42 protein-coding genes are annotated in these 48581 nt (G+C 41.4%); 27 read left to right on the top strand and 15 right to left on the bottom strand.

Features of this window, described 5'->3' with window-relative positions:
- Window positions 1–132: 132 nt before the first annotated feature.
- Together def and hisD are read right to left on the bottom strand one after the other, a co-directional pair.
- The gene (gene def, locus ACKI5B_RS08975) at window positions 133–705 is read right to left on the bottom strand and encodes a peptide deformylase (RefSeq protein WP_407427929.1); all 573 of its coding nucleotides are present in this window, start codon (window positions 703–705) and stop codon (window positions 133–135) included.
- A gap of 1 nt (window position 706) precedes the next feature.
- A complete protein-coding gene (gene hisD, locus ACKI5B_RS08970) occupies window positions 707–2074 on the bottom strand; it encodes a histidinol dehydrogenase (protein ID WP_407427927.1) in 1368 nt (455 codons plus the stop codon).
- Window positions 2075–2246: 172 nt separating this feature from the next.
- On the opposite strand from hisD, the gene ACKI5B_RS08965 reads away from it, so the two are divergent.
- From ACKI5B_RS08965 to ACKI5B_RS08935, 7 genes are read left to right on the top strand one after another with little or no spacing between them, the layout of a single operon-like run.
- Window positions 2247–3056, top strand: a complete 810-nt coding sequence (locus tag ACKI5B_RS08965; RefSeq protein ID WP_407427925.1) for a nucleotide-binding protein — start codon at window positions 2247–2249, stop codon at window positions 3054–3056.
- Window positions 3056–4312 (top strand): nitrogenase component 1, encoded by a 1257-nt coding sequence (locus ACKI5B_RS08960; RefSeq protein ID WP_407427923.1) that lies wholly within the window; start codon window positions 3056–3058, stop codon window positions 4310–4312. The genes ACKI5B_RS08965 and ACKI5B_RS08960 overlap by 1 nt, the downstream gene beginning before the upstream one ends.
- A complete protein-coding gene (locus tag ACKI5B_RS08955; RefSeq protein WP_407427921.1) occupies window positions 4309–5484 on the top strand; it encodes a nitrogenase component 1 in 1176 nt (391 codons plus the stop codon). Before ACKI5B_RS08960 ends, ACKI5B_RS08955 begins: the two co-directional genes overlap by 4 nt.
- 46 nt (window positions 5485–5530) lie before the next feature.
- Complete coding sequence (locus ACKI5B_RS08950; protein WP_407427919.1) at window positions 5531–6643, top strand: ABC transporter substrate-binding protein; 1113 nt, start codon at window positions 5531–5533, stop codon at window positions 6641–6643.
- A 36-nt stretch (window positions 6644–6679) separates the two neighbouring features.
- Window positions 6680–7786, top strand: a complete 1107-nt coding sequence (locus tag ACKI5B_RS08945; protein WP_407427917.1) for an ABC transporter substrate-binding protein — start codon at window positions 6680–6682, stop codon at window positions 7784–7786.
- A gap of 2 nt (window positions 7787–7788) precedes the next feature.
- Window positions 7789–8805 carry a FecCD family ABC transporter permease gene (locus ACKI5B_RS08940; protein WP_407427915.1) on the top strand — a complete coding sequence of 339 codons (1017 nt, stop codon included), beginning with the start codon at window positions 7789–7791 and terminating at the stop codon, window positions 8803–8805.
- On the top strand, window positions 8802–9590 hold the full coding sequence (locus ACKI5B_RS08935) for an ABC transporter ATP-binding protein (protein ID WP_407427913.1): 789 nt from the start codon (window positions 8802–8804) through the stop codon (window positions 9588–9590). Before ACKI5B_RS08940 ends, ACKI5B_RS08935 begins: the two co-directional genes overlap by 4 nt.
- Here ACKI5B_RS08935 and cytX read toward each other — a convergent pair.
- From cytX to ACKI5B_RS08920, 3 genes are all read right to left on the bottom strand, one after another.
- Complete coding sequence (cytX, locus tag ACKI5B_RS08930) at window positions 9557–10741, bottom strand: putative hydroxymethylpyrimidine transporter CytX (protein WP_407427911.1); 1185 nt, start codon at window positions 10739–10741, stop codon at window positions 9557–9559. The two genes, ACKI5B_RS08935 and cytX, sit on opposite strands and share 34 nt — an antisense overlap.
- 134 nt (window positions 10742–10875) lie before the next feature.
- On the bottom strand, window positions 10876–11721 hold the full coding sequence (gene thiD, locus ACKI5B_RS08925; RefSeq protein WP_407427909.1) for a bifunctional hydroxymethylpyrimidine kinase/phosphomethylpyrimidine kinase: 846 nt from the start codon (window positions 11719–11721) through the stop codon (window positions 10876–10878).
- A gap of 229 nt (window positions 11722–11950) precedes the next feature.
- The gene (locus ACKI5B_RS08920) at window positions 11951–12703 is read right to left on the bottom strand and encodes an SDR family NAD(P)-dependent oxidoreductase (RefSeq protein ID WP_407427907.1); all 753 of its coding nucleotides are present in this window, start codon (window positions 12701–12703) and stop codon (window positions 11951–11953) included.
- Window positions 12704–12782: 79 nt separating this feature from the next.
- Here ACKI5B_RS08920 and ACKI5B_RS08915 point away from each other — a divergent pair, with 79 nt between their 5' ends.
- Window positions 12783–13514: an RNA methyltransferase gene (locus ACKI5B_RS08915; RefSeq protein ID WP_407427905.1), complete on the top strand. Its 732-nt coding sequence runs from the start codon at window positions 12783–12785 to the stop codon at window positions 13512–13514.
- Here the strand turns inward: ACKI5B_RS08915 and ACKI5B_RS08910 are convergent.
- From ACKI5B_RS08910 to ACKI5B_RS08895, 4 genes are all read right to left on the bottom strand, one after another.
- The gene (locus ACKI5B_RS08910) at window positions 13511–15691 is read right to left on the bottom strand and encodes a hypothetical protein (protein ID WP_407427903.1); all 2181 of its coding nucleotides are present in this window, start codon (window positions 15689–15691) and stop codon (window positions 13511–13513) included. The two genes, ACKI5B_RS08915 and ACKI5B_RS08910, sit on opposite strands and share 4 nt — an antisense overlap.
- A 122-nt stretch (window positions 15692–15813) precedes the next feature.
- Window positions 15814–16869 (bottom strand): sigma-54-dependent transcriptional regulator, encoded by a 1056-nt coding sequence (locus ACKI5B_RS08905; RefSeq protein WP_407427901.1) that lies wholly within the window; start codon window positions 16867–16869, stop codon window positions 15814–15816.
- A gap of 8 nt (window positions 16870–16877) precedes the next feature.
- Entirely contained in the window at window positions 16878–17621 is a 744-nt protein-coding gene (locus ACKI5B_RS08900; RefSeq protein WP_407427899.1) for a WecB/TagA/CpsF family glycosyltransferase, read from the bottom strand.
- Between the two features lie 53 nt (window positions 17622–17674).
- The gene (locus ACKI5B_RS08895; RefSeq protein ID WP_407427897.1) at window positions 17675–18382 is read right to left on the bottom strand and encodes a 5'-methylthioadenosine/adenosylhomocysteine nucleosidase; all 708 of its coding nucleotides are present in this window, start codon (window positions 18380–18382) and stop codon (window positions 17675–17677) included.
- Window positions 18383–18618: 236 nt separating this feature from the next.
- On the opposite strand from ACKI5B_RS08895, the gene ACKI5B_RS08890 reads away from it, so the two are divergent.
- From ACKI5B_RS08890 to ACKI5B_RS08875, 4 genes are all read left to right on the top strand, one after another.
- Window positions 18619–19464, top strand: coding sequence for an alpha/beta hydrolase (locus ACKI5B_RS08890; protein WP_407427895.1), 846 nt, complete (start codon window positions 18619–18621; stop codon window positions 19462–19464).
- 2 nt (window positions 19465–19466) lie between these two features.
- Complete coding sequence (locus ACKI5B_RS08885; protein WP_407427893.1) at window positions 19467–20327, top strand: undecaprenyl-diphosphate phosphatase; 861 nt, start codon at window positions 19467–19469, stop codon at window positions 20325–20327.
- 83 nt (window positions 20328–20410) lie between these two features.
- On the top strand, window positions 20411–20776 hold the full coding sequence (locus ACKI5B_RS08880; RefSeq protein WP_407427891.1) for a metal-dependent transcriptional regulator: 366 nt from the start codon (window positions 20411–20413) through the stop codon (window positions 20774–20776).
- Entirely contained in the window at window positions 20773–21930 is a 1158-nt protein-coding gene (locus ACKI5B_RS08875) for an MBL fold metallo-hydrolase (protein ID WP_407427889.1), read from the top strand. Before ACKI5B_RS08880 ends, ACKI5B_RS08875 begins: the two co-directional genes overlap by 4 nt.
- A gap of 18 nt (window positions 21931–21948) precedes the next feature.
- Here the strand turns inward: ACKI5B_RS08875 and ACKI5B_RS08870 are convergent, their stop codons facing one another.
- Both ACKI5B_RS08870 and ACKI5B_RS08865 read right to left on the bottom strand, forming a co-directional pair.
- Entirely contained in the window at window positions 21949–23145 is a 1197-nt protein-coding gene (locus tag ACKI5B_RS08870; RefSeq protein ID WP_407427887.1) for a BMP family ABC transporter substrate-binding protein, read from the bottom strand.
- Window positions 23146–23147: 2 nt separating this feature from the next.
- Window positions 23148–26702 (bottom strand): HD domain-containing phosphohydrolase, encoded by a 3555-nt coding sequence (locus ACKI5B_RS08865; protein WP_407427885.1) that lies wholly within the window; start codon window positions 26700–26702, stop codon window positions 23148–23150.
- Between the two features lie 101 nt (window positions 26703–26803).
- On the opposite strand from ACKI5B_RS08865, the gene ACKI5B_RS08860 reads away from it, so the two are divergent.
- From ACKI5B_RS08860 to ACKI5B_RS08840, 5 genes are read left to right on the top strand one after another with little or no spacing between them, the layout of a single operon-like run.
- On the top strand, window positions 26804–27202 hold the full coding sequence (locus ACKI5B_RS08860) for a Fur family transcriptional regulator (RefSeq protein WP_407427883.1): 399 nt from the start codon (window positions 26804–26806) through the stop codon (window positions 27200–27202).
- Window positions 27203–27235: 33 nt separating this feature from the next.
- Complete coding sequence (locus tag ACKI5B_RS08855) at window positions 27236–28195, top strand: metal ABC transporter substrate-binding protein (RefSeq protein ID WP_407427881.1); 960 nt, start codon at window positions 27236–27238, stop codon at window positions 28193–28195.
- A 20-nt stretch (window positions 28196–28215) separates the two neighbouring features.
- Entirely contained in the window at window positions 28216–28935 is a 720-nt protein-coding gene (locus tag ACKI5B_RS08850; protein ID WP_407427879.1) for a metal ABC transporter ATP-binding protein, read from the top strand.
- On the top strand, window positions 28936–29775 hold the full coding sequence (locus ACKI5B_RS08845) for a metal ABC transporter permease (RefSeq protein WP_407427877.1): 840 nt from the start codon (window positions 28936–28938) through the stop codon (window positions 29773–29775).
- Window positions 29776–29780: 5 nt separating this feature from the next.
- Window positions 29781–30260: a hypothetical protein gene (locus tag ACKI5B_RS08840; protein WP_407427875.1), complete on the top strand. Its 480-nt coding sequence runs from the start codon at window positions 29781–29783 to the stop codon at window positions 30258–30260.
- Here the strand turns inward: ACKI5B_RS08840 and rpiA are convergent, their stop codons facing one another.
- Together rpiA and aroE are read right to left on the bottom strand one after the other, a co-directional pair.
- Window positions 30261–30980, bottom strand: a complete 720-nt coding sequence (rpiA, locus tag ACKI5B_RS08835) for a ribose-5-phosphate isomerase RpiA (RefSeq protein ID WP_407427873.1) — start codon at window positions 30978–30980, stop codon at window positions 30261–30263.
- 10 nt (window positions 30981–30990) lie between these two features.
- A complete protein-coding gene (gene aroE, locus ACKI5B_RS08830; RefSeq protein ID WP_407427871.1) occupies window positions 30991–32481 on the bottom strand; it encodes a shikimate dehydrogenase in 1491 nt (496 codons plus the stop codon).
- 237 nt (window positions 32482–32718) lie between these two features.
- On the opposite strand from aroE, the gene ACKI5B_RS08825 reads away from it, so the two are divergent.
- Window positions 32719–34200 carry a chorismate-binding protein gene (locus tag ACKI5B_RS08825; protein WP_407427869.1) on the top strand — a complete coding sequence of 494 codons (1482 nt, stop codon included), beginning with the start codon at window positions 32719–32721 and terminating at the stop codon, window positions 34198–34200.
- Window positions 34197–35822, top strand: coding sequence for a bifunctional anthranilate synthase component II/anthranilate phosphoribosyltransferase (locus ACKI5B_RS08820; protein WP_407427867.1), 1626 nt, complete (start codon window positions 34197–34199; stop codon window positions 35820–35822). The genes ACKI5B_RS08825 and ACKI5B_RS08820 overlap by 4 nt, the downstream gene beginning before the upstream one ends.
- A 13-nt stretch (window positions 35823–35835) precedes the next feature.
- Here ACKI5B_RS08820 and ACKI5B_RS08815 read toward each other — a convergent pair whose 3' ends face one another.
- Window positions 35836–36312 carry an NUDIX hydrolase gene (locus ACKI5B_RS08815; protein WP_407427865.1) on the bottom strand — a complete coding sequence of 159 codons (477 nt, stop codon included), beginning with the start codon at window positions 36310–36312 and terminating at the stop codon, window positions 35836–35838.
- 112 nt (window positions 36313–36424) lie between these two features.
- Here ACKI5B_RS08815 and ACKI5B_RS08810 point away from each other — a divergent pair, with 112 nt between their 5' ends.
- Entirely contained in the window at window positions 36425–37786 is a 1362-nt protein-coding gene (locus ACKI5B_RS08810) for a PFL family protein (RefSeq protein ID WP_407427863.1), read from the top strand.
- A gap of 65 nt (window positions 37787–37851) precedes the next feature.
- On the opposite strand, the gene ACKI5B_RS08805 is transcribed toward ACKI5B_RS08810, so the two are convergent.
- Window positions 37852–39936 (bottom strand): glutamine synthetase III family protein, encoded by a 2085-nt coding sequence (locus ACKI5B_RS08805; RefSeq protein ID WP_407427861.1) that lies wholly within the window; start codon window positions 39934–39936, stop codon window positions 37852–37854.
- A gap of 103 nt (window positions 39937–40039) precedes the next feature.
- Here ACKI5B_RS08805 and ACKI5B_RS08800 point away from each other — a divergent pair, with 103 nt between their 5' ends.
- The 7 genes from ACKI5B_RS08800 to ACKI5B_RS08770 form a co-directional block, all read left to right on the top strand.
- The gene (locus ACKI5B_RS08800; RefSeq protein WP_407427859.1) at window positions 40040–40657 is read left to right on the top strand and encodes a tetratricopeptide repeat protein; all 618 of its coding nucleotides are present in this window, start codon (window positions 40040–40042) and stop codon (window positions 40655–40657) included.
- Window positions 40658–40710: 53 nt separating this feature from the next.
- A complete protein-coding gene (locus ACKI5B_RS08795) occupies window positions 40711–41952 on the top strand; it encodes a TetR/AcrR family transcriptional regulator (RefSeq protein WP_407427857.1) in 1242 nt (413 codons plus the stop codon).
- A 37-nt stretch (window positions 41953–41989) separates the two neighbouring features.
- On the top strand, window positions 41990–43444 hold the full coding sequence (locus ACKI5B_RS08790; RefSeq protein WP_407427855.1) for a TolC family protein: 1455 nt from the start codon (window positions 41990–41992) through the stop codon (window positions 43442–43444).
- Between the two features lie 31 nt (window positions 43445–43475).
- Complete coding sequence (locus tag ACKI5B_RS08785) at window positions 43476–44396, top strand: efflux RND transporter periplasmic adaptor subunit (RefSeq protein ID WP_407427853.1); 921 nt, start codon at window positions 43476–43478, stop codon at window positions 44394–44396.
- A gap of 9 nt (window positions 44397–44405) precedes the next feature.
- Complete coding sequence (locus ACKI5B_RS08780; RefSeq protein ID WP_407427851.1) at window positions 44406–47711, top strand: efflux RND transporter permease subunit; 3306 nt, start codon at window positions 44406–44408, stop codon at window positions 47709–47711.
- Window positions 47698–48024, top strand: coding sequence for a PG0541 family transporter-associated protein (locus ACKI5B_RS08775; protein ID WP_407427849.1), 327 nt, complete (start codon window positions 47698–47700; stop codon window positions 48022–48024). The genes ACKI5B_RS08780 and ACKI5B_RS08775 overlap by 14 nt, the downstream gene beginning before the upstream one ends.
- Window positions 48025–48027: 3 nt before the next feature.
- Window positions 48028–48581: cytidylate kinase-like family protein (locus tag ACKI5B_RS08770; RefSeq protein WP_407427847.1), on the top strand; the 554-nt coding region annotated here is incomplete at its 3' end.

Here is a 48581-nt window from a genome sequence, read left to right as displayed (position 1 = left end):
CGCCTGCAATCTTAAAATTACACTCGCTCTGGCTGGCAATCAAACTTTTGAGAACCATTGCAGAAGCTAAAGGACTTCCTGCATAAAGAATCTTCAGAGTTTCCATGTCGAATCCTCCTTAATGTAAAAAAATTATTGTTTTTTTGCTTCTTTAGCTGCGATTTTGGCTGCAATTTTTGCTGCTTTTTTTGCTTTTTCGGCTTCCCTTTTTGCAGCTTTTTCAAGACGTTTTGCCATTTTTGCAGTAACTTCGGCAGCAAAATTCGGATCTCCACGGTCAATGTACACAATTCCTTCAAGATGATCGTTTTCATGCTGAATAATTCGCGCCAGAAGTCCGTCCGCATCAAGTGTAAAAGGCTTGCCGAATTCATTAAGAGCCTGAACCTTTACTTTTGAAGGACGCTTTATTGTTTCGTTAAAGCCGGGAAGAGAAAGACAGCCCTCATCATAATCACATAAATCATTGCTTGTAGAAATAATCTGGGGATTAATGAATACACGGCGGACTTCATCATCAGAAATAATTACAAAAAAACGCTTTGCCTGCCCAATCTGAGGAGCGGCAAGCCCTACACCGTCTGCTTCAAGCATAGTTTCAAACATTTCGTTAAAAAGTTCCCGCATTGAATCGTTGATTTCGCTTTCTTCAACAGGAACACATTTCTGTCTGATAATATCTTCACCTAATTTGTAAATTTTCATTTTATTTCTCCAGTCTTATTCTTGCCGCTTTTGCATGTCCCGCAAGTCCTTCTGCATCTCCGAGAATACCCGAAGCGGTAGCCGAAGCAACTGCTCCCTTTGCCCCCGGAACTGTGCGCAGAGTTGTAACAGTTTTTAAGAATACGCGTACGCTTAATCCGCCTGTGAAGCGGGCACTTCCGCTTGTAGGAAGTGTATGATTTAAGCCTGCCGCATAATCACCGAAAACTTCTGCACTGCCATGACCGACAAAAAGCGAGCCGTAGTTGTGAACAAGATTTGCGATTTTGTCGCGTTCTTTACCCTCTTCCATTGCAAGTTCAAGATGTTCCGGTGCCTTTTTATTCGCAACTTCAGCCGCCTGTTCAAGATTTTCGCAGACGATGATTCTTCCACAGTTTTTAATGCTTTCAGATGCAGTCGCTTTTGTCGGAAGAACTTCAAGCTGTTTTTCGATTTCTTCAGCGACAGACTTTGCAAGTTCTTCAGAATCAGTTGCCATGACAGGCTGAGCTACAATGTCGTGCTCTGCCTGAGCGAGGAGATCTGCCGCAACCCATGCAGGATTTGCAGATTTGTCAGCAATGATGAAGACTTCGGTAGGACCTGCAACCATGTCGATTCCGACAGTGCCGTAAACGAGTTTTTTTGCCTCTGCGACGAATTTATTTCCCGGACCGACGATTACATCTGTGCAAGGAATTGACTCAGTTCCGAATGCAAGAGCGCCGATTGCCTGAGAACCGCCGCACGCAAATGCTTTGGTAACTCCGCAAATGTAAGCCGCCGCCATGATGTTTTCGTCAGCATAAGGCTTTCCGCCGATAAACGGCTTTCCCGGAACGCCGGTGCCAGCTTTTTCTGCCGCAGCTTTATCACTCGGATGAACACGTGGCGGAGTACAGAGAATTACTTCTTTAACGCCAGCCGCAACAGCAGGAGTAATCGTCATTACGACAGTTGAAACAAGCGGGAAGCGGCCTGCAGGAACATAAACGCCCGCACGGTCAACAGGAATGTTCTTCTGCCCCGTAAACATGCCTTCTTCAAGTTCGATTTCAAAATCATCGAAAGACTCGCGCTGTTTTTTTGCAAACTTTAATGCAAGCTCGTGAGAATAGCAGATTGCCTTGTATAAATCAAGATTTTCCTTCTGCAATTTTTCGGCAGCGGCCTTAAGTTCAGACTGGGGAATTTCAAGAGATGAAGGAGCAGAAACATCGAATTTTGCACCGTACTCAGCCAAAGCCGCATCTCCGCGTTTTTTTACATCGGAAAGGACATCTTTTACAATATCAATAGAACCACCGAAATCACGTCCGTCAAAAAAAGAAGGTTCGATTTCAGCGTATTTTTGAATCTTTATCATGAGATAAATATACAGAATTTGAGCGGATTTTACTATCTGTTTTGAATTAATGTAGCGACTTTATTTTCTTTTAGCGTTTCATTCCAGAACCGAGTTGACCAAATCTGTTTTATATGTTAGTTTTCGCTAATTTTTATAAGCTAGTCATTACCAAAGTTAGAGGTGAAAAAAAATGAGAAAAATCGCCATTTACGGAAAAGGCGGAATTGGAAAATCAACAACGTGTTCCAATCTTTCGGCAGCATTAAGCAAGCTGGGTTACAAAGTCATGCAGGTAGGATGTGACCCGAAATCGGATTCAGTGAAAAATCTTAACGGAGGAAAGAAAATCCCGACCGTACTCGACATGCTCAGAAGCAGCAAAGCTGAAAATCTGACGCTTGATGATCTGGTTTACAAGGGATTTAACGGCGTGCTCTGCGTAGAAGCAGGCGGTCCTACTCCGGGAATCGGCTGTGCAGGACGTGGAATCATCACGGCATTTGAAAAGCTTGAAGAACTGAATGCATTTGAAGTCTATCGTCCGGACATCGTTATCTATGACGTTCTGGGAGATGTCGTCTGCGGAGGATTCGCAATGCCTATCAGAAACGGCTATGCGGAAGATGTTTTCATCGTTACTTCCGGAGAAATGATGGCTCTCTATGCGGCAAACAATATCGTGTCGGCAATCAAGAATTTCGGTCAGCGCGGCTATGCCCAGTATTCGGGTGTCATTTTGAATTCACGCAATGTAAAAGACGAAGTTGAAGTCGTTCAGAAAGCACTGGACGAAATCGGCGGCGAAATCATTCAGGTTGTGCCGCGCGACGGAATCGTACAGCAGGCAGAAAACCGCGGAATGACGGTCGTAGAAGCTTTCCCGGAATCAGAGCAGGCTCAGGTCTACATGCGTCTTGCTGAAAAAGTTCTTGCGTCAAGCACTGACCGCGAAATAGAAGAAGTTGCTCTTGAAGAAGAATTCGCTGAGGAGTTCGCTTGATGTGTCCTTCCTGCCCTTCTTTTGAAAAAACTCTTCACTACGTCTCACCGGCTCACGGAGGCTGGGGCGTCATCAGAATAGCGGCGACAATGCCGGAAAGCTATATGCTTTTTGTTGCGCCGTTTGCCTGCGGTCGTCACGGAGCTTTGGGTGCAGTACTGCATCACATTAAAAACCAGGTGAGCTATCTCTTTATAGATGAAAGTGACATCGTTTCAGGAAATTATGAGCATCTGGTACCTGACGCAGTTGAAGAACTTCTCGCCGCGCTCGAAAAACGACCGAAAGTGCTGATGATTTTCGTCTCGTGCCTTGATGACCTTTTGGGAACTGACCACGAAGCGCTTAACGCCCGTCTTTCAGAGAAGTTTACGGACATCCGCTTTGTTACATGCCACATGAATCCGTTCAAGATGGACACAAAAGTTCCTCCACAGGTTGGATTGCAGCGTTCACTGTTCAGTATTCTTGAAAAATCAGACGTAAAGAAAAACCAGATTAACATGGTTGGAAACAATGCGTCGGTTTCTGAAGACTGCGAGCTTTTTACGCTGATGAATCAGGCCGGATGGAAAATTAATCACATCGGAACGGCAAAAACTCTCGAAGAATTCCTTGATTTCTCTTCATCGAAGCTCAATCTGGTGCTTTCTCCGTCAGCAGGGCTTTCAAGCAAAATCATGGAAAAGAATCTTGGAATCCCCTATCTCCCGGCGATTCCGAACTACGACGTCGCAGCAATAGAAAAACTCTACCATGAAATAGAAAACCGACTCGGCATTTCGCTCGGAGATTTGTCTTCTTATAAAGAGCGGGCTGTAAAAGCGATTCAAAATGCGCAGAGCATAATCGGTGACTATCCGGTCATGATTGACTATCAGGCTGTGCGCCGCCCGTTCACGCTCGCAAACGTACTGCATGATGCAGGATTTAACGTAAAGCTCATCGCCGTCGATGCAGTTCCCGGCTTTGAAAAGGCTGCGTGCGAAAAAATCATGGAAAAGATTCCTGACCTCAAAATTATAGATGCGCTTCATCACGATTCTGCAAAATTTGAATTTGTGAACGAAGAATGTCTCTGCATCGGCTTCAACGCCGGATATCTTACAAAATCGCGTCATGTCGTTGACCTCATGGAAGACGAAACATTGTACGGATTTTACGGAGTCGAAAAACTTATGGATATGCTCGTCACGGCATATCAGGGAGAGCATTCGGCAGATGAACTTATCATCAAGGCAGGTATCGTAGTATGAGTAAATTGTGCATTAATCTTCCTCCATATGCTCCGGATTATTCAGGATGCGCTTCCGCACTTTTCGAGCTTGGCGGAATGATTGTTCTTCACGACGCGTCAGGCTGTACGGGAAACTATCTCGGATATGACGAGCCGCGCTGGATGGGTTCAGATTCATTCGTCTTCTGTTCGGGACTGCGCCACATGGACGCAATTCTCGGAAACGACAATCTCGTAATTGACCGGATTATTAAAGCGGCAAAAAGCCTCAAACCGAAATTCATCGCACTTCTCGGAAGCCCGGTTCCAATGGTAATCGGAACGGATTATGAAGGAATCGCGCGAGAAGTTGAAAGCAAGACGGGAATTCCAAGCTTCGGCTTTGACACGAAAGGTCTTGCCTACTACGGAAACGGCATTTCCAGAGCGGCAACCGCCCTCATAAAGCGCTTCGCAAAAAAGGGCGTAGTTCCTGAAGAAAAGCGTGACGGAATCAATATAATCGGCATGACTCCGCTGGATTTTGGAAACAAGCATGTCGAAAAAGACATCATCGCGCTGTTTGAAAATGCAGGAATCAAAGTGAACTGCTGTTTTTCGCTCGGTCATTCTCTTGAAGCAATCGAAAAATCATCTTCATCACGTCTGAACGTCGTAGTCTCACAGAGCGGAATCGAAACTGCACGCTTTATGAAGCAGAAATACGGCATACCGTTCATTACAGGAACGCCGGTAGGTGACGGAAAAATCATGGTGGACCGTGTAAAAGCCTTTTTGGAATCGGGAACGCTGGAAGACAGTACACCTGCTGAATCTGTACCGGGACGAAAAAAGATACTCATCGCCGGAGACCAGATTATTTCGCGCTCACTGTGTGAAGAAGCAGAAAAACGTCATCCACAAATTCAATTCGTTAGCGGAACACTCTTTGATTTTTCTGACGAAGAAGCTAAAACCGGAGAAATCCGTATCAAAGACGAGACTGAATTCAGGGCGCTCGTAAACAGCGGGGAATTCTCAGGACTTGTAGCAGATCCTCTCGCAGAACAGCTTTTTACGGCGGAAACAAAGCAGAAAATGAAATTCTTTCCGCTTGCGAATGTGGCCGTTTCGAGCAAAGTGTTCTGGAACGACTCAATAAACATCCTCGGAAGCGGGATGAACGATTTTATATCAAAACTGTGCATATAAGGTATTAAAAAAAATCAATTAAAAAAAACAGTCAAAGGAGTCATATATGAAAAAAGGTATCAGCATGGCCGTTCTGGCTTTTACAGCCTGCGCGTTTCTTGCCGGATGCAACAAAAAGTCGGGAGCATCTTCCGAAGCAGCTGCTTCTGCGGCAAAAACCATCGTTGACCACACGGGAACACAGGTCACAATTCCGGCAAACGTTGAACGTGTCGTTATTTCTTCGCTTCTTCCTCTTCCGTCGGTCTACTGTCTTTACATGGGCGGACCGAAAAAGCTCGTGGGAATGCATCCAAGCTCAAAGGCTGCTGCAGTCAATTCATATCTTTCAACCTGCTACCCTGAAATCAAGGACATTGATTCGCATTTCGTAAAGGGAAGCACCGTCAGTGTAGAAGAACTTCTCGCTCTCAAGCCGGATTTGATTCTCTACAATGCAGGAAACCAGGAAGAAAGAGAAATTTTCGACAGCATCGGCATTCCTGCAGTCGGTTTTTCTACAAACATTGCGGGATTCAACACGATTGAAACCTACGCACAGTGGATAACGCTCCTTGGCGAAATCTTCGGTCAGACAAAACGCAGTGACGAAATCATCGAGTACGGACGCTCGGTAAACGAAATGGTAAAGAGCCGGACAGCATCACTCAGCGAAAATGAAAAACCTGTCTGTCTTTTCCTCTATGCATGTGAAGCAAATTCTATCACAACATACGGCGGAAACATGTTCAACCAGTATTGGATTGAAACCTGCGGCGGAAAAAATGCATCGTTCGACTTGAAAGGCTCGGCAAGCATAAACATGGAACAGATTTATCAGTGGAATCCGGACAAAATCTTCATTACGAATTTTACGCCTGCACTCCCGGAAGATTTGTACACAAACGCAATCGGAACATACGACTGGAGTTCCATCAAGGCAATCCAAAACAAGGAAGTCTACAAAAATCCGCTTGGAATGTACCGATGGGCACCACCGTCATCAGACACGCCGCTTGCACTCCAGTGGTTTGCAAAGCAGATTCACCCGGAACTGTTCAGCGACATCGACATGGATGCAGAAATCAAATCTTACTTCAAGAAATTCTATGGTGTAGAGCTTACGGATGAAAATCTGAACGACATCTACCATCCTGCACGTGCCGCTTCAGGAAAATAACAATACTCACAGCTAAAACAATAAAAGGAAATAAAAATGAAAAAATCACTTACACTGCTTGCATGCATTATGACTGCAGCTTTGGTTTTATCATGTACAAAAACCGAATCAGCAGCAAATACAAAAAAAGAGACTCATGTTGTCGTAGATCATAACGGGCGCGATGTTGTGCTTCCGGTAAATATTGAACGGGTCGTCATGATTTCACCGATGCCGCTTCCGTCTATTTACTGTCTGTTCATGGGCGGAACCGATAAGCTCGTAGGAATGCACCCAAGTTCAATGGCAGCAGCTCAGAATTCGTATCTGAAAACAGTTTATCCTGACGTCGTCAATATTCCGACAGATTTTGTCAGAAACGGCTCTGTAAATGCAGAAGAGCTTTTAAAACTCAAGCCGGATGTAGTATTCTATCTTGCGTCAGACAAAGCACTTGAAGAACTTTTGATGAATGCAGGAATAACAAGCTTTGCTTTTTCTACATCAATATCACCGACATCAAGCACAATCGAAACATATTCAAAATGGATTGAAAAATTCGGAGAAATTTTCGGAGATACCGGTCGTGCCGAAGCTATCATAAAATACGGACAGGAAGTCGAAAAAAAGGTTTCAGAACGCGTTGCAAGAATCGATGAAAAAGACAAAAAATCTGTTCTGATGCTCTACATGTACGACGACACTCAGATGCAGACATCCGGCGTGAATTTTTACGGTGACTACTGGATAAATGCGGCTGGAGGAATCAACGTTGCAAAGGATTTGACCGGCCCGAATGCCATCAGCATGGAGCAAGTGTACACATGGAATCCGGACGCAATCTTTGTAACGAATTTCAGCCCGCGTCTTCCTGAAGATTTTTACAATAACTCGATTTCCGGAACAGACTGGTCGGTTGTAAAAGCCGTCCGTGAAAAGAACGTGCATAAATTCCCGCTCGGAATGTACCGCTGGTTCCCGCCAAGTTCAGACACACCTCTCTGCCTGCAGTGGCTTGCAAAAACACTGTACCCGGATGTGTTCAGCGACATCGACATGGATGCGGAAATCAAATCTTACTTCAAGAAATTCTACGGCGTAGAGCTTACGGATGAAAATCTGAACGACATCTACCATCCTTCACGCGCTGCTTCCGGAAAATAACAATGTTCATAACGAATAAAAAACTACAGATATCGTTTATTCTTTTCAGCTTTATCATTGTGCCGGTTACAGCCCTCATCTGTCTCGGAATCGGACGCTATACCTTAAGCCCGCTTCAAATCCTGAAAGCCTTCGGAGATTTGATTTCGGGCGCGGACGGCGACGTGATGGCTCAGACGGTCATTTTTAAAGTCCGGCTTCCGCGCATAATTCTCGCGGTCTTTATAGGCGCGGGGCTTGCATGCTCGGGTGCGGCATTTCAGGGATTGTTTTCAAATCCTCTTGCGACGCCTGACACTCTGGGTGTTGCAAGCGGAGCGTCGTTCGGAGCTGTCTTTGCGATGCTCTTTCACGCAAATCTGATTGTCATTCAGTTTTCGGCACTCGCGTTCGGTCTTGCGGCATGTTTCATCACCTACAAGATGGGACAGGTACGGGGAAAGCAGTCGGTGATTATGATTGTTCTTTCGGGAATTGTCGTTTCGTCGCTGGTGCAGGCAATGGTTTCGCTCGTAAAGTACCTTGCAGATCCTGAAGACCAGCTTCCTTCAATCACTTACTGGCTCATGGGAAGCATGGCAAGCGCAAACTACAAAAATCTTGTGCTCGGTCTTCCGTTCATCGTCTCCGGCATGATTTTTCTGTATTTCATCCGCTGGAGGATAAACATTCTCTCGCTCAACGAAGACGAAGCAAAGTCAATGGGAATAAATCTTCAGCTCATCCGACTGCTGATAATTCTCGCTTCTTCGCTGATTACTGCGTCCTGCGTTTCAATGTGCGGTTCGGTCGGCTGGATCGGTCTTCTCATTCCGCACATCTGCCGGATGCTTTTGGGAAGCAACAACAATACGGTTATTCCGCTGAGCGTTTCTCTCGGTGCAATTTTTATGGTCGTGATAGACACGTTCGCACGAAGCGCGTCTTCCGCTGAAATTCCGGTCTCGATAATCACGGCCGTAATCGGAGCGCCGGTTTTCATCATTCTGCTTAAAAAGACAGGAGGTGTCTGGTCATGAAATTTGAAGTAAGGAACGGCGTTTTTGCTTACGGAAAGAAAAAAATCATCGACGGCGTATCGTTTTCCGTGGAAGACGGAGAAATCCTGTGCGTTCTCGGCTCAAACGGCGTCGGAAAGACGACACTGCTCAAATGCATGATGGGTCTGAATAAATGGACGTCGGGCGGAACCTTTATTGACGGAACTCCGATTTCAGAAATTGCGAACAAGGAATTCTGGAAGAAAATCGCTTACGTTCCTCAGGCGAAGAATTCAGCCTTTTCGTTCACCGCACTCGACATGGTGACGATGGGTCGGAGCGCGCACCTTGGAATGTTCAGCCAGCCGTCAAAAGAAGATGAAGAACGCGCTCTTCAGGCGATGGAAGATGTCGGTGTTTTGTACCTCAAAGACAAACTCTGCACGCAGATGAGCGGAGGCGAATTGCAGATGGTGCTTATCGCCCGCGCGCTCACCGTAAATCCGCAGATGCTCGTTCTTGATGAACCGGAGTCAAACCTTGATTTTAAGAATCAGCTTGTCATCCTCAATGTCATAAAGCGTCTCTCGGAAGAAAAACACATTTCAGCAATCGTGAACACGCATTTTCCGGCACACGCAATGAAAATCGCCGACAAGGCATTGATTCTGAACAAAGATGACCGGACGTATTTCTACGGACGGGGCTGTGACGTAATCAACGAAGAAAACATGAAGAAAACGTTCAGCGTACAGGTTCACATCAATGAGTTTGACTTCCAGAACCGCCACTACCGGAGCGTCGAACCTCTGTATGTAGTGTAACATCCCCAGATGAGCGTGAAAATGAATGTCAAAACCATATCAAGAACTGTACAGCCGAGAATAAAGTCCACGCTCATCAGTATGCGGTAAAGCACAAAGCCTAGAATCCAGATAATAATTTTGGCGATGTCGATTTTCTTTCCTGAAGAATCGCGCTTGATGACGAAGAAATCCGCAATCAAAATCGCAATCACCGGGGCAAATACCGAGCCGATGTAATACAAAAAGTCGGTGATGTTGTCCATGTTGAAGAGAATTGCGCCCGCTGTTCCCAAAGAAGCGACAGCGATTGCCGTGATTTTTCCGTCGAGTTTTTCAAATACTGTTTTTGCAGAAATTCCTGCACTGAAAGCATCAAGAAAGGTTGTTGTAACTGTTGAAAGAATGATGATGATAAGACCTGCGATTCCAAGTCCGGATTTTACTGCAATTGCAGCGATGTCGCTTTCGCCGGTGAAAATTGCAGCTCCCATTCCAATAATGTACATCCAGCACGAAACGGCACCGTAAATCACTGAACTTGCAAGGGTAGCACGGAACGGTTTTTCAGCTTCTTTTGTATAATCAGAAATGAGCGGAAGCCATGAAAGCGGCATTGCAACCGCAAGTTCCACAGCAGAGCCAAAACTCATTGCTTCTTCAAAAACTGAAGCTTCTCCCTTTTCGCCAAAGAAAATAATTTTACAGAGAACGAGCGTAAGAATAAAAAGTAAACTCATCGTAAAAACATTAATTTTTCCAAGATTTGTGATTCCGATTACAATCCAGATAATGATTAGCGCGCCGATTACTAAACACCACACCCATTTTCCAAAAGAAAAGATTTCGTTTACAGCAAGAGAGCCGTCGTAAATCATAATTCCTGTCCAGCCGACAAGCTGAAGAACATTTAAAAGCGCAAAAAATCTGCTTCCGATGTCACCGAAGCTGAATTTTGTAGTTTCCATCGCACTTTTTCTGGAAACGCCGCCGATATAGCCGGCAAAAAAAAGCAGCGAGCAGCCGATTAAATGTCCAAGGAGAATTGCTGCCGTTCCCTTTGCAAATCCAAGAGGTGCAAAATATGTTCCGGTAATAATTTCGGCGATTGAAACTCCTGCACCGAACCAGATTAAAGCGTTGTTAAATACAGAGGTCTGTTTATTTTCCATGATAGATTTTTCCTTTTTCTTATGTTTTTGAAAGTAAGTGTTGAAAATCATGCGGAATCGGGGTTGTGACAAAAACTCGCCTGAGCTTTGCTCACTGCGAGTTTTTTGGCGCGTTCCCGATGGGAGCATGGATTTCAGGAATTGATTTTGTAGTTGTGCATGAGTGGGCCGCTTCCTTTGCCTAAATCCAGCATTGCTTCAAGCGCGCCTGAAATGTATTCTTTTGCATTTTCTACTGCTTTTTCGAGGCTTTCACCTTTTGCAAGATTTGCAGCAATCGCACTTGAAAGGGTACAGCCTGTTCCGTGTGTATTCGGGTTTTGAATCCGCCTGCCACAGAACCATTTTGCTATTGGCCGGCCCTTTCCATCTTTTCCGTAAAAAAAGTCACTTGCATCATTTACATTGTGACCGCCTTTTACAAGAACTGCACAACCGAATTTTTCATGAATTTTTCTGGCTGCTTCTTCCATTTCAAATTCACTGGTAATTCTAAGGGATTTTGAATCAAGCTGAGAAAGATTTGAATTTTCTTCAAGCAGAACTTCGGCTTCAGGAATATTCGGCGTAATTACACAGGCAAGCGGAAGAAGTTCCTTTTTAAGCGTTTCTATTGCTTCCTCACTGATTAACCTTGCCCCGCTTGTAGCTACCATTACAGGATCAACGACTACATTTTTAAGGGAATATTTTCTGATGCAGCCGGCAATGGTTTTAATCAGCTCACTGGAAGATACCATGCCCGTCTTAACAGCATCCGGAAAAATATCCGTAACGACCGTTTCAATCTGTTTTTCAAGAAATTCCGGTAAAACTTCCTGAATACCAAAAACGCCGGTAGTATTCTGTGCGGTCAATGCGGTAACGACGCTCATTGCATAAACTCCGTTCATCGTCATCGTTTTGATGTCCGCCTGAATTCCGGCGCCTCCGCAGGAATCACTTCCTGCGATTGTTAAAGCAGTTTTCATCACACCCATTTGTGATGCCTCCTTAAGTAACCGTGGTGCCCCCGGTAAAAATAAAAAAAGCCATGTCTGCCTTAAAAATAGCAAACATGGCTTAATAAAAGCTCGATTAATTTACTACGCTGGCATTATCCAGATCAGCTGCGGTCGAAATGTCACACATTTCCTCTCAGCCGGATTTATCCAGCTCCCGGTTTGTCTTAAAAAAGAATAGTGATTTACAAATATTTTTTCAACCCGATTAACCTTTAGCACTCCAGCCTGAATCCTGACGGACTAAAGCACCGTTAAAATCAGGGTTTGACATTAAAAAAAGCGCTGTTTTTGCAATTGATGCAGCAGAAATAAGCCTTTTCTCCGGCATTTTCCTTTTTAAATCAGCTTTTACTGAATCTGAAAGATATTCCGTTTCAACAAAGCCCGGAAGAATTGCATTACAGGTAATGTTGTATTTTGCATATTCTGCAGCAACGGAAGAAACAAGCACATTTAATCCTGATTTTGCCCCCGCATAGGCTGCATTTGTAGAAAATTCTCTGCGGTGTTCTGTACCTGTTCCTCCGAAAAGCAGAATTCTTCCGAACTTCTTTTTCATCATATCTGGAAGTGCGGCAGAAACAAGAAGCCCCGGAAGTGCATAATCAAAAAGTGCAGCTCTTTCCCAGTCAGAAAGATTTGTTTCATGAAGCGGCTTCTGTACAAAAGGCCCGAAACAGACACAGAGAATATCACATTTTTCTGCCTGTTCAAGTAAAGGCGAAGAAGCAAGTGCAGAAAATGAAAAGTCAAAAAGATTCTGTTCAAAAAAAAGCGGTCTTTTCCCGGTTTTCTGCTCGATTTCACTTAAAAGTAAATCTGCTTTTTCGCTTTGCTTTGAGCCGTGAATCACAAGGTCTGCACCGGCTTCTGCAAGTAAGCATGAAACTTCCCGCCCGATTCCGCCTGAGCCGCCGGCAACAAGAGCTTTTTTACCGCAAAAGATTTTTTCTGTCATACTAAATAATTTTAATCAGAAAAAGATTCTCTAACAAGTTCAGAATGACAAATGCTTTTTTTTTCATTACACTTAGTCCATGAACCTTTCAAATGTCGTGATAATTCTTTCCCGCCCGGAAGAAAGCCGGAATGTAGGCGCTGTGTGCCGTGCAATGGCAAACAATTCTTTAAAAACCCTTCGTATTATCGGTAAAAAAACTGATTTTAATGAAGAGCGGGTACGGATTCTTGCAATACACGCCGCATCAATCTGGGAAAACGCACAGTTTTTTGATTCAATTACAGAAGCAGCAAAAGACTGTGTGCTTTGTGCAGGAACGACCCGGCGCCGCGGAAAAAAGCGGGGAAAGCTGCTTTTACCTGAAGAATTTGCAGAAACAGCCTCAGACATTACTCAGAACGGAAAAATAGCCGTCGTTTTTGGAAACGAGCGCACGGGTCTTGAAGAAGAAGAATTGGATGAGTGCACGATGGGCGTTACGATTCCTTCAAGCGCGGAATTCGGCTCGCTCAATCTTTCGCATGCTGTTCAGATTATCGCATATCACTTGTATAGAAAAAGCCAGTGCGAAAGCAAAAAAATCTCGCGCGGCTCGGTTCCTGTCTCGCTTGAAAGGCTTGGAAAAACCGTCACCGGAATTGCCGACAGTCTGCAAAAAATCGGCTTTTTTAAAGTAACCGGAAGAACTGACATGGAAAAATTCTGGACAGACGTGCTTTCACGAGCCGCCATTAGTGAAAGTGAAGCCGCTTACATCGAAAAAATCTTTGACAAAGCGGCAGGACTTTCAGGGAAATTGAAAAATTAACTGCTGATTGTAAACGATTTGCCGTTTATTGTGGTGTTACCGCTTCCACTGAAGGTAAAAGTAGTACCACTGGTTACAGATATATCTGTATATTTAGTAGAATCCTCTACAGATTTGTATGTTTCTGAATCAACATCAAGATAATTATACTCAAAAATACTGATAGTTTCCAAGTTATCTGGATTTGTGGCACTATAATTCAGGTCACAGCTTCCATAAGAAACAACAAGCCCTTCAGAATCTGTAACGAAATAAGGTACAGTTTTATACACTCCAGAATCATCTCCATAAACGAAGAAATTATAACTACTTTCAGATGCGGCATTCAGCAGGTATGAAGAAAAAGCTTTGTAATAATACTCTTTATGGGTATAAACGAGTGTTGTTCCGCTTTGTTCCTGGCTGCTGGTACTTTTAGAAGAATTCTCTTCATACCCTTCAGACATTGCAAGAAGCCAATTTTTAAGATAATCACTTAAATCCCTGCCTGTAATTTCTTCTGCTTCACTGGCAGCAGCAGCGCCGGTAACAGTTCTGTTGCTTTGTAAAGTGTATTCACCGTCTTTGCTGTCAGCATAATAGAACTCAAATGTGTAATTAATTGCAGTTACTGTAGTTTCAGTTATTTCAGCAGATTCAGAAACAGCACTGTCTTCATCATAAACTTCAAAATCAACGGTAATACCGCCTGTGCTTGTAAAGCTGAAGCTGTCGTTTTCATCAACACTGATTTCATTTTCATAACTTCCTTCTGTAATTGGTTCTCCACCCAGCGTCTGCATATAAGTGGTTTCAATCATTACCCCGTCATATTGTGCAGATGTGAGGCGGTAAGTTCCACTGGAGAAGGTTTTTGCATTTGTGTCTGCTTCTAATGCTTCCTGTAATGCGGTAAAGCTTGCGTATTCTGAAGGATTAACAGTTTCAGAATAAAGAATTTCATATGCATGAGTTTCAGAATCTGCTTCAAATTTTAAAAAGAAATAACCTGTTACACTATTATTTGAACTGTCTTTACCAGTTCCAATAAAATATGTATCGCTGAACATCCAATCCTGATGATAATAATAGTCAAAGTAGATGCTTTTTCCGCTTGTGGTAACAGTGGGGTCGCCGTCATTGAGAGCAAAGTAATTTCCAAGTAAATCAGCACAGGTTGAATCTATATAATTTTTCGCCGTACCAGTCAGTTCTTCTCTTGCTTCGTCGACACTAACATATTCGCCTTCAAACTGGTAATTTGCCAGTGAATCAGAGAACCGGACTAGCTGCCCGCTTTCAGTCATGTAGAAAAGCCGGAGATATGCTGTTTTTAGTGAAGAATAATCATAAATCACAGACCAGCCTGGCTCTTCGCCCTCATCTCCCGTAAGAGAAGCACCCGTAAATTCTTTTGAAAAACCGTTTGCACCAGTGAAGGTAAATGAATATCCGTCACCAGATTCAACAAGCTTATATGATTTTTCTTCCGGAAAGCTCACAAAGGCGGATTTTTCACTGCCAGAGTTGTAATAACTGCATTCTGTTAAATAAAGTGTATTTGTGTTTTCATCGCCGCGCCAGGTTCCTTCAGAAAGGAGATAATTTGTCAGGGTAATCGGCTCTTCTTCTGATTTATCACAGCGGAGGACCTGATACTTTCCATTTGAATATGCATAAAAATAATAGACACTGTTTCCTTCTTGAGAAATTTCTGAAATCACGCGGTATGACCATTTACTGTCACCCTTACTCATGTCCTTCATTTTAAGGGAAACGGTATTTTTACCTGATTTTACAGTGAGCGGGCTGGAAGTTCCTGTAAAAATATGCGTATAAGTCCGGCTGTCGTCTGCGTAAAGATATGCATCTGTATTATAAAGGTCAGTTCTTACATAATAAGTGTTTCCGACTTTTACATTATCAAAAGTAATAGAATATGAGCCTGATTTATTCAAACCGGAAATCACTTTGGTTTCTGTAGAGTCCCCTGAAAGAGAAATTACAAGATTATAGTCTGAAGTAACAGCTTCACGGGAAGCAGAGCGGTCAGAAGAAAAGAACTGAGAGCCGTTAAAAGAAAGTGTAAGGCTTGTGGTTTTATCAGAATCAAAGGCAGCACATGAAAAGAAAATAAAAATCAATGCAGAGGCAAAAGCAAATGCAATTTTTCGTAATAAAAAGGAAATATGTTTCATAAACACAACTCCGCGATTTTGTTATATATTCTTTAATTATGGCATACCCAACCCCGATTTTCAAGTAAATCTAAGACAGTCTGCAGGAAGAAACTTCAAGTTTCATCAACTCGACATTTTTCTTAAAACTGAATATGCCTTGCTTCGATGATATTTCCTTCACAGAAAATCAACGCCGAGCGTTTCAGACATTTTTCCAGTTCACGGACATTGCCTTTCCAGATATTTGTCTGCAATGCACAGACTGCTGAATGAGAAAGCTTTTTATTGATTTTTTCACGCTTAAAAAAGGCTTCTGCAATCTGCGGAATATCCTCCAGCCGTTCCCGTAATGGCGGGATTTTCATAGTAAAATCATTGATTCTGTAAAACAAATCTTCCCTGAATTCACCTTTTTTTATTTTCTGTTCAAGGCTTGCATTTGTAGCAAAAATCATACGGTTATCAACCGGAATCTGCTCATTCGATCCTACTCTGCTCACAACTTCCTCGCTTAAAACCTGAAGCAGTTTCGTCTGAATGTTCGGTGTAATTTCTCCGATTTCATCAAGAAAAACAGTTCCTCCATCGCCTTCTTCAAAAATTCCTTCGGCTTCAACTGCACCTGTAAAAGCCCCCTTCTTTACACCAAAAAGCCTTGCTTCTATGACCGATTCATTTGAATTTGACAGAACTTCACTTTTAAAAGGTTTGCTGCGTCTTCCGGAAAGTTCATGGATTGCACGGGCTACAGTTGTTTTTCCAGTGCCGGTTTCACCTAAAATCAGAACAGAAATGTCTAATGCGGCTATTTTTAAAATATTACGGCGCAGTTTCTGCATAGCCACAGAGGAGCCGGCAAGACTTGAAAATGCCGGGCTTAGCTCACAAAAAGACGGCAAAGGTTCTGATTCAACTGACTCTGATTCCGGAAAGGAAGAAAACAACGGGGAAAGTTCTTTTTTTAACTCATCAGTGGACTGAAATTCTTTATACCGGCAGGAATTTTTATTAAGAAAGGCTTGTATTTCCCCGGAAAGACAGGATTTTTTTATAAAAACGTTATGCTTTCCAAATCTTGATAAAGCTTTAGAAAGCATGGACAAATCAGATGCATAAAGAACGATAAAATCATCTTTCGCACGGGCAAAAGAGATGTCTTCGGCACTGTCTGAAAAAAGCGTGATAAACTCCGTCATTCAACTCCCTATTTTTTTGTTCTCCTGAATAACCTTGTAAAAAGCAGAAGTATTTTGTACCAGATAAACGGAAAAATCAGGAAAACTTTAACCGGGCTGTGTCCGACTTCACTCCAGATTTCTTTTCCTGCATTAAAAGTTTTTGCGCTTACCCGCCGGATTCTTCCTGCAAAAATTCCTATACAGTCGTTGTAGTATAAAAACATGCTTGAAGAAAATTTATCTTTTCTGTGATATGCCCAGAGATTTTTTTCTTTGATGCCTTCACTTACAATGACAAGCGAAGGAGAAGCCTTATAAATCGCCTGAACTACATTTTCTTCGGCACTTTTTGGAAAATATCCGACATATCTGCCTACGATACGAAGATTTTTAAAAGTGTCGTGAACATTATGCTCTGCTTTTTGAAGTGTCTTTTTACGTGCTCCAAGCAGATAAAGTGATTTATAATGATGTTCAAGCGTATTTAAAATCTGAATTACTGCATCAAAAGGATTATAGCGGACTGGAACATCAAGTTTTAAGAATTTTGCTCCTTTTAAAATGCTTTTTGAAACAGGAAGAATTAAATCGGCGTTCTTAAGACATTCTCCGAAGTCCTTCTTTTTGTTGCGTGCTTTAAGCAAATCCCAGATTGTAAGGAATACAATCTGTTTTGTACCCGGCTTTTCGAGAATTTTCATGATTTCTTCTTCGAGATTTTCAGGCCGGCAGACATCAACAGGAACGCCGAGCAATTCGATTCTGTTCATTTCAAAAAGAACTCCCACTTTCGTTTTATTTTAACATTATTCAGCAAGTATTTCTATATCAGCTCAATCATCTTTTCAACAACGCGGGCACTCAGTTCTGCAGCAACCGGTTCGTTAAAATCATAGCCGTTTGAACTTAAATCATCTGCCATATCACTCATACAGCGCAGAATTACAAAAGGAACTTTATTCAAATAGCAGGCATGAGCAATTGCCGCACCTTCCATTTCAACGCAGGCAGGTTCAAAATTTTCTGCAATCTGTGATTTAATATTCTTCTCACTGATGAACTGATCGCCTGTTGCAATTCTGCCTTCAATCATTTTGTGCCCGTGAGCAAGTTCTGATGATTCAAAAGCTTTTTTTGCAGCAGCAATCATATTTTTGTCTGCTTCAAAAGCAAAAACATTCATTTGCGGAACCTGACCTTTTTTATAACCAAAACCGGTTGCATCCATATCATGATAAACGCCGTCTGTTGAAACAACAAAATCCATAACCCCAAGTCCGTGAGCCATAGCACCGGCAATTCCTGTGTTAATGATATTTGTACAGCCGAACTGAAGGATAAGCCGCTGTGCGCAAAGAGCTGCATTTACTTTTCCGACGCCTGAACGGGAAAGAACCACATCTGCCCCATGGATTTTACCTTCTTCAAAAGTAATTGAACCGGCTTCAGTCTTTTTGATTTCACTGCCCATGAGACTGCGAAGGAAGTTTACTTCTACTTCCATAGCTCCAATAATACCAATTTTTTTCATTTTATGTTACTCCTTGCGAAAATCTGCATAATTTTCTGTTATTTTCGTAAAAAAACGCAAATTTTTCAATAATTTTCATAAAAACTACTTGTAAAAAATCTCCAAAAACTCTAATATACAATCAGCAGCAAGAAAAAAGCGGTATCTGTCAGATATCGCAACACTTAATAAACCCCGCCGTTTCTCCTCCTTTAAGCGGGGTTTTTTCTTTTTTAAACAAAGTATAAACTATTTCAATGATTCACGAAACTCTCAAACTCAAGAAAAACAAAGATATTTCCCTCACAACCTACATTCTTGATAATTATCCGAAATTCAGCGCAGAAAGAAAGCGTCCCCTTGTACTTGTAATTCCGGGCGGCGGCTATTCTCATTTTGGTCAGCGTGAACAGGAAGCTGTTGCCGTCAAAATGAATTCCCTGGGGTTTCATTCAGCAGTTCTTCACTACAGCCTTGCTCCCATGAAATTTCCGGACGCACTTTGTGATTTAGCAGCAGCTGTTGCACAAATCAGGTTAAAAGCAGATGATTGGAATGTCGATTCAGACAAAATTATTCTATGCGGTTTTTCGGCAGGCGGTCATTTAGCAGCAAGTCTCGGCTGTTTCTGGAATTCTCAGTTTCTTCAAAAATATACTGGTTTAAAAAGTGAGCAGATTCGCCCGGACTATCTCTGTCTCTGTTATCCTGTTGTTACAGCAGATAAAAAATACTGCCATGAAGGCTCAATTCAGAATGTAATCGGCTCGATTTCAGAAGACAAAGCAGCTGAAATCTGTAAATCACTTAATCAGAAAACAATGCGTGATGTTATTTCAATCGAAAAAAATATCACTTCTGATTTTCCTCCGGCATTTATATGGCACACACTGGCCGACGAAGCTGTTCCTGCAAAAAACACGCTTTTACTTGCCGATGCTTTATACGAAAATAAAATTGAATGTGAATACCATCTGTTTAACCGCGGAAAGCACGCACTGGCTCTGGCAACAAAAGAAACAGCAAATCCAGACGGTACAAATGCAGAATATGAATGTTCACTATGGCCCGAACTTTTTAAAAACTGGTTTGAAGGAGTATAAAAATGTCAGTTTTTCAATCAATAATTCTTGGAGTTTTACAGGGAATCGCAGAATTTCTGCCGGTTTCTTCAAGCGGTCACCTTGCCGTTGCACAGAAATTATTCGGTTTAGAAGAAGTTCCGCTTCTTTTTGACGTAATGCTTCATCTTGCAACTCTTGCAGCTGTAGTTCTTTATTTCAGAAAAAAAATCGGCCGGCTGTTTGCAGTTTTATTCCGCTGGATTTTAAGAAAGCCTGTCCAGAACAGCTCTGACAGCTCAGAAACCGACCTTCTTACAGGAAATGAGTCTCTGGGAAGAAAAACAATTCTTGCCGTAATTTTTGCAACTCTTGTAACCGGTACAATCGGTGTGTTTACAGGCAAAATGATTCCGGATTTACCTTTAAAAGTTACCTGTGCAGGATTTATTTTTACGGCTTTTCTTTTAATTTTCTCATCAGTCTGGGAAAAAAGACAGAAAAACTCAGTTTCAGTGGATTCTGAAAAATCACAGGGAATTTCAATCCGCCAGTCCCTTTTTATCGGCTTTATGCAGGGAATCGGCACTTTGCCCGGAGTAAGCCGCTCAGGCTCAACAATTGCAGGCGCCCTTTTTTGCGGTGTAAACAGAGAGGCTGCCGGTGAGTTTTCATTCATTGTTTCAATTCCGGCAATTCTGGGAGCATTTATTCTTGAAGCAAAAGATTTGGGCGAAGTCGGAAGTCAGATAGGTTTTCTTCCGGTTTTATGCGGATGTTTTGCAGCTTTTGCATGGGGATATCTTTCTCTTGCATTCTTAATGAAACTGATTCGCCGTGGAAAACTTGAATGGTTTGCGCTTTATTTGATTCCGCTCGGAATTCTCGGATTGGTTTTCTTTTAATTCAAATCACTAATTACATTTGATAAATTTGATTTCATCTAATATAATTTTACGGTAAAAGAAATTAAAATCAGAGGATAAATATGTACGAGAGTGGTGAAGATTACCTTGAAGCGATATTACGTTTACAGTTAGAAAACGGATTCTGCCGTTCAGTTGATGTTGCAAATAAACTTGCTGTTTCCAGACCTAGTGTAAGCAGGGCAATGAGTCTGCTCGAAAAAGACGGTTTTGTCGAATTCGGCATGGGAAATATGCTCAAATTAACCGAAAAAGGCAAGGCAAAGGCAGAAGATGTCTACAACCGTCATAAACTGCTTACTGTATTTTTACAGAAAATCACAGGTCTTCCAGAAGATCAGTGTGAAGAAAATGCCTGCCGTGTAGAGCATCAGATTGATGCTGATGTAGTAGCCGGTATTCAAAAATGGGTAGATTCTAACAAATGAAAAAATTCCTCCGCATTCTGGCAATAACCGGCATTGTTATTGCAGGCATTATTGCCGTTGTTACTCTCTTTGCTTTTGTTTTTCTTAAAACCTGGAAACCTTTCGGCGGTAAGGCAAGCAAGGCAGACCGTAAAAACTACGCCGAACGCGCATCCAATTTTGACGGTAAAAAATTTCACAACGAACAGGATTTTTCTGTCATGTCGATGAGCAAAAATCCTGAACCGGATCCGTTCACTTTTTCAAATAACCCCAGCCGGCCTGATTTTGAATTTCCTGTAAAGCAGCCGGATTTTATTACCACTCCGCAGGAAAAGCCTGCTTTAGATGAAGTTAAAGTCACCTGGTTCGGCCATTCTTCGCTTTTACTTGAAATGCACGGTTTAAGAATTTTAATCGACCCTGTATTTTCTGAAGTAATTTCACCGGTTTTCTGGATTGGAAGCAGACGTTTTTCTCATCCGGGATTTAAAATTTCAGAACTGCCTGAAATAGACATACTTCTTCTTTCACACGACCATTACGATCATCTGGATTATGATGTTATCTGTGAAATAGACAAAAAAGTAAAACATTACATTGTCCCGCTCGGTGTCGAAAATCACCTTAAGCGCTGGAAAGTCAAATCCGAAAAAATCACAAATATGGCATGGTGGGAAGAAACTGAATACGAAGGTCTTACAATAGGCTGTACTCCAGCACAGCATTTTTCCGGCCGGCATTTAACGGACAATATGTCAACTCTCTGGGCAAGCTGGGTTTTTAAAGACGAATATCATCGGATTTTTGAAAGCGGAGATTCCGGCTGGAATTCACACTGGCAGAAAATCCACGAAAAATACGGGGACTTTGATTTTGCAATGATGGAATGCGGTCAGTACGATGTTCAGTGGCCGCTCGTTCATTCATTTCCGGAACAGTCTGTAGAAGCCGCAAAGATTTTGGGGGCAAAACTCGCCATGCCGATTCACTGGGGGGCAATTATTCTTTCCCGCCACGGCTGGGATGATTCTGTCGAAAGATTTCTGCTTGCTGCCGAAAAAGAAGGAATCACTGTAATAACGCCGTACATTTCACAGACAGCAAACCTTAAAACGCCAGTCCTTTATACAGAACGCTGGTGGAGGCGCGATACAGTTTCACTTCTAAGATAATTGAAAAACTGTCGAGTTTCATTCTTCGATTGTGATAACATCTTTCAGTACATAACAGAAGGCTGGATAAGACAGGTCTGCATTTTCTTTAAAGCCTTTTTTGAGACTGTAAGTATCTTCTTCATCAAAAGGATTTACGCCGATATAATCGCCTTTAAAGACGTTTACATTTCCTTTTTTTAAGGACTGAACTGCTTCATTTATAGCCTCTACCGTGCCTTCAGCTGCACTTATAGGATTAATTTCAAGAATCTGAACCCAGCCTGAATCTAAACCGCCGGATATATCTGTGCCGTGAACATGACCTTTTACAACAGATTCAATCTTCTTTTTCTCAAGAACAGCCTTTACAGCCCCTGTTACATACGGACTCCAGTTAATTCTGGTACTGATTAAAGAAGTCATAGGTGCAATACTCAGCATACTTTGATTACATCCGATGTGAAACACATTTCTGTTAAAATTCTTTTCACAGGCAACAGCGGTACCGGTTGTATCAGAATGCTGCGAGATTATTACACAGCCTTCATCAATCAGATGCTCAGCACATTTTTTTTCTTCAGAAAAACTTCCCCATGTATATGTATACATAACTTTCATTGTTGCACCTGGAACTATTGAACGCGCTCCAAGCAGAAAAGCTGTATAACCAGAAATAATTTCTGAATATGGGTACGCTCCGACATATCCAAGGACCGCTTCGTCTTCTGTAATAATTTTCTTTTCAATCAGTTCTTTTAATTTTAATCCTGCCGCAATTCCAGAAATATACCGTCCCTGATAAATTTCACCCATAAATGTGTGATAATTCTTTAAAACCGGCTCCTCTAAAGCATTATCTCCACAAGCCTGGCAAAACTGAACTTCCGGATATTTCTGGGCAATTTCTTTTGTTATTATCGCCTGTGAATAACTTGATGTAAAAATAATTGAGCATTTTAAATTTACAAGTTCTTCCAGAACTTCATCTACCTGATCTACAGGAATATTGCTCCGGACGATAATTTCGATTTTATCACCGAACTGTTCCCGCAGAGTATTCTGAACCCGCATAAAATTGTTCGTATAGGGAATGCTTTCATCACCGTCGTAAGCAAAACCGATTTTTAAAGGACCTGCCTGATCAATACCGGGTGTTACAAAATTCCTTGTAAGTGTAAATATCAAAAGAAAGCAAAAAGAAGTTATGAGTGTAATTAATATATTTCTGTTCATTTTTACTCTCCTGACTTTTTAAAATTTTTATAAAGAGAATCTATATCTATTTTTTTGTTTTCGATAAGGGCAAGCATTATTCCGGCAATTTTTGGATCAAACTGTGAACCGCTGCATCTTTTTATTTCCTCAAGAACAAAATCAAAATCAAGCTGCTTTCTGTAAACACGGTTTGCCGTCATGGCATCAAAAGCGTCTGCCATTCCGATTATTCGTGCATAGAGAGGAATTTCTTCGCCTTTTAACCCCTGTGCATAACCGGTGCCGTCCCATCTTTCATGATGATAACGGGCACCATCGCTTACATGCTCAATCATTGTGAAATCTTTTAAAATTTCTGCACCACGGACAACATGAGTTTTCATTACGGCATATTCTGAATCATCCAGACGGCCGGGCTTATTTAAAATGCGGTCAGGAATACCGATTTTTCCGATATCATGAAGAAGGGCTGCTTTTCTTAGATTTTCACATTCATCATCATTAAAACCAAGCTCTTTTGCAATCATGACAGAATATTCTGAAACCCGCATTGAATGCTGGCTTGTGTTTTCGTCCTTGGCATCAACTGTTTTTGCAATAGCAAGAATTGTTTCGTTACCCATTCTTACCTGTTCTTTTGCAAATTCGAGTTCTTTTTTCTGAATGTCCAGGCGTGTTTTTACCTGTCTTCTTACAAAAAACCATGTTACCCATGCAACAAAAATTGCCATAACTAAAAGCAGATAAAATTTAAAATACTGAGTATCGTTTATATCTTTCTCTTTTATGATTTCATAAGTGTTTTTTTCGATAACATTCTGGTCTTTATCAAGAACTGCAAGATGAAATTTATAATTTCCCGAAGGCAGGTTTGTATAAGTTACGCTGGTCAGTGCACTTTGAGGAATAATAATTTCTTTTGCATCAAATCCTTCAAGCCAGTAACTTACAAGCGGATCAAGTACAGTATAATTTACAACTTCCGGGAAAAATTCTATTTTAGAAGTATTCCGGTTAACCATGAGAGGTTCGCTCCGTTCAATCGGAAATTTTACGGAATCAATCCGTACTGAAGAAACCATCATCCGGTAAGAACGCTTGCCGGAAATATAATCGTTCATATTTACAACATATACACCAGTTCCGCATGACAGATACAGATTTTCAAATTCGTCACAGTAATTCCATGCATTTGCCGTTAATGCCGAATTTAAGCCGCTTTTTGAATCCAGCAGGTCATATTGAAGGATTCCTTTTCCTGTCAAAAGCGATTCCGTTTCAACCACATAGATTCCGGCACTGCCAAGCACAAACAGCCTGCCGTTCTTATTTGTCCAGATATCATAATTATTAAAATAAGGGAAATTTTTCAGCGGATAGATTTTAAATTCTGTATTCATATAACACAGGCTGTTACTGGTCACAATAAAATAGCCTTTCCCGTTTGGTTCAGGAACTGTCCGTAATATTACACCGGAAGTAAGTCCGTCTTTAAGCCCGAGTATCTGTTCTACCTTTCCTTTACGAATTACAACAAGGCCGTCCCCGTCACTTCCTGCCAGAATTGTGCCGTTTTTTGCTTCAAGGAGCGAAAGTATCATTGAATTTGTAAGACCGTCGTTCCGGGTTACCGTGTTAATGACTTTACCGTCTTTTATAAAAGAAATACCGAGATTACTTGATGCGGCAATCGTGCCGTCCTGCATTTCAATACAGACTCTTATCCGGTTTCCAATTCCAAGGGAAGAATTATATACCGCACTTGTGCCGTTTTCATTCAGACAAAAAAGACCGTTTCCGTAGGTACAAACCCAGAGATTATTTTTTGAATCTTTTTTTAAACACCTGATTCGGATGGAATTAGTGTCTGAAAATAAAGCTGTAAACCTGTTTTTAATCTGTCTGTTATCTTTTATGGCATCCAGGCCTTTATCGGTTCCGGCGTATAAAACTCCGTTCCATTCCTGTACAGAATTTACAACACTTTCTTTGATTCCTAAAGAACTGTAAAGATTTACAAAAGAAGATGCAGAAAGCCTTAAAAGTCCCTGTCTTGAAGATGTAAACCAGTAATTTCCCTGATAATCGATTGTCATGTTATCGATTGAATTATTAAAACTTCCGGTATTTATTTTTGTAAATTCCTGATTTTTATCCAGATAACCGATTCCATTGTCAGCACAGACAAAAATTCGTTCCCCTTCAAAATAAATTTTATTGAGGGTGTGCAGTGAATCACATTCAAAAGTATTTATTAAACCGGCTTCTTCTTCAGTAATTTCATATTTAAAAATCCTGTTAGATGAAGTTCCTGCATATAAATATCCGTCTTCATCAAAAGCACATGCCGTATATATTTCTTTAGCGGCGTTTAATTTTTGTGAATAACGGACTTCAGTTTCATTGAGAATAAAAAGTTCTCCTCTTGAAGAAACTGCGGAAACAAAACCTGTGGAATCAGCAGAAAGACTGACTATGTAGCCCGGATCCTTTATGATATTGCAGACTCTAAGTCCGCTGTTTAATTCAAGAACCAGAATGCCTGTGCTTGTTCCGATGTAATAATAACCGTCGCTGCCCTTTACAATAGCCCGGACAGAATTTGATATAAGGCCTTCATCACTATCCAGCGTGTTTACGATTTTTTCGTTAATGCAGATTGAAAGTCCGTTGTCGTTCGTTCCAATCCAAAGCCGGCCTTCTTCATCAGCATAAAGACAGTTAACGCTTCTGACCTTTTCATATTCGTTCATCCATTTGAATTCACTGCCATTGTACCGGTAAAGGCCTGCGTAAGTTCCAATCCATAAAATGCCGTCGCTGGTTTGAACAATATCATTTGCTTCACCACAGGGAAGTCCTGTACTGCTTGAATAAATTGTCTGAACATAAGAATTAAAGCCGTGGTATGAATTTTCTGAATCTGCATTTTGATTAGCTGTAAAAATCAAAAAGAGTACAAGAACCGGAGTAAAATGAATCTTTTTCGAAATCTTTTTAATGTTAATTTTGGTCTGTCTCTCAATTTTATTTCGTTTACGCCAGATTTTTATTGTCAGATACAGAAATAAAAGTGTTATGGTTTTATCAAGAAAATCAATATAAAACTGCCCTGCAATGGAACTTAAAAAGATTGGAAACCCCTGCTCTTCAAGAAAACGGATTACACCGTCTCCCCAGAGATTTCCTGTCATTCCCTTTGCATAAACCCAGCTGACTGTAACAGAAATAATCACTGAAAAAAACGTGACAAGAAATGTTGCACATGCAGTCCCATAAAAACTATTAAAATATTTTTTACGGCCACATATTCCGACAATTAAAGCAATTGAAATACTTGTCAAGCTGTATGCATAAGATATTGGATTATTTGAACTGTAAAGAACATTCATTGTAAGCCCTATTACTGCCCCGCAGAAAGGTCCTAGTGAATATGCAGAAATTACAGTCCCGAATGAATCTAACCAAAAAGGAAGCTGGAAATACGAAGCAAAAAACTTACCTGTAAGGTTTAGTAAAATGCAGAATATTACAAATAAAGCAACTTTTAAATCTTTTCCTACTTTTAAAAACATAATTATTTTCATTATAACACAGCATTTTTAATAATAAAGAAAAAATTCACTTGAATAATATTTATAATTCTGTTTTAATTTGAGAATCATTCGCAAATCATATGACATACAACACAGAACAACGTTCAATACTGCTTAATTTTCTCTCAGAAAATCCCGACAAAACTTTTTCGGCAAAAGAAATCGCCCTGTCTTTGTCCGATAAAAACATCAGTAAAAGCTCTGTTTACAGAAATCTGGCAGAACTTGAAAACGAGCAGAAAATCAAGCGTGTCAAAAAAAACGGTACAAATGAATCATTTTATCAGTTTTTCGACAATTCTGAATGTAAAAACCATATTCACCTTTCATGTACAAAATGCGGTAAAATTTTTCATCTGGAAAGCGTTCAGACTGAAAAGCTTGTTAAAGATGTTGAAGAAGCCGACGGTTTTGAAATCAGTAAAAGCGAAACAACGCTTTACGGTACCTGCAGACAATGTACATCCCGAAATGAGTAATTCATTCTAAAAAAAAATTAAGGAGCTTATTTTATGAAAAAAATTCTTACTATTTTAATGGCAGTCTGTCTTTTTTCTGGACTTACCGCATGCCGTGAAAAGGCAGTAAATTCAGAAAATGGAAAATCAGCAAAAGTCAATGTACTTGCTACAATTTTTCCTCTTTATGACTGGGCAAAAAATCTGAGTGCCGGAAATGATTCTGTCAAAGTAGATCTCCTTTTAAAAGACGGTGTTGACATGCACTCTTATCAGCCGTCTGCATCTGATATAGTAAAAATTTCCACATCAGACATTTTTATTTATGTCGGCGGAGAATCTGACGAATGGGTAAGCGATGCACTTAAAAATTCAAAAAATGAAAATATGATTGTTATCAATCTTATGGATGTTTTAAAAGGCTTTCTTAAAGAAGAAGAAACAGTCGAAGGAATGCAGGAAAGTGAAGAAATACAGGAAAGCGAAGAACATGACCATGAATACGACGAGCATGTATGGCTTTCTTTAAATAATGCAATCGCTTCTTCTAATGAAATTGCCCGTGCACTTATGGAAAAAGATGAGGCCAATTCCCAAATCTATATGGCAAACCTTGTATCTTATATTCAGGGATTATCTGCACTGAAAAGCGAGTATTCATCGGCTTTTGCAGACAAAACAATAATTGTCTGTGACCGGTTCCCGTTCCGCTACCTGACCGATGAATTTGGAATTAAATACTATGCTGCTTTCAACGGTTGTTCTGCAGAAACAGAAGCAAGTTTTGAAACAATCGCTTTTTTAGCAGGTAAAGCAGATGAACTTAATGTTAATACTGTTTTTGTTACAGAAAGTTCTGACAAAAAAATTGCCCGCACAGTAATTTCAAGCTCGCATCAGAAAGACTGTAAAACTGTTGTCTTAGATTCAATGCAGTCTACAACATTAAAACAGGCAAACAAGGGCGCAAATTATTACGATATCATGCGCGTAAATTTAGAAGCACTTAAATAAAAATATAAACTGGAATTTATATGGCACAACTTACCTGTGAAAATCTAACCCTTGGTTATGATTCAAAAATCATCATCAGAAATCTCTCTTTCAGCGTGAATGCAGGTGATTATCTTTGTATTCTAGGTGAAAACGGCAGCGGAAAAACCACCTTAATGAAAACAATCCTTCATCTGGTAAAGCCGATTGAAGGCCGGATTTACACCGGAGACGGCTTAATGGCAGATGAAATCGGTTATCTTCCGCAGCAGACAATGATTCAAAAAGATTTTCCGGCCAGTGTACGTGAAATAGTTCTTTCCGGATGCCAGTCCAGATGCGGAAAACGGCCTTTTTACATTAAAAGCGAACGGCTTTTAGCGGCCCGTTCCATGGCAAAAATGGGAATTACTGATTTAGCAAAAAAATGCTACCGCGAACTTTCCGGAGGTCAGCAGCAGCGTGTTCTTTTAGCCCGTGCTTTATGTGCGACCCAGAAAATGCTTTTTCTTGATGAGCCGGTAAGTGCTCTGGATCCGGCCGCGCAGCAGGAAATGTATGATTTAATAGAAAGCCTTCATAAAGAAGGAATCACAATTATTATGATAAGCCATGATGTAGAAGCCGCCTTAAATTATGCAACTCATGTTCTTCACATCGGCGAAAGTATTTTCTTCGGCACAAAAGAACAGTTTATTCACAAAACTACCTGCCCTGACTGCAACGGACAGATTCAAAAAATCATAGGAAGGAGAATTTAAATGTTACAGGAAATTATCAGCACCTTTCACCTCAATTTTCCTTTTGTTCAGCGGGCTTTTATTGCAGGTATTTTAGTTTCGCTCTGCTCTTCCCTGCTTGGCGTTACGCTCGTTCTTAAAAGGTTCAGCTTTATCGGTGACGGGTTAAGTCATGTGGCTTTTGGAGCAATGGCAGTTGCAGCAGTCTTAAACCTTACAAACAACATGTATCTGGTACTTCCTGTCACCGTAATTGCGGCAATTCTGCTTTTAAGAACAGGTAAAAACACAAAAATTCAGGGAGATGCAGCTGTTGCCATGATTTCTGTAGCTTCTCTTGCTTTGGGTTACCTGCTTTTAAATATTTTTAAACCATCCAACAACCTTTCAGGAGATGTCTGTACAACACTTTTCGGCTCGTATTCAATTCTTACACTCACTTCTGCAGAAGTCTGGCTTTGTGTTTCACTTTCTCTTGTAGTAATTGCAGCTTTTATTGTGTTTTACAATAAAATTTTTGCCGTAACTTTTGATGAATCATTTGCTCAGGCTGTAGGAACCCATGCCGGTGCTTATAATCTTGTTATTGCAATAATTATTGCCGTTATTATCGTGCTTGCAATGAATCTTGTCGGCTCTCTCTTAATTTCCGCCCTGGTAATTTTTCCGGCTCTTGCAAGCATGCGGGTTTTCAAAAGCTTTAAATCTGTTACAATCTGTTCTGTAATAATCAGTGTCAGCTGTGCACTTGCAGGACTTTTAGTTTCAGTTCCTGCAGGAACGCCGGTCGGTTCAACAATTGTAGCCGCAGATTTACTTGCATTTATTGTCTGCTATATTACAGGAAAAATAAGGAGCTAACATTTATGAAAAAGATTTTTACATTGTTTCTGGTGATTTCAGCTTTCATTTCCTGTAAAGAAAAACAGATTAATGTTTCAGAAGAAGCTGCGTTGATTCAAAATGAAGCTGTATCTGCCAAATCAGCACAAAGTTCAGACGGTGCAAAAATTGACTACGACCTTTCTTCAATGAACGCAAACATGGTATACGCTGAAGTTTTTAACATGATGATTGATCCGGAGCTTTACAACGGCAAAGTTATTAAAATGAAAGGAACTTTTACAGTTTATGAAAAATCTCCGGCAACAGGCGGAAAAACTTACGCAGTTATTATTTCTGATGCACTTGCCTGCTGTAAACAGGGTATTGAATTTCATTATGATTTTAACGGTGTTGAACCGGAAGAAGGAAAAGAAATTACAGTGACAGGTGCTTATGTCACTGCAATTCTTCCTGATGATATTACATATAATTATGTGAAAGCAGAATCTGTTGAAATGTAATTATCTGATTTCTACACTTCCGTCAGAATGTGCGATAAAAGCCGTCGGCTTGTTTTTTGTAAAAAAGCCTACTTCAACGACGCCGACGATTTTTGAAATCTTTTCTTCCATTTCGACAGGGTTTACAGGATTTTCCCAGGTACAGTCAAGAATCTGATTTCCGTTATCAGTAATTACAGGACCGCATTTACGCACTCCTTCACGCAGAACACATTTTGCTCCAAGTTCATTAAGTTTTTTTTCGACAGCTCTTCTTGCTCCGCCGATGATTTCTACCGGGAGAGGAAATTTTGTTCCCATATGAGCAACTGATTTTGATTCATCTGCAACGATTGCAAGTTCTTTTGAATTATATTCAACGATTTTTTCAAGAAGATGTGCAGCACCGCCGCCTTTAATCAGATTGTTTTCCGGATCAATTTCGTCTGCACCGTCAATTGCAAGATCGAGTTCCGCATTTATTTCACGGTCATTGAGTGTAAATACAGGAATTCCTAAATCTTTACAGTAATTTTCTGTCTGAAAACTTGTTACAACTGCTTTTATATCGCGCAGAGTGCCGTCCTGAATTCTTTCTGAGAGGCGTTTTACAGCCGGAAGAGCCGTACTGCCTGTCCCAAGTCCAATCTTCATCCCAGAAAAAATTTTTCCCTGTTCAATAAGGGTATCTACTGCCGTTTTTGCAGCCAGAATTTTCTGTTCATTTTGTGAAAGTGCCATACCTTTTTCCTTATTTTACTGACTTGAAAAGTCTGAACTGTTCTTCTCCCTGATATTTCAGCATTGTATAACCGTTATGTACTTTGCAGCCTGCTTTTTCTGCCCGTTCCATAATCGGTGTTACAGCCGGTTCATAAACAATATCATAAACCATTTCATTTCCTGTAAAATCATAATACCAGAGCGGATCGTTTGCTTCACTGGAAGATTCAGTAGAGCCCATTCCCTTTGATGTAGTCTGAATTATGATTTCAGAGTATTTTTTAAGAAGCTCTGTTGTTTCATAGCCAAGGGTTGCATATGCAAAACCAAATTTATCAGCAAGAGAACGGGCTTTTGTTACCGTGCGATTAAAAATACAGGCTTTTCCGCCAAGTTCCTTTACAGCATACGCAACAGCTTTTGCAGCACCGCCTGCTCCAATAATGGCAACTTTTTTGTGTTTCAGATTTTTTAAACCGGTAAATTCAAGAAGAGCCTTTGAAAAGCCGGTACAGTCAGTATTATATCCGGTCCAGACACCGTTTTTATTTATAACAGTGTTGCAGGCCCCGATTTCCTTAACTTTTTCATCAACTTCTGACAAATACTTTATTATTTCTTCTTTGTGAGGAATCGTAACAGAAAAGCCCTTTATTCCTAATTCTCTTGCAAATTCAGCAGCATCAGAAGCTGTTTCAGATTTAAATGGAATATAAACTGAATTGATTTTTTCCTCTTTGAACAGAGTATTATGCATTTTTGGGCTTGATGTATATTTTAATGGGTAACCGGTAATTCCAAAAATTTTTGTTGAGCCATTGATGTCATGAAAGTGATAAATTTCTTCAAGTGTTTTCGGGTCTGTATGTCCTATATCAGAAAGACTTAATTCCAGATCAGCAGGAGAAGTATATGTAAGATATGAATGAAATTTTTCTGCAAGAATTCGTGTTGGAAGTCCGATTGACCCCATGGCAACTATAATCTGATCCGAACCTTCAAAATGCTGCATTGCCCTGTACATATCCGTAACATCTGCAAGGCTTTTTGGCATAAAAGCAATTTTCGGGATTTCAAAACGTGAAGAACGCATTGCCCTTAATTTTTCAGCAAGATTTTTTACAGGATTTTTCATATCATGAAATGAACGGATGATTTTTGTTCCGTACGCTAAAGCTGCATCCTGAAGACTTGGAATATGAAAATCTTCTTCAAAATCGACGTAAGCAAAATTTTTTCGTTTATCTTCATCTGCAAATGCAAGTGCTCTGGCAAAAAGCATGGAACGGGCTGCTTCGCCTTCAGCATACTGCCCTCCGTCAATTGTGCGTCTGATTGTAAGAATACAGGGAAGACCTGCACGTGAAGGAAAATCACGGATATTAAGGCGGTCATTTTCGTCTAAAAAATCAACTCTAAGTTCTACAAGATCAATATATGAACGGTATCTTTTTATAAGGGCAAGGTCTTCTTCGATTGAAGCACCTGTAAGACAAAGACAGATAAGCGGTTTAACCATAAAAAAATTATAACAAAAAGCAAAATACATCTCAATTCCCTAAAAAATTAACAATGTTTCTATAAACATAGGGAGCGACGGCGCAGCCGGAAAAACGCTCAAGGAGCGTTTTTAGCGAGTCTCAAAAAATCTATGATTTTTTTGGAAAGAAAAATTATAAAAGATACTTGTTTCTATTGACAGAAACAGACATCTGTTATAAACTGTTTCTATAAACAGAAACATAGGAGCAGATATATGACACGGACTGATTCGATTTACTTTTCACTGCCATGCGACAGATACACGCCGCTTTCTCTTGCACGAAAAATCGGGGCTTCGGCAATTTTAGAAAGCGCAAGTTTTGCACGAGGAAAGGAGCGTTATTCAATCCTTCTTTTGGAGCCGGCATTTCACATTGTGCAGGACGATGAAGGTGTTGCCTTTTTGATTGACGGGCGGCGTCTTCCTTACAAAGAAAAAAATACTACCGGAGAAACAATTGCTCCGGGAAGCCGAGTTCTTCACACTCCGGATATTCTGGACGCACTTTTATATGTTGCCGCTCAGAATGATTTGACTGTCGTTCGTGATGAAGAAGGCAAAGAAAGTGCGAATACAATACCTGTTCCTTCAAGCGGTCTTGGCTATTTAAGTTACGAATTCTGTGCCCGATGCGACACGATTACACTTGCCCCTCAGACAGATGAGCTTCACATTCCTGAAAGCGAGTTTGTTGCTGGTCATATTTACGTTGTTTTTGACCATTTTACTGAAAGACTTCATATTTTTGCCCTTAATTACAATGAACATCAGATTGACCTTGAAAAAGCTGTTTCAAACTTAAAAAAACGCCTGAACGACATGGATTTTTCTTATCTTTCAGCCCCTGAAGAGCCGTGCGAAGTTAAGACAATCACAAATCTTGAACAGAGCGAGCGTGAATATAAGGAAAAAGTTGAAGCAATCAAAAAGGAAATAATCGCAGGAAATCTTTTGCAGGCAGTTCCAAGCCGCCGGCTGCAGCTTGAATGTGAAAACTCTGCCTTAGAAATTTACCGCCGTCTGAGGGCTGTGAACCCGAGTCCGTACCTTTTCTACATTGATTTTGGAGAGCGGCAGCTGATTGGTTCATCACCTGAAAGCCTTGTGCGCGTGCGCGAAGGAATCGCTTCTATCCGACCGATTGCAGGCACCCGCCGGCGTGGTAAAAACAGCAGCGAAGATGAAGAACTTAAGCAGAATCTTCTTTCAGATGCAAAAGAAAAGGCTGAGCATTTAATGCTTGTAGATCTGGCACGCAACGATTTGGGCAGAGTCTGCACGAACGGAAGCGTTGAAGTGAACCGTTTTATGGATGTGGAACTTTTCAGCCATGTAATGCACATCGTTTCTGATGTTCAGGGAAAAGTGAATCCGCTTTATAAGGCAATTCAGGTTCTGCGCGCGGCCTTCCCTGCCGGAACTGTCTCAGGAGCGCCTAAAATCAGTGCAATTCAGATTTTAAGCCGCCTTGAAAAAACAAAACGGCGTTTTTATGCAGGAGCGGTAGGATACATTCAGTCAAACGGCGATTTGGATTTCTGTATTGCAATCCGCTGTGCCTTAAAGCAGGGAAAAGTCTGGAGCTTACAGGCAGGCGGCGGCATCGTTTACGACAGCAATGCCGGCCGTGAATGGGAAGAGACGAATGAAAAGCTCGGTGCGTTAAGAAGCGTTTTTGAAGGAGGAAAAAAATGATTGCATTTATCGATAACAAAGACAGTTTTACATTCAACATCGTACAGAATTTAGAGCGTGTTTCCGGACAGAAAGTGTGTGTTTTCCGCTCAGAAGAAGCCTCTGTCGCAGAAATAGAAGAGGCAAACCCCAGCCACATCGTTGTAGGACCTGGTCCTGGAACACCGGAAGAAGCTGGTATTTCAATCGAGGTAATCCGCCATTTTGCAGGAAAAGTTCCGGTTTTGGGAATCTGCCTTGGCCATCAGGCAATTGGTGCGGCCTTTGGTGCAAAAATTATTAGCGCAAAGTATATCCGCCACGGAATCGTCGAAGAAATTAAGACTGACGGCAAAGGAATATTCCGAAATGTGGGTGCAAAATGCAATTTCACGCGCTATCACTCGCTCGTAATCGACGAAAACACGCTCTCACAAGAATTTGAAGTGACAGCCCGCGCTCAGGACGGAGACATCATGGGAGTCCGCCACAAATCGCTTGTAATCGAAGGCGTTCAGTTTCACCCGGAATCAATCGCAAGCGAAAAGGGCGACGAGCTTTTCAAAGCATTTTTGAACTACAAGCGAGAGAACACATCTTACGCAGCACTTTTAAAGCAGCTGATTGACGAAAAAAAGCCTTTGAGCCGTGAACAGGCGGAATCTTTCATCGGCGAGCTTGCGGAAGGCGAAATGGACGAAAAAATCGCTTCGGCTGTTCTTACCGCAATGGCTGCCCGCGGGCTTCCTACAGCCGATGAAATGGCAGGTGCGGCAAGCGCAATGCTCAAAAAGAAGACGGCATTCCCTTTGGAAAAAGTCGGAGCAAGCTCCTTAGGTCTTGCGGAAATCGTCGGAACTGGCGGTGACGGAAAGGGAAGTTTCAATATATCTTCTCTTTCGGCACTTACAGCTTCAAGCTGCGGACAAGCGATGGCAAAGCACGGAAACCGTGCGGTCTCTTCAAAATCGGGTGCAGCTGACTTTTTTGAGAACCTTGGAATCAACATTATGGCAGCTCCTGAAAAAACGGCTGAGCTTATCAGAAAAACGGGCTTCGGCTTTTTGATGGCTCCGGTTTACCACGCCGCAATGCGTTTTGCCGCTCCAATCAGAAAGGCACTTGGAATCAAAACCGTTTTCAATGTGTTGGGGCCTCTTTTAAATCCTGCGAACGCCGAATATGAAGTCTTGGGCGTTTATTCAAAGGAACTTTTAAAAGATTACGCTCATGCGGCAAAATCGCTCGGAGCAAAGCGGGTCATGGTTGTCAATTCTGAAGACGGCTACGATGAAATTTCTCCATGCGCAATCACAAATGTCTATCAGATTGACGAAAAAGGAAACCAGAATCAGTATTCGATTGACCCGAAAAATTTCGGAATCACTGACGCTGACGAAAAGGAGCTTTACGGCGGAAACGGTGCGGACAATGCGGCTCTTGCAATGGAAGTCTTGAACGGAAAGGGAAGAAAAACAATCCGGTACGCCGTGGGCCTGAATGCGGGAGCAGTTTTGTATCTTTGCGGAAAAGCCCGAACGCTCAAAGACGGCTACGCAATGGCTCTCGAAGCGATTGATTCCGGAAAAACACTGGCAAAACTTGAAGAAATTCAGAAAGTGAGCGGGGAGCTGGCATCTTAAACAGCCTTGCAGATTAAAACTTTTGCGGGATTCCATTTAATACGCTTTCGATTAACTTTCCTTTCTGATAAACAAGTTTAAGCGAAAAAAACGGCGCATTTTCTCTGAGAAGTTTAAAAAATATTTTATCCCCTTCCCAGAGTTCAAGTGCGTCGATTTTATTTATTGGATACCATTCTAATTTACCTTCATCACAATCAATAATTTCACCATGAAATTTATCGGCTGTAAATAAATGCATGTATTCGGCTTTTTCATCATCAGAAATAAAGGTAACAATGCCCCGGAATCTGTAATTATCAAGTGTAAGGCCTGTTTCTTCCTTGACTTCGCGTAAAAGACAGTCTTCAGGACTTTCCTTTTCTTCAAAATGACCGCCGACACCAATCCATTTATCATGATTAATATCATTTTTTTTAGTGATTCTGTGAAGCATAAGGTAGCAGTCATTTTTTTCGATATAACAAAGTGTGGTTAACTGTGATTTCATATAAGTATTTTAATAAAAAAAGGCATATTTGAACATTACGCTTTTTTTCTGTATGATGTAGCAGATTGCTTCAGATTTTACCCTGGCAATACTGTTACTGCAGGAGAATACTATGCTCTTTACACCGGTTGAAATTCAGGAAACTGTAAATATGTTTATGCGCCACAAACTTGATGTGCGCTGTATCACAATGGGAATTTCTCTTTTAGATTGTGCTGATTCAGATTCAAAAAAAGCCAATCAAAAAATTTACGACAAAATTATGAAAAAGGCGGGAAATCTCGTCAAAGTTGGACAGGATATCGAAAAAGAGCTTGGCGTTCCGATTATCAACAAACGCGTTTCTGTTACTCCGATTGCACTTGTTGCAGGAGCCAGCGGGGCAAAATCTTATGTTGAATACTGCAAAACCCTCGACCGCTGTGCAAAAGAGCTTGGAATCAACTTTATCGGCGGATTTTCTGCCCTTGTCCAGAAAGGAATTACTCCGGCAGACCGCATTTTAATCGATTCAATTCCGGAAGCACTCGCAACCACTGATTTTGTATGCTCAAGCGTAAATGTCGGAAGTACAAAAAGCGGAATCAATATGGATGCCGTAAAACTTATGGGCGAAACAATCAAAAAAACAAGTGAAGCAAGCGCTCACTGTGAAATTAACGGCTGTTCAAAACTCGTAGTGTTCTGCAATGCTCCTGAAGACAACCCTTTCATGGCAGGTGCTTTCCACGGACCGGGAGAGGCTGACTGTGTTATCAATGTCGGTGTAAGTGGTCCCGGTGTTATTTTAGCTGCTGCACGCGACTACAAAGGAAAGCCTATAAATGAGCTTGCAGAAGGAATCAAAAAAATGGCGTTCAAAATCACCCGTTTGGGTCAGCTTGTAGGAGCCGAAGCTGCAAGCCGTCTTGGAGTTGATTTTGGTATTCTCGACCTTTCTCTTGCACCGACACCGGCTGTAGGCGATTCTGTTGCCCGCATTCTCGAAGAAATCGGTCTTGAAGGAGCAGGATGCCCTGGAACTACGGCTGCCCTTGCAATGCTTACCGACATGGTTAAAAAAGGCGGTGTTATGGCTTCAACAAGCGTAGGCGGTCTTTCAGGTGCATTTATTCCTGTTTCAGAAGATGAAGGCATGATTAACGCAGTAAAACAGGGTTCTATCTGCCTTGAAAAACTTGAAGCAATGACAACTGTCTGCTCAGTAGGCTTAGATATGATTGCAATTCCGGGCGACACTCCTGCAACAACTATTTCCGGCATTATGGCAGACGAATTTGCAATCGGTATGGTAAACAACAAAACAACCGCCGTACGATTAATTCCGGCTCCGGGCAAAAAAGCCGGTGACTGGATTGAATTCGGCGGTCTTTTGGGCGGCTGCCCTGTCATGCCTGTAAGCAGGTTCAGCTGCGCAGACTTTATTAACCGTGGCGGAAGAATTCCTGCACCGATTCATAGTTTTAGAAACTAACGACATCCATGTCGTGACGATAAAAAAAGGCTGTTCTGAAACTTCAGAAACAGCCTTTTTTTGTTTTATACCCTAAATAACAAGTCCGAATATGAAGGATACGGCTTGTATTTTTCGCCTAAAACCGGCTCGATTTCGTCTGCGACTGCACGGGTAGCTTCCATCTGCGGAATTACTTTATCCACATAGAAACGTGCCTGCTGAGGAATATCTGCGATTTTTTCTGCTTCGTCGTGTATTTTTGAAAGCTTTTGTGTTTCAGAATCAAGTTTGTCTGCCAGTGCGCTGATTTTTTTGAGGACATTTGACTGGGCAGTGCATTTTACGCCCGGAACAACCGAAGCTACACGGGAAGCACTTTCTGCAACATCACTCATGTAAGCATAGCTTGCAGGAAGAATATCTTTGTAAATCATGTCGAGCATAGTGTTTACTTCGATATTGAGCACTTTTGAGTATTTTTCGAGCTTAACTTCATGGTGGCTCTTCATTTCGGTTTCGGTGTAAACGCCGTACTTGCTGAACATTTCGATATTCTGTGAATCAAGATAGCGTTCCATTGCATCAGGCAAGGTTTTAAGGTTCAAAAGACCGCGTTTTTCAGCTTCTTTAACCCATTCATCATCGTAGCCGTTACCGTTGAAGATGATTTTTTTGTGTTCAACGATTTTTTCTTTGATAAGATTCTGCAAATCAGTATTCAAATCAGTTGAATTTTCGAGTCTTGTTGCAAATTCGTCGAGAGTTTCTGCAACAATTGTGTTCAGAACAACGTTCGGACCTGAAATTGAAAGAGAAGAACCAAGCGAGCGGAATTCAAATTTGTTTCCTGTAAATGCAAACGGGCTTGTGCGGTTACGGTCGGTAGTGTCCTTCGGGATTGCCGGAAGGACAGAAACTCCAATCTGCATTTTTTCGTGAGTTTTCTGACTGTAAGGAGAGCCGGTTTCGATTGAGTCCAAAACAGCCTGCAATTCATCCCCGATGAACATTGAAATTATTGCCGGTGGTGCCTCATTTGCTCCCAAGCGGTGATCGTTTCCGGCGCTAGCTACGCTGTCACGGAGCAAATCCTGATGCTTGTCGACCGCCTGAATGACTGCCGTGAGCATGAGAAGGAACTGTGCGTTTTCGCGCGGAGTTTCGCCCGGTTCAAGAAGGTTAAAGCCGTCATCGGTACTCATTGACCAGTTATTGTGCTTTCCCGAACCGTTTACGCCCGCAAAAGGCTTTTCGGCAAGCAAGCAATATAGCCCGTGCTTCAAGGCAACCTGTTTCATCAGCTGCATTGTGAGCTGATTCTGGTCGGCGCTCAGGTTTGTGGTTGTAAAAATCGGAGCCATTTCGTGCTGGGCAGGAGCAACTTCGTTGTGCTTTGTCTTGCTCAAAATGCCGAGCTTCCAAAGCTCGTTGTCCAAGTCTGCCATAAATTCAGCGATTCGCGGTTTGATTGAGCCGTAGTAGTGGTCGTCCATTTCCTGACCTTTCGGAGGCATTGAACCAAAAAGCGTGCGGCCTGTAAAGATTAAATCTTTGCGCTGTTCCCAGAGTTTTTTGTCGATTAAAAAATATTCCTGCTCAGGACCAACAGTTGTAATTACGCGCTTTGCAGATGTATTTCCAAAAAGACGCAGGATTCGAAGTGCCTGAGTATTGAGAGCCTGCATTGAACGCAGGAGCGGAGTTTTTTTGTCGAGAGATTCACCTGTGTAAGAACAGAATGCGGTCGGAATGTAAAGTGAGCCGTCTTTAATGAAAGCATAGCTTGTAGGATCCCATGCAGTGTAGCCGCGTGCTTCGTAAGTGTCGCGTAAGCCGCCTGAAGGGAAAGAAGAGCCGTCAACTTCGCCTTTTACAAGCTCCTTGCCCGAAAATTCCATGATAACGCCCGAACCGTTCGGAGAGATGAAAGAATCGTGCTTTTCGGCAGTAACGCCTGTGAGCGGCTGAAACCAGTGAGTGAAGTGGGTTGCCCCCTTTTCGATTGCCCAGTCTTTCATTGCATTTGCAACGACATTTGCAACATCAAGCTCAAGCGGTGAGCCCTGCTGAATCGTTTTGCGCAGTGATTTGTAAGTGTCTTTCGGCAGACGGGCCCTCATCACATCATCGTTAAAAACCATGCTTCCAAAAATCTCAGGTACGGACATTTTTTGCTCCTATTTGAGACAGTATACTATCATATATCTTAATTTTAGTCGCTAGTTTTACACTACATGTTTATGGTAATATCTTAAAAAAAGGAATTAACTTATGAAGATTTTTTTTAAAATTTTACCAGTTTTTATCGTATTTTTTTTAATTTCATGCTCAAAGCCGGGTGATTTAACCATTCAAAGAGCAATGAGAGCTTATCAGAATCAGAATTATGAAGAAGCCCTTTCTCTTTTTAATGAAGCTGCCGGCGAAGAATCAAATTATTCTCAGGAATTAATCTGTAATATGATTGCAAGTATTTATCTTCAGCAGGAAGATTTAGAAAATGCTGTTGTTTACCAGAAAAAAAGCTGCGAACTGAGGCCGGAATACAGAAATCTGGTTTCACTTGGAATGACATACCATCTTTTACAGCGTGACACCGAGGCAGAAGAAGCTTACCGTAAGGCAGTTGAATTAAATCCTCAGAAAGGTGAAGCCTATGCAAGCCTTGGCTCAATGTATCTTGGTCAGAAAAAATATGCAGAAGCAGTTGAAAATCTGAAAAAAGCTTCGGAACTGGAACCGAAAATTGCAGTAATTCATGCGAATCTGGCCATAGCTTATGCAGCTTCCGGCGAAAATGAAAAATCAGAAAGTGAGTTTAATATCGCAGAAGAGCTGAAATGCGAAAATCTTGACGAATTCAAAGAACGTGCAAAAGAAATTCATTGACTTGTTACCGAATGTTCGGTATATTCTAGTTACCGGATGTTCGGTAACTATCAATGACAAACGAAAAATATTCAAAACCAACAAAAGAATTAATTCTCGATGCGGCATTCTCCTTTCTTGAAGAACCCCGCTATAACATGTTCTCCATGAATGAACTGGCAGAACGCGTTGGTATCACTAAGCCTGCAATTTACCGTCACTTTAAGGGAAAGGAAGAAGTTCTTTCTGCAATGGAAAAGAGGCTTTTTGACGATTTAGCAGAATATCTTTCAAAAATTAATGCATCCGATGCAGCTTCATCCAAAATTCCTCTTGCAAATCTTATACACTACTTTCTTCAAAATCCAAATTACATCAATTATTTCATAGCACAGATGTCATCTGTTCAAAATTATGAAGAAAAAGTTTTTAATGAATTACAATCCCGCAATGTACCGGTTTTTCTAAGAACACAGACAATTTCAACGAATGTGACTGAATTTGCAAAACATGTTTTCAGCGGCATGACAATTTTTTATTTTGTAAAAGTTCAGGAAAAATTCATAAAAATGGGACTGGTTCAGAAAGTACCTGAAAATTTTGCACTTCAGATTGTTGAGCTTATGATTGAAGGCATTGCAAAACTCGGACCAGAAAATCCTGATTTTTTAATTGAAAAGCTTTCTGAACAGCGGAAAAACGAACTTCTTCAACTGTGTAAAATTTCTCCAGAAATCTTTCCAAAAGAAAACAAAATTTTTACGGCACTTGCTTCCGTTATCGAAAAATATAAATTTCCTGGTGTAACAGTCGAAAGAATTGCAGAAGAACTTAATATGGCAAAATCAAGCCTTTATGAATATTTCGACAATAAAAATCAGATGGTAAAAACACTGATTAACCGTGAGCTTCAGCTTCTTCAGACAATTATCATCGAAAACAGCGCTGAAGCAAAAAATTTTACAGAATATGTTTATATTTTAATCGCTTCCGAAATTGAATACTTTAATCACCGCCCTTCAATTATCCCAATCTGCGGCTGGCTTTTGATGGGAAGCGCAGATGATTTTGAAAAGGCCGCAAAAGATGCAGAAAAAAACGAAGGCTGCGGAAACAGTCCATGGGAAAAGCGGCTTCCAAGAACTATCAGGGTTAAAGGTCTTGAGTTTCCATGTCCGGTAGAGGTTATCACGGACTGGATAAAATGCCTGCCGATTGCATTCTTTGTTGAATCAAAAGGCAAAAAATTTACACAGGAACAAAGCATGGAATGTTTCATGCAGATAATAGATTACATCCTTTTTGGAATTAAATGAAAAACACGCCCGCAATAGCGGGTAATCTGGAGGTTATATGAAAAAAATCGCAACTTTGATTTTGATTGGCTGTGCGGCTATGAATTTAACATTCGCACAGGATACAAAATCAACAAATAATGAAGAAAATGAGGCTAAATCCGCAGTCACAAAACTTAATCTTGATGAAGCGGTAAAATACGCCCTCAAAAACAGCCGTACTCTCAAAAGCAATGACATTGATCTTGAAATCAAAGCACGTGCTTCAAAATATTCATGGAATGTATTTATGCCGAATATTCAGGCAACAGGCACAATGAGCCGTGCTACAGAATATTCACCTTCAAACTATGCAACTTCAAAAGCTTTTGGCGGTATTTTTAGTGCTTCCTCAGATCCTGTTCTTCAGGCTGCAGGTACAAAATTATTAAACAGCCCGACTGACTATCAGAATGAAGAAGACCGCTGGTCTGTCATTGGAGGAGTTTCAGTAGGACTCAATCTTTCACTTGCATACATTCAGCAGATTCGTGCAGCAAAGGCAAATTATGAAGTTGGTAAAATCTCCTGGGAACAGAGCAGCAATGAAACGGTTGTAAGCATTAAAAAGCTGTTTTACGGTCTTTTGATTCAACAGGAAAATTTAAAAATTCAAAAAACAACTTTGGAAAATGCACGTCAGCGGTATAATCAGGCAAACACAAATTTCAGCAACGGCTCAATTCCAAAAATTCAGATGCTTCAGGCACAGGTCAATTATGAAAACTCAAAGCCAAACGTTGAAGATGCAGAACGCTCATTCAGACAGCAGATTGACACCTTTGCCTTTTTAATTGGGCTTCCTGTCGGAACTGATATTGAACTTGAAGGTTCCATCGAGCCTGTCTATATAGAAGCAAATGCAGACGAACTGCTTGAAAAATACAAAAATGCAAGTCTGGACATACAGTCGCTTCAAATGAATATCAAGGCACTCAAAATGCAGCTTTCTGCCCTCAATCTTTCAAGCTACACACCTGCCCTTTCACTCAATTATTCATGGCAGCCTGTTTATATGGGAAAAGCATTCAGTTTTACAGGTGATATTGGAAACGACGACAAATGGTATGATTCAGGAAGTTTTTCAGCAACACTTGCATGGAATCTTACAAATATGCTTCCATTCAGTTCAAACAGACAGAAAGCAGCAGATTTAAAGGCAAACATTGCTAAGCTTGAACTTACTATGGAAACAGTGCAGGAAAATCAAAAGATTCAGGTCAGAACAGCCGTTGATACTCTCAATCAGGCAAAGGAACAGATTGATTCTATGAACAGAACACTTGAAGTTGCACAGGAAAATTACGACATGTCTGCCCGGCAGTACCGCAACGGAACTATGGAACTTCTTGACCTGCGCGATGCAGAAAATTCTCTCAATCAGACTAAGCTTGGTCTTCTGAGCAAAAAAATGTCTTACATTTCAGCACTCATGGATCTTGAAACGACATTACACACAACACTTACAAAATAAAACATATTCTTGAAATAATTTGGAGGAAAATATGAAACAAACTGTAAAATCAGTAATTACTGTAGCTTCAATGGCAGCAGCCCTCACATTTATGAGCTGCAGGAATAAATCCGTTAAAGCCGAAGAAAACAAAGAGGTTGAAACGCTGTATGCTGTTTCTACATACAAAACTGTTGCCGGAAATCTCGACGATTATCTCGAATTCGGAGGAGATGTTGCTTCTGTAAACGAAGTAATGGTTCTGCCGGATCAGGGCGGAAAAATCACAAATATTCTTGTTAAAGTCGGTGATATGGTTAAACAGGGCGATACTATAGCTTATGTAAATCCCCTGCGTGCAGGCGTTGTCTATAACGACAGCCCTGTCCGTGCTCCGATTTCAGGCAGAATCACTTCTCTTCCAGTTACAGTCGGTTCAACTGTTTCACAGTCTTCATCAGTAGCAAAAGTTGCCCGCACAGACGAGCTTGAAATCAGAATTGCAATAGCTGAACGCTTTGTAAGCCGCATTTCAAACGGTCAGAATGCAACCGTCACTTTTGATGCATATCCAAGCGTTGTTTTCGGTGCAAAAGTATTTGAAGTAAGCCCGGTTCTCGACACTTCAACGCGCACAATGAATGTAAAACTCCGCCTCAATCCGCCTGACAACCGTGTAAAAGTAGGTATGTACGGAAGAGTCCGCCTTGTAACAGAAAGTGTAAAAAATGCAATCGTTCTTCCAAACTCTGCAATCATTACACGCGACGGTAAAGATTATGTCTTTGTCATCACAACACCAAAATCAGGAAAAGATGCTGCAGTTGTAGGACTTAAGCCGGTTACAAAAGGTATTTCTGTAGACAACAAAGTAGAAATTACAAAAGGTCTTGAAGCTGGCGAAGAAGTCATAATTAAAGGTCAGACACTTTTGAACGACGGCTCAAAAGTAAATGTTGTTTCGTCAAACTAGGAGAAGTTCATGACAATTTCTGAAAGATGTGTAAATAAACCGACAACGACATTCCTTATCTTTTTGATGTCAGTTCTGCTCGGTATATATTGTGTTTTTAAGCTTCCGGTTGATATGTATCCGGATATGGATTTGCCGTACATGATTGTGTACACAAATTATTCTGGAGCAGGTCCTGAAGAAGTTGAACAGAGTTTAACCCGAACAATGGAAAGTTCCCTTTCCGGACTTTCCGGCCTCAAAAAAATGCAGTCGCGCTCAATGTCAGGCGTAAGTCTGATTATTCTTGAATTGAACTACGGCGTAAATCTTGATGCGGCTGCAAATGAAATCCGCGATAAAATCGATCTTGTCCGAAGTTACCTGCCGGATGATGCTTCTTCTCCAATCACAATCAAAATGGATCCTTCAATGATGCCGATTATGTCGCTTTCATTGAGGGGAAGCCGAACACCAGAGGAACTTCGAACTTATGCAGAAGATGTAGTTCAGCCGCGTCTTGAACAGCTTGACGGTGTTGCTTCGGCCCGTGTTTCCGGTGGCCGCGAACGTTCAATCAATGTTGATATTCCGCGCGACCGTCTTGAAGCATACGGACTTTCAATTTCAACAGTTGCCCAGCTTATTGGTGCCCAGAATATTCAGTCATCAGGCGGTACAATTACATCCGGTGAAACAAACTACACCATTAAAACCAGCGGTAAATATCAGTCTATCGATGATTTAAAAAATACCGTAATCTCATACAAACCGACAGCCGAAGGAAAAGTACGCACAATCCGTCTTCGGGATGTTGCAGATGTTTACGACGGTTACAAACGCGAATCAACACTGGCTTATCTTGACGGAGAACCTTGTGTAGTTCTTTCAATTCAAAAGCAGTCAGGTAAGAACTCAGTTACAGCAGCCAAAAATATCCGGAAAACAATTCCTTCAATCAAGGCTGAACTTCCAAGCGATGTTGAACTGGTAGAAACTTCAAACACAACTGATATTATCGAGCAGACAATTAATGAAGTCGTAAATTCAGTTGTTCAGGGTGCACTTCTTGCAATTCTCGTTCTGATTATCTTTCTCCGCTCCCTTAAATCAACAATTATTGTAGGTCTTTCAATTCCGATTTCAGTCTTTATCACGCTCATGCTCATGTACTTCCAGGGCTTAACCTTGAACATGATTTCTCTGGCAGGTCTTCTGCTTGGTATCGGTATGCTTGTCGATAACTCAATCGTTGTCCTTGAAAATATTTATGCTTACCGACAGCGCGATGCAAAACCACGGGTTGCTTCAATTCTTGGTTCTCAGGAAATGGTTGCTTCAATTACAGGCTCTACACTTACTTCAGTCTGTATCTTTGCCCCGATGCTTATGTTCAAAAAAACACTTGGTATCATGGGTCAGATGTTCAACGACCTTGCATGGACAATCATTTTCTCGCTCACCTGTTCTCTGCTCGTTGCAATGTGCCTTGTTCCGGTTTTGACTTCAAAATACCTGAAAATCGACAAAGTTGATACAACTAAAAAAGGTGAAGGAAAACTTTCAGAATTTACTTTTGCCATCAACGGAGCTTTCAACAATTTCTTTGCAAAACTCGACGAAAAATATGCAAAAGGCGTTGCTTTTGTTCTTCATCACAGAAAAGCCGCACTTCTCTCTCTTGTCGCTCTTTTCATTATTTCCTGTGCTTCAATTAAAATCATCGGCTTTATCTTCATGCCGGCATCAGCTTCAAACACAGTTTCAGTTGATTTTACTCTTCCGCAGGGTACAAAACTTGATATAACTGATGACACAATGCATGAATTTGAAAATATTGCAAATCAGGAACTGACTGGCGTTAAATACGTAACAATGACAGTCGGCGGTACAAGCATGTTCTCTTCGGGTGCAGAAACAAACTCAGGCCGCGTAACATTTACGCTCTATCCGCCTTCAGAACGAAAAGCCGGCTACGATAACGAAAAATCAGCAAAAGCAAAACTTCGTAAACATTTTAACGATTTCCCTGGTGTTGATCTGGCATTCGCAGCAAACGCAAACAGCGCCTCTTCTTCAAGCGATATCAACGTAACTGTAAAATCAGACGATCTTACTCTCGTACGTGAATACGCTGCAATGGTCGAAAAAATGCTCAAAGAAAAGGGCGGAGATTATGTCCAGGAAGTAACTTCTGACCAGGAAGACGGTTTGCCTGAAGCTACAATCCGTGTTGACCGCGACAAAATGTACGAATTCGGTCTCAATATTTACTCAGTCGGTGCTGAAATCAACGGCGCAATCAACGGTACTACAGCGAGCCGTTATACAGAAAAGGGTAAAGATATCGATGTAATCGTACGTCTTTCTGAAGCAGATAAAAAACGCCTCGATGATCTGGATTCAATTTCTGTAGTAAACTCAAGCGGACAGCGCATTCCGCTTTCAAGCTTTGCCCACTATGAAGAAACAACAGCCCCGGTAACAATTTACCGCGAAAATCAGGCCCGAATCGTTCACGTAACTGCAAACCGTGTTGACGGAATGTCACTCGGCGTATGTCAGGACGGCGTAAAAAAACTTATTGCAGATAATATTCCTAAAGACGATGCCGTTACTGTATCACTCGGCGGTTCAATGGAAGATATGCTCGAAGCTGTCATGAACTTCGGTATGATTATCATTATGGCAGCCTTCCTCGTATTCGTTGTAATGGCAAGTCAGTTCGAATCCCTTCTTGACCCGTTCATCGTTCTTCTTACAATTCCGCTTTCGTTCATCGGTGTAATAATGATTTACGGAATTACAGGCACACAGCTCAATGTCGTTACAATTATGGGTATGCTCGTTCTTGTCGGTACAATCGTTAACAATGGTATCGTTCTTGTTGACTACACAAACCTTCTTCGTAAACGCGGAATGGGTCTTGAAGAAGCCTGTGTTGAAGCAGCACGGAACCGTCTCCGCCCGATTCTCATGTCAACTTTAACAACGGTAATTTCGCTCGCTCCAATGGCATTCTTCCCGGGCGAAGGTTCTCAGTCAATGCAGCCTATTTCGCTTACAGTCTTTGGCGGTATGACATTCGGTTCTTTGATGACTTTGTTCATCATGCCTACAATTTACTTTATCTTCAACAACAGACGCTTAAAGAAGGCTGAGAAAAAACGCAGAAAACAGCTCATCAAAGAAGGCAAAATTGACCTCAATGATGAAAAAATGGCAAAAATGCAGGAAAAGCAGCGCCAGAAAGACGAAAAACGCCGTGCTCAGCTTGAAGCAAAAGCTGCAAAAGCCGCAAAAAATCTGGAGGAGTTCAAAAATGGGTTATCTTGAAAACATTAAAATTCATGCCGGTGTGCAGAAACGCGTTGAAATCATTTTCTCGCAGGCTGTTGAAGAAGACTTTATTGCAGAATTCAAAGAGCAGGGAGTCGGTGCAAAATATACCAAACTTGCAAATGTAATGGGTGCAGGTTTTTCAAATCCGCGCCTTGGTGATGCAATCTGGCCCCAGCTCAACATGATGTACATAATTTACTGCAGCGAAGAAGACTGTGCAAAAATCATTGCAATCGTTGAAAAGCTTCGTGAACAGTACATGGGCGAAGGAATTGCCTGCTTTATAAGTGAATCTACGGAGGTGTAGCGCATGGCAATACTTACACTTACCAGGCAGTCTGGTTCTTTTGGTGATGAAGTAGGAATGTTAATTGCACGCAGGCTCGGTTACACTTTTTACGATAAAAAGGAAATTGAAAAGCGGATTATAGCAAAAGGTCTTCCCAAAGAACAATTTGTAAAATTTGATGAGCGTAAGCCAAAAATTCTGGACAGATTTACCAAAAACCGTGACAGATATCTCAATTATTTGAGCGCGGTGATTTTGGAAATCGCGCTGGAAGGAAATTGTGTAATTATGGGGCGTGGTGCTTTCCTGTTTTTACGCGATGTTCCGGGTCATATTCCGCTGCGCTTTGTTTCAACACAACAGGCACGCCTTGCTCATATAAAAGAACTTACAGGAGCTGTAAACGACAAAGCTGCACAAAAACTGCTTGATGATTCAGATAAAAGACAGGCTGCTTTTTACAAAAGCTGCTTTCATTACGATTTGAATGACAACTCGCTCATTTATGCAACGCTCAACACGGGAATCATTCCGCCTGATATGGTAAAGTCGGATCGTAGCCATGTCGTTCTGTG

This window comes from Treponema sp., from assembly GCF_045657965.1.
Lineage (GTDB): Bacteria > Spirochaetota > Spirochaetia > Treponematales > Treponemataceae > Treponema_D.
This window is presented reverse-complemented; position numbering and strand designations above follow the sequence as displayed.

Excerpts from the sequence above, each read along its gene's own strand:
- def (WP_407427929.1), bottom strand. The coding sequence starts at position 705 with ATGAAAATTTACAAATTAGGTGAAGATATTATCAGACAGAAATGTGTT.
- hisD (WP_407427927.1), bottom strand. The coding sequence starts at position 2,074 with ATGATAAAGATTCAAAAATACGCTGAAATCGAACCTTCTTTTTTTGAC.
- ACKI5B_RS08965 (WP_407427925.1), top strand. The coding sequence starts at position 2,247 with ATGAGAAAAATCGCCATTTACGGAAAAGGCGGAATTGGAAAATCAACA.
- ACKI5B_RS08960 (WP_407427923.1), top strand. The coding sequence starts at position 3,056 with ATGTGTCCTTCCTGCCCTTCTTTTGAAAAAACTCTTCACTACGTCTCA.
- ACKI5B_RS08955 (WP_407427921.1), top strand. The coding sequence starts at position 4,309 with ATGAGTAAATTGTGCATTAATCTTCCTCCATATGCTCCGGATTATTCA.
- ACKI5B_RS08950 (WP_407427919.1), top strand. The coding sequence starts at position 5,531 with ATGAAAAAAGGTATCAGCATGGCCGTTCTGGCTTTTACAGCCTGCGCG.
- ACKI5B_RS08945 (WP_407427917.1), top strand. The coding sequence starts at position 6,680 with ATGAAAAAATCACTTACACTGCTTGCATGCATTATGACTGCAGCTTTG.
- ACKI5B_RS08940 (WP_407427915.1), top strand. The coding sequence starts at position 7,789 with ATGTTCATAACGAATAAAAAACTACAGATATCGTTTATTCTTTTCAGC.
- ACKI5B_RS08935 (WP_407427913.1), top strand. The coding sequence starts at position 8,802 with ATGAAATTTGAAGTAAGGAACGGCGTTTTTGCTTACGGAAAGAAAAAA.
- cytX (WP_407427911.1), bottom strand. The coding sequence starts at position 10,741 with ATGGAAAATAAACAGACCTCTGTATTTAACAACGCTTTAATCTGGTTC.
- thiD (WP_407427909.1), bottom strand. The coding sequence starts at position 11,721 with ATGGGTGTGATGAAAACTGCTTTAACAATCGCAGGAAGTGATTCCTGC.
- ACKI5B_RS08920 (WP_407427907.1), bottom strand. The coding sequence starts at position 12,703 with ATGACAGAAAAAATCTTTTGCGGTAAAAAAGCTCTTGTTGCCGGCGGC.
- ACKI5B_RS08915 (WP_407427905.1), top strand. The coding sequence starts at position 12,783 with ATGAACCTTTCAAATGTCGTGATAATTCTTTCCCGCCCGGAAGAAAGC.
- ACKI5B_RS08910 (WP_407427903.1), bottom strand. The coding sequence starts at position 15,691 with ATGAAACATATTTCCTTTTTATTACGAAAAATTGCATTTGCTTTTGCC.
- ACKI5B_RS08905 (WP_407427901.1), bottom strand. The coding sequence starts at position 16,869 with ATGACGGAGTTTATCACGCTTTTTTCAGACAGTGCCGAAGACATCTCT.
- ACKI5B_RS08900 (WP_407427899.1), bottom strand. The coding sequence starts at position 17,621 with ATGAACAGAATCGAATTGCTCGGCGTTCCTGTTGATGTCTGCCGGCCT.
- ACKI5B_RS08895 (WP_407427897.1), bottom strand. The coding sequence starts at position 18,382 with ATGAAAAAAATTGGTATTATTGGAGCTATGGAAGTAGAAGTAAACTTC.
- ACKI5B_RS08890 (WP_407427895.1), top strand. The coding sequence starts at position 18,619 with ATGATTCACGAAACTCTCAAACTCAAGAAAAACAAAGATATTTCCCTC.
- ACKI5B_RS08885 (WP_407427893.1), top strand. The coding sequence starts at position 19,467 with ATGTCAGTTTTTCAATCAATAATTCTTGGAGTTTTACAGGGAATCGCA.
- ACKI5B_RS08880 (WP_407427891.1), top strand. The coding sequence starts at position 20,411 with ATGTACGAGAGTGGTGAAGATTACCTTGAAGCGATATTACGTTTACAG.
- ACKI5B_RS08875 (WP_407427889.1), top strand. The coding sequence starts at position 20,773 with ATGAAAAAATTCCTCCGCATTCTGGCAATAACCGGCATTGTTATTGCA.
- ACKI5B_RS08870 (WP_407427887.1), bottom strand. The coding sequence starts at position 23,145 with ATGAACAGAAATATATTAATTACACTCATAACTTCTTTTTGCTTTCTT.
- ACKI5B_RS08865 (WP_407427885.1), bottom strand. The coding sequence starts at position 26,702 with ATGTTTTTAAAAGTAGGAAAAGATTTAAAAGTTGCTTTATTTGTAATA.
- ACKI5B_RS08860 (WP_407427883.1), top strand. The coding sequence starts at position 26,804 with ATGACATACAACACAGAACAACGTTCAATACTGCTTAATTTTCTCTCA.
- ACKI5B_RS08855 (WP_407427881.1), top strand. The coding sequence starts at position 27,236 with ATGAAAAAAATTCTTACTATTTTAATGGCAGTCTGTCTTTTTTCTGGA.
- ACKI5B_RS08850 (WP_407427879.1), top strand. The coding sequence starts at position 28,216 with ATGGCACAACTTACCTGTGAAAATCTAACCCTTGGTTATGATTCAAAA.
- ACKI5B_RS08845 (WP_407427877.1), top strand. The coding sequence starts at position 28,936 with ATGTTACAGGAAATTATCAGCACCTTTCACCTCAATTTTCCTTTTGTT.
- ACKI5B_RS08840 (WP_407427875.1), top strand. The coding sequence starts at position 29,781 with ATGAAAAAGATTTTTACATTGTTTCTGGTGATTTCAGCTTTCATTTCC.
- rpiA (WP_407427873.1), bottom strand. The coding sequence starts at position 30,980 with ATGGCACTTTCACAAAATGAACAGAAAATTCTGGCTGCAAAAACGGCA.
- aroE (WP_407427871.1), bottom strand. The coding sequence starts at position 32,481 with ATGGTTAAACCGCTTATCTGTCTTTGTCTTACAGGTGCTTCAATCGAA.
- ACKI5B_RS08825 (WP_407427869.1), top strand. The coding sequence starts at position 32,719 with ATGACACGGACTGATTCGATTTACTTTTCACTGCCATGCGACAGATAC.
- ACKI5B_RS08820 (WP_407427867.1), top strand. The coding sequence starts at position 34,197 with ATGATTGCATTTATCGATAACAAAGACAGTTTTACATTCAACATCGTA.
- ACKI5B_RS08815 (WP_407427865.1), bottom strand. The coding sequence starts at position 36,312 with ATGAAATCACAGTTAACCACACTTTGTTATATCGAAAAAAATGACTGC.
- ACKI5B_RS08810 (WP_407427863.1), top strand. The coding sequence starts at position 36,425 with ATGCTCTTTACACCGGTTGAAATTCAGGAAACTGTAAATATGTTTATG.
- ACKI5B_RS08805 (WP_407427861.1), bottom strand. The coding sequence starts at position 39,936 with ATGTCCGTACCTGAGATTTTTGGAAGCATGGTTTTTAACGATGATGTG.
- ACKI5B_RS08800 (WP_407427859.1), top strand. The coding sequence starts at position 40,040 with ATGAAGATTTTTTTTAAAATTTTACCAGTTTTTATCGTATTTTTTTTA.
- ACKI5B_RS08795 (WP_407427857.1), top strand. The coding sequence starts at position 40,711 with ATGACAAACGAAAAATATTCAAAACCAACAAAAGAATTAATTCTCGAT.
- ACKI5B_RS08790 (WP_407427855.1), top strand. The coding sequence starts at position 41,990 with ATGAAAAAAATCGCAACTTTGATTTTGATTGGCTGTGCGGCTATGAAT.
- ACKI5B_RS08785 (WP_407427853.1), top strand. The coding sequence starts at position 43,476 with ATGAAACAAACTGTAAAATCAGTAATTACTGTAGCTTCAATGGCAGCA.
- ACKI5B_RS08780 (WP_407427851.1), top strand. The coding sequence starts at position 44,406 with ATGACAATTTCTGAAAGATGTGTAAATAAACCGACAACGACATTCCTT.
- ACKI5B_RS08775 (WP_407427849.1), top strand. The coding sequence starts at position 47,698 with ATGGGTTATCTTGAAAACATTAAAATTCATGCCGGTGTGCAGAAACGC.